A 57671-nucleotide genomic window follows, 5' to 3' on the forward strand; every position below is an offset into this window, starting at 1 on the left:
GATTAGAAACTGTCAATAGATAAACCCTACACTTTTAAAAAAGCATATTTACATTCCAGTATGGTTAGATTAGAAACATGAGGTTTTTCTGTACATCTTATAATAATACTCGCATTTACATTCCAGTATGGTTAGATTAGAAACAATTATAATGAATGTATAACTGTTTATGAAATGATAGAATTTACATTCCAGTATGGTTAGATTAGAAACTTCAAAAAATCTACGCATCCATACTAAAAACTGTCTATTTACATTCCAGTATGGTTAGATTAGAAACCCAATCTTTGCATGTTTGATATTTTTTGTAATATCTATTTACATTCCAGTATGGTTAGATTAGAAACCCATATATATCCGTACATTTGTCTGTAAAAGTCTAAATTTACATTCCAGTATGGTTAGATTAGAAACATACATCTTCCGTTCCTGGTTCTCCTATTAATTCTATATTTACATTCCAGTATGGTTAGATTAGAAACAAATCTGCTTCAATGTCTCCTATTTCAGAGCCAATTATTTACATTCCAGTATGGTTAGATTAGAAACCCTCCAGACATCGCAAGACCTTGACCCAACAAATAAATTTACATTCCAGTATGGTTAGATTAGAAACTTATACTCCTCAAAATCAATGATGGTCTGAGAGACCATTTACATTCCAGTATGGTTAGATTAGAAACATTGATAGTACAAAGATAATATAATTTAAAATCAGTATTTACATTCCAGTATGGTTAGATTAGAAACATACGGACTTGCTAGACGCTTGGCTTCCTTCCACTAAATTTACATTCCAGTATGGTTAGATTAGAAACTATTAAAAAATGTTGGCAAAAAGGTTTTGTTCACTTATTTACATTCCAGTATGGTTAGATTAGAAACATTTAGTATCTGTAACGCTAGGAACATCCTCACTAGAATTTACATTCCAGTATGGTTAGATTAGAAACTTTTCTTTCTTCATATCTTCAATTGGTTTTACATTCATTTACATTCCAGTATGGTTAGATTAGAAACCCGTATATTTAAAACTATTTTATAATTTATACTGCAAAAATGATAAAATGCACAAATGCATAATGATAAAACAGTCAATAAATATATTTTTGTCAAAAATCATCTGTCGATAAAGCAGGATTTCATAATAATCATACATTGACGACACTTATATTCTATATAAAATTAGATGTTTTGTCAATGCTTTCTTCTACCAAAAACTCTTTATCAAGCCATTTTTCATTACGGCTTTTAAAAACTATACAAGAATCTTTTTCTTTTCTTAAAATGTCAAAGAGCTTATTTTTTAATTCCAAATACTGCACTTTTGAGAGCTCTCCCTCAAAGACAGATTTTTGTATATGATTAAGATATGCCTTGCAAGTCTTAAAAACTGTTCTTGCAACTCTAGCACCATCTTCGTCATCTGTTTGTATATCATAAACTAATATTAAATACATTGTTTCTTACCACCATATTACAAAAGGTTTATATTCTTTTTCATTAAGTAAATGTTTAGATATTTTATAAAGTTCTAATCTAATCAAATGTTTATACGATACATCTCTTTTCAAACTTCTATGATTTATAGTAGTGGTAAGTCTTTTTTCTAATTCTTCTATTATAATTTTTAATGACCTATCTTTAAGTCTTAAAAAATTACTATCTTTATCAAAATCATTTTCGCTTATCATCTTTTTATTTAATAATGAAAAGATAAGTCTGTCAACTATTAATGGCTTAAAAATTTCAGCTGTATCAAGTGATAATGAAAATCTTTTTACAGAAGGCTCATGCAAATAGCTTATAGTAGGGTTTAATTGTGTTTTATAAATCTCTGATAATACCTTTGTATAAAGCACAGAATTCAAAAAACTTATAAGTGAGTTTATCATATTATCAGGCGGACGCTTTACTCTTTTTTCAAAATCTATTTCCTGATTAATAATTTTTTTCCAAGAGCTGTAATAAACCTTATGAATATTGCCTTCTATTCCCATTATCTCATTAATATTATAATATAAATCTATACTTGATTTTAATTTTTCTATATTTTCTATTTCCTCTTTTAAATCACGTCCTCTATTATTATAGTATTTTAAATTTCTTAATATATTGTCAGAAGCTCCGTAAACAAATTTTTTAGCAAGCAATACTCTCTTATCATAATCACTGTAGTGCATAACCTGATGAACAAGCAAATCCCCAGAAACTAATTTTTCTCTAGGATAAAAACTTCCAGCATAAAACTCATAATAATTAAAAAAATGCACACATATACCAATCTGTGATAAAAAATTAAGAAGTTTGGTATTTATTGTAACTTCAGAAAAAATATATATATCATAAATTATCTGTATAGGTAAATCTCTTTTCTCGCCGTTTGACTTAATAAACTGAAGCGTATTATCTTTTCTTTTTAGCTCACCGCTTGAAAATAAATAATAAGATTTACTCATAAAAATAACTCCGTTAATTTATATTTTTTATATATAACAAAACTCATAATAAGCACATTTTTTACAAGAACTTTTATTAATAACTTCTGGTATATTTTCTTCTTTGATAATTTTATTTATAGTTTCAAGTCTTTCTACAATTTTTTCATCATCTCCTTTATCAAGAAGTACTTCTTCTTTATATCTTTTTGACGGTATATTTAACTCTCCTTTTATATCATCAAATCCGTACTCCTTTAATATAAATAAATAATATTTTATTTGATTAATAGCCATTTGTTTTTCTTTATCTGATTTTTTTATTTCATGCACTACATTATTTTTTAAAAAGTCTATATTAACTTTATTATCTATCATAAAATTATGTTTTTGATTAGCATAAGTATTTTCATCAATAAACTTTCCAATCTTTACAAGCTCGCTTTCACTCTCAAAGGATAAATTATGATAAGAAAGCCAAACCTTTCTCATACATAAAAAACTATAAGAATAAATAGTACCTGTTACATAATTTATATTTTCTCTCATCATAATAAAACTAATCCATAAGAATAGAATCATCTTTTTTATCAAGAAGTCCTAATTCCCCATTGTATTCTAATTCAACAATAAATATTTTATTTGCTTTGTTTTTATTTAAATTTATTTCAATACCAGAATAATTTCTTATCTTTTTATAAGTTTTTATTGGTACTGTAAAACCAAGCAGTTCATTTTTTTTCTTTAATAATTTTTCATACATATCTTTACTAAGTTTATCCATATTAATTAATTTTGTATACTCATCTATAATATTGTTTTCTTCATTTATCAAATCATTATAAATACTTAACGGCATAACTGTAACATTATCTATTTTTCTAAAAAGTTTCTCGCAGTCGCCTTTATCTACAGAAGCAGGAGGAAGCTCTTTTATTTTTTTCAAAGTATCTTTTATTTGTTTTATATAATTACTGTCTTTTAGTATTTCTTCATCATAAACTTTATTAATAAAATCTTGTTTCTCTTCTTCAGTAAATATTTTATTATCATAATCTTTTAAAAACGTTTTTGAGTTATCATATATTTCTTTATCGTATACACTGCCGTATCCATCTTTAGTATCATAAATAAATATGTTAGGCTCATTTTTATTATAAGTTCTATTCCTGTAAACTCTTCCCATTCTCTGAAGCAAGCTGTCGGCTGAAGACATGTCAGTATGAAGCTCATCAAAATCTATATCCAAACTAGCCTCTACTATTTGAGTAGAAATCCATATACCGTATTTTTCTTCTCTTTTTCTGTTATCATTTGGGGCAAAATTTTTTATATCATCTTCTTTTTGCTTTCTGTCTTTCATTATAAATCTTGAGTGAAGAAGATTAATGTTTTTTATATTATGACCTTTTAAAATATTATAAACTTCCTGTGCATGTTTTACCGTATTGCATATTACAAGTACTTTTTTATTTTCAGCACTTTTTATTATATTATTATAATTTAAAATATCTTCATCAATGAACTTTATAAAATGCCTTTTTATACTTTCTCCCCTTTTGTCTTTTTTTAAAAATGCTTTTCTAGGCATCTCAAAATTAATACCATTTTCTTTCATAAGTTTTTTTACTATAGGAGGAAAAGTAGCAGTCATTATACAAAACTTACCCCCTATATCATTTATCACTTTAAGACCGTAAATTATAAAAGCTATTATTTCTGGAGTGTATGATTGTATTTCATCAATAATTAATTTGCTGTATTTCAAAGTAGCAGGAAAAATTTCTGTACCTAAAGATTTGAATACAAAATAAAAAAGCTGATCTATAGTACAAACAGTAAAAGGAAATGATAATTTTTTGCTTTTATTATATTTATCAAGAGCATCATCAATAGACAAATCATTATCAAGCATATCATTAATACTATCAGAATGTAGGAAAGTTATTTTTTCTTTATCATAATAATTATTTTTTATTCTCTCATAAATAGCATTAATAGAAACTTTAAGCGGAAGAGTATAAAAAGTTTTTGATTTTTCAGTCCAAAGCAAAGCACCTTCAGTTTTACCAATGCCAGTAGAGGCAATAATAATAACATTTTTATCCTGATTATCCTGCATATATTTTTGGCATTCATTTATATCAGAATTCAACTTTTTAATTTTATTTACAATATTTTCTTTAGGATCAAAAGGCTCAAGTTCCAAAGTATCAATACCTATTTGTTTTTTATTATATAAATAAGTACTTGCGGCATAGTCTAATTTATTAAGCATTCCTTTCACAACAATGAACTTAATCCAGAATTTATATACATATTTTGGTTTTAATTGAAATATGTTATTTATTATCTTGTTATTTATAAGGCCGTTAGATGAACAGTATTCAATTCCATAATTTTTACCATTAATTTTTAAATCATTTTCTATTATTTTTTCAAATATTTCACTGTCTTCTAAATTGAATTCTCTATTATGATGATTGTATATTGAAGTTGTCAGTATTTCTAAATCATAATAATCAAAATTGTATTTTTTACTCAATTCATCTTCATTAATAAAACAGCAGCTTAGTATACCATGTGGAATGTTTTTTATGTTTTTATATTCTTTATAAAATTTTTCAAGATCTTTATTTTCTTCAAAATGCATATTGCTTTTTTTATACATATCTTTTTGAAATCTATAATTAATTTTTCCTAAATCATGCATTTCACAAGCAACTTTTATTAAATCAATTTCTTTTTGTTCAAATTTATTTTTATATTGTAATAAAAAATCTTCAAATAAATTTATTAGTTTTTTTGTATGTACTTCTAAAGATTCAGTATCATAGTAATTTTTTTTAGAAGATTTAGCTAAATATTCATTTTTATTCATATACTTAATCCCAAAAAAATTATGCTAAAAATACTCCTGTATTTTCTTCATTATCTTTATATACATTTTTAGTAAATCTTATCTTTTCAACTCTTCTTTTTATATATTTAACTTTTACTTTTTCTTTCCAATTTCTTATATCAGATGAAGTATCGAATACTTTATTAAGTAAATATACTGTTCCTGTTATGTTATCTTCTTCTCTAAAATATTCTAAAGGTATATATGCATCATAATTAATATTTACAGTATTAGTTTCTTCAAGTTCAATTTTTCTAATATTCTTAATTTGTAATATATCTTCATGGCGTCCTAATGCCGGATATACATAAGGTTTTTCCAATCCATTGAAGATTCTTTCAAATAATTTTTCATTTTCTGGTACAATATGTATAAGTAGATTAACATCAATTAGTAATTCTGATATCCCAGTTCCTCTGATTAATCCAGTTTGTCTTTTTTCATTTTTGTTTAGAATGGCAAAGTATTCTCTGTCTCCTTCACATTTATCAGGAGTGAAAAAATATCTTGTATATAAATCTGTATTAATACTTTCACTTATACCCTGAATACTTATTTTCATTGGCATATATTCACCATTTTTGCAATTACAAACTTTATGAATCATGCCAATTACACTTGAATATGGAGGAAGTTTAAAAGTTTCTTTGAAATCAAAACTAGCAGGACGTCTATAATTAGGCATATTTTGATAACATTTAAATTTAATGGCTTTAGTTTTATTGCTCATAATATCTATCCACCTCTTCACATAAATATTTAATTACATCCGCTACACTTCCAGCATTTAAATCTTTTAGATCTTCTTTTATTTCTTCAGTGTTTGAAAATATTGAATCTATTATCCCCCATCTTGTTTTATTTTTTATTTCTTTTTCATCAAGATTTAAAACATCTTTTATAGTTTTTATTTCCAAATTATTTTTATTAACTTTTAATCTGTTTTCAAAGAAAGGATTTTTTATATTATAAACTCCTCCTATGATGAATACAGGACTTAAATTTTCTCTTCTTCCCCTTATATCTCTGTATAAGAACTTTAATACATTTAATAAATCTTTAACTCTTTTCGCTTTTTCTTTATTATCTATTTTTATTTCTTCTATATCTGGTTCTTTACCTTTATTAATTTTTTTTACTACTTTATCAATACCAACTTTATCCAAATCTATAGTTACGGTATATGCATAATATGATCTATGTATTTCACTTTGTACAAGCTCGTTTTTTAAATTATTTCTGTTAGCAATTCCCATATTATTTAAAAAATCTAAATCAGAGTTGTAACTTTCTAAAGCAACGGCATTGCTTAACCTTACAACTGCATTCCTTGTATTAGAAGTTTTATTAATACTATTATCTCCAGTTTTCATATATCCGAACAAATCTATCTCAGGATAATCTTTTATAGAAGTATCTTTTTCAAATTGAGCAACAGTATTTTTATCAGATGTAGGAGTATTATCCCATTTTAATTGTTCTATTATGTTATATCTTAATGCCTGTCTTGATATATAGCTGTAGCTGTTTCCGTCTCCTCTGCTTAATCTTTTTAATGCTGAAAAGTTATTAGCACCTTCTCCGTAATTTGCACTTTGTGCATCAAAAATAATACTTAATGTTAATCCTTTATTTTCCATTATTCTTCTCCTTCATTATTATTTTCTTGATTTTCTGTTTTATCATAAAAAGCTCCTTTAAGACCAAAAATATAAGCATTTCCTATATTTTTGAAATCTTCATCGCTTATAAAAATTCTTCCTAATATATTTGGTATTGGTAAATTAAGACCAGTATAAAGTCTTGCTATATTAGTAGAAAATAAATCTCTGTTTGATGTGTTTACAGCATTTATTAATTTATATACTAATCCTCTTAATTTATTATCAGCCTCTTCATTATTTTTTTTATCATCGGTTTCTTCATTACTGTTTTTCTTAATTAGCTCTTTTCTAACATCATACCCTGATTTACAGGCTATGTGTGCATAATTAATTTTTTCACTCATATTATTCTCCTTTAAAGTTTCTTTTGCTATTTGTATTTTTAATATATTAAATATTGTATTTATGGAATAAAATATTTTGTTATTATTCCCTTCATGTTTGTTATCAATATTTTTTAGCAATGTTAATATTAAACTATATTGATTTCTATTATTTAAAATATTTTCTATGCATTCTTTATAAATATTAAATGATTCATCTTTGCCGTATTTAAAATAGCTTTTTGATATTTTGCTTAAATATTTATCACAACTTTTTATGATTTTTAATGTGTCTTTTGAAATTGTATTAAATGAATATTTTGTATTATCTCTTATTATTACCTGTATAGAGTCAAGTTCTTTAGTTTTTAATTCTAAGGCTCTGTTAATCATTGTATTATACGCTATGTAATTAGTATTGTTATCTTCTTCTTCTTTTAAAGGACTGTTCATAGATATTAAAGACTCTATGCTGTCATTATCATTTATAAATACCATTATATTTTTAATATTTATAAAACCTATAGGGACACATGAATAAATCATATAGCATATAGGACAAATAAATACATCAGAATTACAATTCCAATAAACAGAGCCTTTTCTTCCTTCTGCAATTCCAACATCTATTAAAAAAGCCATATCTAAATCTTTATTAGTATTTAAATTACATATTAGGCATTTATCTTTATAATTGTTTTTATTATCTAATTGAATTATATATTCTTTAATTTTAATAAAGTAGTCATTTATTGGTTTTATCAAATCTATATTTTTTTGTATGTAATGTCCATTAATTGAAGGATTATATCTTAAAAAATATATATTGTTAAATATAAGACTGAATTTATCGTAAAATATATTTCCAATATATAAATAATATTTTAATTTTTCATTATTATTTATGTATGAAATTATTTCTTTAAAATTATTTTCTTTATTGTTTTTATCAGATTGATAGTTTGATAATAATTCTTTTATTTTATCATCTTCTAATGTATCAGATATTGTAATTAGTGTTGTTCTTTTTAGAAAATTATCATATTTTTTTATACTTTCTGAATCTGTTTTATTTGTATTTAACATTTTATATAAAATAGTATTTTTATAAAATTTGTTATATACGGTTTTTAAATAGTATTTTGCAAAATCTAAATTTAATAAAAATTTTTTATTAACATATAAAGTTTGCCCTTCATAATAAAAATCTTTTTTTTCATCTAAACTTGCCCCTTTGTTAGCTTTATGGTTTTCTTTTAATTCTTCCAACACTTCAATAAAACCTATAACACCTGCATTAAAAAGAAAAGTGTCAAGATTAATTTCAAAATATTCGTTTTCAAGGTTATTGTTTTGATTATCTTCTAAATTTAATTCATGCTGACTAGATTTTTTTGTTTTTGTCATAATAAAAATTCCTTAAAAAATATTATAAAACTTCAAATAGTCCGAAACCCTCGCTTCTTCTGCTGCCTATACCTGTTTTGTAAAGATTGTTTAATAGGTTAATGTCGCCTTCCAAACAGAATTTGCCGTAAGAAACATTTATTAAAAATTCTTTGAAAGGCACTGCTGTAGTTTTTGATTCTTCATGTATGATATTACCGTTACCATCTGTTAGATTTAATGGTATTAGTTTTATTTGAGAGCTTTCAAAATCAAACTCTTTTGCAAGCCTTTCTATTGATTGATTTAGAATGTCATTAAAATTATTATCTTTAAATGTTAAATATATATCTTTATTTGTTTCTCTGTTATGACTGCGTAATACTAATGGGCTTAAAAATTTTATCAATATTTTATTTTGTTTTATAGGCTTTTCATTTTGCATGGTTATTTTTTTTAATGTCATAATCATTTGGCTTTTTGTATTTTCATCTTTAGGATATCTTTTATTAATTGTGCTATTAAATGAATTATAAAGCTCTATAAATAATTGATTATCAAATATAGAAAAAGTTACATTTATATATCTGCTTGAAAGTTCTATATTATCATCATTAATTTTAGCATCAGGCAAAAATACTCCGAATGTAAATGCTTTCATTTTTGTGTTATCTTTGTAAAGTGAATTGTAAGTATTTTGAGAATAATTTTTTAAAGCATCTTTAATGAAACTCATAATAGTTAATCTATATTCTTTATTTATTATATTATTTTCAAGTTCAAAATTAAGATTGATACGCATACAAATATCCTTAAAGTTTTTGTTATTTTAGCGGATAGAGTATTTTTGGAGATATTAGAATATGAATTACCGCTTGATAAATATTATTAACTAATATAGTAAAAATAGATAGTATTGTCAATAAAAATTACAATTTTTCATAAAAAAATATAGTATAAATATTTATTATGCTTTTTTGAAGTTAAGTATTATATTTTATTATGATATATAATAAGCAATATATAGTTCTTAATTTAATAAAATATTAATTATGATGATGATGTTCTTCATCTTTATGCTTTATATTATCTCTGTAAACAGGCTGGAATTCTTCTCTCAAAAGTTTTCTATTTAAATCTTTGCCTATAAAAACAATTTCAAGCTCATCATTTTCACTTGCCCCAGTAACAGCATATCTTTCACCCACAACATCATACCTTAAATAATTTTCTCCGCATTTAATAAAGCCTTTTGATCTTGCAACATATCCGAATCTTCCATGCACAATGTCTTCAAGCAAAGTTATAAATTTATTTTCATTTAATACACTGCATCCTTTCATACTTATAGATTCTGGCATCTCTTCATTTTTAGTATTTTCTAATTCTTTTACAGCATACTTCTCATCTAAAAATGATTTTAAAATACTCTCCCACCAATCCTTATTTTTATTAGAGTAATGTTCATCCAGTATTTCAATATTATCCAATGAAACATTATTTTTTGTAATTATCAATTTTATTTTTTTTATAAGCTCTTCATTTTCATCCTTTCCTTTAGACTCCATTTTAGATATTATTATTTTTGATGTATTTAAAATCTGATCCACATAAATATCATCATAAGAATTAATAAATGAATCAAAAGCATTTCCGTCTATAATAGTTATAGGTCTAAGAAGAATAATTCTTTCATATTCAATCTGCTTTATATTGTTAATGATATTGCTTAGTTTAGCGACACCAGTAGGCTCAACTATTAAATATTCAGGATCGAGGGAATTAGCTATAGTAAGAATTGAACTTGCAAAATCTTTTTTCATTGTGCAGCATACGCATCCTTCTGTAAGCTCCCAAATATTCATTCCTTCATCTTTAAGCATATTAGAATCTATATCAACATCTCCGTATTCATTTTCCATAACTACGAAATCTCTTTTAGTTTTATTAGCCATTTCTTTTATAAGAGTAGTTTTGCCAGCACCTAAAAAACCAGAAACTATAAGTATTTTCATTTTATATGTTCTCCTAATATCTATTATATTTTTATTATATAACAGTTTATTTATTAAATCCAGTTTCAATTTTTTTATAATAGGTTTATGATATATCTGTAATAAAAATTAATAATGATGAGAAGACGATGGAAAATAAAAAGATTTATTATTCTTTTTCAGATTATGTTAAAAAAAAATTTGGTGTCAAAGTCGGAAAAATTTCAATAGATACAGATTTCGGATGTGCTCATAAGGCGAATGATGGAGGATGCAGATTCTGTAATTTAAATAGCTATAAGCCTCCTTACATAATAGAAGAGAATATAGAAAGTCAATGGATTAACGGCGTTAATAATTATAAAAATAGATATCAGAAATTTTATGCATATTTTCAGCTTGGAACTCCATTATCCCCCTTAGCTTCAAAAGAATCATTGATGTATGCAAATAAACTCATATATTTTGATGACTGCGTAGGTCTTATGTTCGGAGCAAGAAGTGATATGCTGGAAGAAAATGTACTAAAAGAACTTAATGATTTATCCGCTTCAACTAATAAAGAGATTTGGCTTGAAATGGGGCTTCAGTCTTCAAATGAAGAAACTTCAAAGTTTATAAACAGAGGACATGATTATAAATCTTTTTCCCAAATGGTGGAACATATAAAATCAAATTATACTAATCTTATAATATGCACCCATATAATATTCGGTCTTCCAAAGAGATTGATTGAAGATAAAAAAGCAATAGAACTTGAAACTAGAGAAGATATGCTTAAAACGGTTAAAGATATTTCTAACCTTCCAATAGATGCGGTAAAGTTTCATCAGCTTGATATAGTAAAAGGTTCTTATTTTGAAAAACTTTTCAGAGAATATTCTTTTCCCACAATAGATGAAGATTTTTATATAGAGCTTATAGCAGATTCTCTATCTATTATAAAAGATAATATAATAATAGCACGTTTAGTAGGCGACAGTTTGGGAGATACTTTAATAGCTCCAAAATGGAAAAAATCAAAAGGAGAAATAATTAATCTTATAATCAAAACTATGTCTAAAAAAAATATTATACAAGGAAGTCAATGTCATATTGAAAAACATCGATAAATTGATTATAATATAATAACACTATTAATTAAAAAACTTTAAAAATTGTAGATATTACAATAAAATATGGAGATATCAAAATGAAATTCGTATCTTTCGTTGAATGGAACAATACAGAGTCTATAGGAATATTAAGCAAAGATGGAAAAAAAGTAATAGCTATAAATGAGATAGTCCCTGATTTTAAAATGACTGAAAATCCAATGATACAATTAATAAAAATGATTAATGAGGATATAATTAAAAAATTAAAATATGCAGAGGAAAATTTTACACATGCATATTCTATAGAAAATGTTCAGATACTTTCACCTATAAGAAAACCTATACATGATATTATATGTGTAGGCGTTAATTACAGAGATCATTTAAGTGAGATAAAAAAAGATATGAAAGATTTTAAAGAGGTTAAAGCTCCTGTTTATTTTTCTAAAAGAGCTTTGGAGATTATAGGATTAGGAGATAAAATTAAAGCAAGATTTGATTTAGATGAATGCCTAGATTATGAGGCTGAGCTTGCCGTTATTATAGGAAAAACTGCCAAGGATATAGAGCCTGATAAAGCAGAGGATTATATTTTTGGATATTCTATTTTTAATGATATATCATCAAGAAATATACAAAAAAAACATTCTCAGTGGTATAAAGGTAAAAGTTTGGACAGCTACTCATCTATGGGACCTTGTATTGTTTACAAGGATGATTTAAAACTTCCTTTAGAACTGGATATTAAAAGTATTTTAAATGATGAAGTAAGACAGTCTTCAAATACTAAATATATGATACATGATATAAATTATTTAATATCTGATATATCAAAAGGGATGACTTTAGAGGCTGGCGATATAATTGCAACAGGAACACCTGGCGGAGTAGGCATGTCATTTAATCCGCCTAAATATATGAAACATGGGGATAAAATAATATGCTCTATTGAAGGAATAGGGGAGCTTATCAATTTTGCAGATTAATTATTTTTTCTAAATTGTATGTTAATATGCACTTGCAATTATTCTATTATTTCATATATTTTATTACTGAAAACATATAATTTAAGGACAATATTATGAATATATTTACTTTTACAAATAAAGGTTCTAATACAAAAATAAATACTGATGCTTTCTTATTTAACAGTGAGGCAATATCTGGAAATCCTATAATAATTAATGAACAAAATAGTTATTCTCATTTTTTAGACAATATAGAGGGAATTGCAGTTTCAGTTTTAGCTGATGGGCTTGGAGATACATTTGCTTCAAGATTAGCAGTCAATATATATAATGAAAATTTTTTAGATTTGCTTGAACTTGTAGGTGAGCAGGAAGTTATGAATTGGATAATGCATAACTTTATTAAATTAGAAGTTACAGCTTCAAGAGAATCAGCAGATGACAGAGAAAAGTCTATGGCAGGTACTTCTATTGCTGGAGTATTATATCATAAATTTGCAGGAGTATTTGTATTTAATGCAGGGGATTCAAAAGTTTTTGCCGTTGATAATAAAAGGGCAGTTCAAATAAGCAGAGATCATATTGTAGGAAATGCCTTAGAAAACTGTGCATGTGCAGGAGGCGGACATTATATCACTATTGAAGGAGCTAGAAGAAACAAAAGACATAATTACTTTATAGCTTCTAATTCTATGATAGAGCTTTTATCAGATAAGTATGAGAGTGCCGAAGCTGGAATTAATGATATAATGATATTCTCAAATACGGCTGAAGAATCTTTGAATAAATTAAAAAAATTATCAGAAGCAAGCAATGATAATGTAAGTGCTGTAGGTTTATTTAATTTGTTTGAATAATGTATTTATAGATAAATAAAAATATCCATATTACAGCTTTTCAATATTATTATAGGATAACTATATGTTATATTGATTAATCATTGATATAAATTTTCATTTTTTAATTCGCTTGAAGCAAAATTTCTTAAATAGTTCTGCACTATTTCCAAATCTTCCATAGTATCTATTCCATGTATGAATTTTCTTGTTTCAAGAACTTTTATTTTCATTCCATTATAAAGCCATCTAAGCTGTTCTAATCTTTCTATATTTTCATAATCGCATTCTTTTAAACTTTCTATTTTTAAAAGTATATCCTTTCTAAAAGCATAAACTCCAATATGCTTATAATATTTAACATCTATATTCTGATCAAATCTTCTATGAGGTATAGTAGCACGCGAAAAATACATAGCATAATTATTTATATCGCATACCACCTTAACAGCATTCTCATCTTTTATTAAAGGACTTTCATCATCAATTTTTGATTTTATAGTAGCGATATCAACATTTTTATCTTCAAAAGAATCTATTATAGGATTTAATACCGTTTCATCTATTAAAGGCTCATCGCCCTGTACATTAATTACTATATCACAGTCTATTTTTTTAGCCACTTCAGTTATTCTTGAAGTTCCTGAAGTATGCTCTGATGAAGTCATTACAGCCTTAGCATTATTTTTTTCGCATATTTCCATTATCTCTTTAGAATCTGTAGCAACTATACAATCATCAATCTTTTTAACAGCTTTAACATTATCATAAACATCTATTATTATAGGCTTTCCTAATAATTCATAAGTTAATTTTCTTGGGAATCTTGTAGAACCGTATCTTGCAGGTATTATAGCAACAACTTTATTTGACATATTATTTGCCTCCTAATACATCTTCTGATATTTCTTTTAATTTTGATTTAAATGCATCTATACTTTTTGATTCAAGCAATACTACTGGATACATACTCATTCTTGATATTTTAGTAAATAATGAAAGAAGACCGAGATATTTATCATTACTGTTTTTATTGGTTAGAAACATAATAAGCAAATGAACGGGTTTTTTATCTAGAGAAGAATAATTAAGACCTTTTCTTGAAACGGCAAATATAATATCATTATCTTCTACCTCATTTGTTCGTACATGCGGAAAAGCTACTCCGTACCCTAATCCGCTGCTTATAATATCTTCTTTTTTATACATAGCTTCTATAGTTTGAGCTATATTTATTCTTAATCCATTAGATTCTGCATATATCAGCATCTCACTTATAGCTTCATCCTTATTTGCAGCTTTCAAATCTAAAATAACATAGGATTTATCTATATACTTTATTATATCATTTAATGAAATCATAGACTGCCTTCTTTTAATTAATATTAAATTTCAATATTGAAATTATTTTTTAAATATTCTTTCATAGTATATTTTTTTTGTATAAGCTCTAAGGTGATATTTAGAGGATATATTATATTATTGTTTTTTAGACTTATTCCTATAGACTCATCATCCAAGTCTATGCCTCTTGATACTATCCAGTTTCCATGCATATTTATTCTTATTACTTCTCCTATATATGCACTTATAGAGAATATAAAATTTCTATTATTATCGCTTTCTAATACTAAATTCAATTTTTCTTTAAAGAATTTGTCTATTTCTGATAAACTTTTTAATGTGTAATCAGTATGATATCCTTCACGCATTAAAAAATTGCTTATCCAATTAGACGATCTTGAAAGCTCTTCCTGTGGCAAGATATATTTTGACATAATATTAATCCTTATATGTTAATATATATTTTTTTTATAATATGTCAAATTTATTTTTATCATTATGATGATTTGATTGTATTATAAATTTATTATAAATTATACTTGCAGAAGTTTCAATCTTTGATATACTTTATGTATTAAAATTTATGAATTTGGAGAGTATATGCTAAAAAAAGTTATCTCAAATATCCTAAAAGAAGCGTTAATGGATTATTTAAAAGATACGGACGTGAAAGAAATTGATTCTTATATAGAAATTGGATATGCTGCAGATGATAGGTTTGGCGATTATGCTTGTCCTGTAGCCATGCGATTGGCTAAAATATTAAAGAAAAATCCTATGGAAATTGCAGATTCTATAGTATCAAAGATTGATAAAAAAATTTTTGAAAAAGTTGAAATCGCTAAGCCTGGATTCATCAATATAACTTTATCTCATAAATATATAAATGAATGTATAAATGATTTGATAAGTGATGATAATTATGGAAAGAATACAGCAGAGGATAAAAAGAAAATTATGATAGAATATGTAAGTGCTAATCCTACAGGTCCTCTTCATATAGGTCATGGAAGATGGGCTGCTATAGGAAGTGCTTTATCAAATATTCTTAAATATGTGGGACATGAAGTTTATCAGGAATTTTATGTTAATGATGCTGGAGAGCAAATTACTAAATTAAATGAAAGTGTTCAGGCAGCAAGAGAGGGAAGAGAAATTCCAGAAGACGGATATCATGGTTCTTATATATATGAACTTGCTAAAAAAGAAGGCAATCCTAAAGATTTAATATTAGAAGATCAGAAAAGATTATTAGAAAAATTTGGAACATATATGGATAATTATGCTTCTGAGCTTGCTATACGTGAAAGCGGAGAATTAGAAAAGACTATGGAGTTTCTAAAAGATGAAGGTTTATTATTTGAAGAAGATAATGCCTCTTGGTTTAGAAGCACAAAGTATGGAGATGATAAGGACAGAGTAGTTAAAAAAAGCAATGGTACATATACTTATTTTGCTCCTGATATAACATATCATAAAAATAAAATTGACAGAGGATATAAATTCTTAATAGATATACTAGGTGCTGACCATCATGGTTATGTTCCTAGAATTACTGCTGCTGTCAGAGCGGTAAGTAAAGATACTGCAAGTTTAAAAGTTATATTAGGACAGTTAGTAAGACTTTACAGAGGAAATGAACTTGTAAGAATGAGTAAAAGAACAGGGGATATGATAAGTTTAGAGGATGTAATAGATGAAATAGGAGTTGATCCTACAAGATATTTTTTGCTTATGCGTTCTTATTCCAGCTCTTTAGATTTTGATTTAGAGCTTGCTAAGAAGAAGGATAATGATAATCCTGTTTATTATGTTCAGTATGCTTATGCTAGAGTTTGCAATATATTTTTCAAACTTAAAGAGAAAAATCTTTCCTATAATGAATCTAAAAAATTTGATATAGAAAAAATAGCAAACAGCAGTTCTCTTAAATTAGCTAAAATGATACTTAGATTTCCAGATGAGATTTATGAGTCTTCAAAATCTTTAGAGGTTTATACTTTGCTTAATTATACTTATGATATTGCAAGTGCTTTGCATAAATTTTATTATGATAATATAGTATTAGAAGAGAATGAGGAGATAAGACAGGAAAGATTAACCTTAGTTAAAGCTGTTCAGAAAATATTAGGAATATGTTTTGATATAATAGGAATATCCAAAGTAGAGAGAATGTGGCTTGACGAACAATAATAAAAAATAAGATAATAAAAAAGGGACTCAAATTACTGAGTCCTTTTTTATATATATTAAATACTTTTAATTATTCTCATTCCATTGAGTAATTGCATCATCATTGGATAATTCTGGTATGGAGTTTTTATTAAAAGCAGGTTTTTTATGTTCTTTTAATTTACTAACATAATGTTTAGCAAGTAAGTAAACAGGCTTATTAAGTATTACCATAACTATAATATTTAGCAATGCCATAAATCCCATAAACATATCTCCAGCTCCCCATATAGTTTTGAACTCTGCCAATGATCCTGCAAATACCATAACTATTGTCATAAGTCCTACTATTACATAAGAAACCATACTGTCTTTTATAGCAAAAGCACCAGTTTTTATATAGAAGAAATTACCAAGTATAGAACTGTATGAGAAAAATAATATACATACTGTAATAAAATATGAACCAAAACTTCCTAAATGAGATTCCATAGCATATTGAAATAAATTAATTCCTTCAATTTCTTTTACCATTTTCATCGCTTCAGGAGATAATAAAAGTATGAATCCTGAAATAGAACATATTAATAGTGTATCAGTAAATACTGAGAACATCTGTATAAGCCCTTGTTTGCAAGGATGAGAAGAGTGAGCAGCAGCAGCGGCATGAGGAGCACCTCCCATACCAGCCTCATTTGAAAATAAACCTCTTTTCAATCCGTTTGAAATTGTTGCACCTATAGCACCGCCGAAAAATGCTGTTGGTTTGAATGCCTGCACAAATATGCTTTGAAATACGGAAGGTACAGAAGGCAGATTAGTGAAGAATATATAAAGTCCTATAAGTATATAAGGTATAGCCATAACTGGAACTATGAATACGCATGCATGTGTTATTGTATCTCTTTTTTTAGAAAATAAAATTAATCCAGTAATAACAACTAAGGCGATTGCTGTATATAAATAAGAAACATGATATTTTGATAAAGCATTTGATATGGTATTTGCTTGTACTCCGTTGAAAGTTGTATAAGTAAATATCATACATATTGCAAATAAAGCAGCGATAACTGGTTTTTTTAATCTGCTTTTTATGTAAAAAGAAGCTCCGCCTATAAATTTACCAGCTGAATCTTTTTCTTTATACAGCTGAGCTAATGTGCTTTCTGTAAATGCCAAACTTCCTCCAAGTACAGCCATTATCCACATCCAAAATAAAGCACCAGGTCCGCCAGCAGAAACTGCAGCCATAACTCCTGTAATATTTCCAGTTCCTACTCTTGATGCTGTGCTTATGCAGAAACTTGCAAATCCAGAAACACCGTCCCCCTTTTCATGAGTTGATAATAAAAGTTTAAGAGCATGTATAGAATGTGAAACTTGTATTCCTTTTAATTTCAATGTAAAGAAAATGGAAACTGCAAAAAATACTGCCAAAAGTAAATAACCATACATTACACCGTTCACTGTGTTTATTATTGAATTAATAATATTCATTTTTATATCTCTTTTATTTATTTTTGTAATGAATTATACAATAATATTAAGTTTTTTTAAATTATATTTTTAATTTAATTAAAACTTTCTAATATTTTTTTTACATCATTACGTTTTTTAATATACTTATCATAAAGAACTGCATTGGGTTTTATATTATTAATGATATAAAGATTATAATTAACAGCATCGAATAGTTTTGTATAATAAATTTCTGCATTATATTTATCTCCAAGTCCATTGTATATTTCAGCTAACTCCTCCAATGCTTCATCATCATTCTCATTTATAGAAATTATTTTTTTTAAATACTCTATAACTATATTGCCGTTTTTATTCATATCTCTTCTCAATAAATATACAGCATCCTTTATAATTTTTATGTCTTTGTCATAAGCATTTATAGACATACCGTAATATTTAGAAGCGTTTTCATAATCATTTTTTAATATATAAGCATCAGCAATTTTATAATAATAAATATGATTATTCTTTTTTATTTCTGCTGCTTTATTATAATTTTTTATACTTAAATCAATATCCTCAGCTTCAGCATTAACCTTATATTCAGCATAATACAAACATCCAAGAGAATATAAAGAATAATGATTATTTTTACCCAAATATTTATATATATTATCAGCAGTCAAATTAATATTTTTTATATTATCACATTTAATCATCAAATACTCTAAATAATCCATATTGAAATAAATATTTTCTTTATAAAAATTAAAAAATACATCGTATAGCTTATCTTCATCGGATCCATCATCATTAATTATATTATTTACCTTTTGAGAATAGTATCCTATAAGCGGTACATATTCATCTTCTTTTATATTTTTAATATTTGCTGATATTGATGAATAATAAGATATATCTTCAAGTATTTTATTAACAGCTTCAAATAAATTATCTTCTTTTGAATATATATTTCTTTCAAGCCATTCTCTTGGTTTTTCTTTATTAAAAATCACATAATTAACTGCAAAACCGTTTTTATAAGGATTAATATCATATAAAACTGATATATCAGCATTATTATTAATTGTTAATTCTTTTATTTTTGATTTTATTATTTTATAATTATTCTCTTTTATAAAATTGTTAGGAATTATATCAATATCAAAATATAGAAATATATTTTTTCTAATCAGATCATTTAATGCATAAAGCATATAATTTTTGGAATAATCTGCTTCAAATATAATGATTCTTTTTTGAGAGAATGCTGAAATATATAATACTATTAATAATACAAAAACTTTTTTTATAATATTTATCATAATGAAATAATATACAATATAAATGTTTAAAAATCTATATAAATAATTATCTAATCTTGTATTTTATTTATTAACATTATATTATTAGTATAAAATTATTTATTGGAGATTAAAATGATGATATTAGACGGAAGAGAATTAGCAAAAGGAATTAAAGAAAATATTAAAAAAAGAGTAGATGAATTGAGTAAAAAGCCAAGAATAGATTTTTTATATTTTGAAAATGATAAATCATCAGAAGTTTATTTTACCAGAGCAAAAAAGCAGGCAGAAAGCGTAGGTATGACAGCTTCTCTTCATAATCTCCAAGAAAACACAACAGAGAATGATTTTTTAACATTAATAGAATATTTAAATAAAGAAAAAGAAACCAGCGGAATAATAGTTCAAATGCCTCTGCCTAGTCATATAAGCAAGAAGAAAGTTTATGAAACAATATCGCCTGAAAAAGATGTTGATGCTATATCTTATATTAATTTGGGAAGAATTTTCATGGGTGAAACTGTACTTTCTCCATGTACTGCCAAAAGCTCTATTGCTTTAATTGAGAAATCAGGAGTTCAGATAGAGGGGGCTAATGCCGTTGTTATAGGAAGAAGCGAAATAGTAGGAAAGCCTCTTGCTCATCTTCTTCTTCAAAGATCTGCCACCGTTACAATAGCACATTCAAAAACTAAAAACTTAAAAGATATATGTAAGAATGCTGATATATTATGCGTATCTATAGGAAAGGCAGAGTTTATAACTGGAGAATATATAAAAGAAAATGCTGTAGTTATAGATATAGGAATTAATGTATTAGAAGACGGTTCTTTAAAAGGAGATGTTAATTTTGAAGAGGCTTCAAAGTTAGCTTCTGCTATTACTCCTGTTCCTAATGGCGTAGGAAGCGTTACTGTGGCTATGCTTTTAGATAATCTGCTTTATCTTCATACTAAATATAATTCTTAAAAATTATAAAAAATAATGCATGAACTAATTTTTAAATCATGCATTATTTTAATATATCAAAAAAATCATCAGGATATCCATACATATCGATTCTGCCGTTTTCATCAATTTCTATTTCTACATAAGTGCCGTTTACTATATCTTCTTTTTTGTATCTGTCAGTTAAAAACTCAATTAGCTGATTATCCGAACCGTAAAGATGATTATTAATATTTCTTTTTTCTTCTATATATCTTCCTGATATTAATATGTCGGCATAAGAGAGTACTGAATTTTTACTGCTGCTTAAAATCTCATCCTTTTCATATCCTGTATAAAGTATTATGCCAATATTAAGACTTTTGATATTTTTCATTAATTGTATAGTTTCTTCAAGCTGATCTAAAGGCTCTCCTCCAAGTATAGTAACATTATTAATATCATATTTTATTACAGAATCTTTTATTTGGGAAATTATATTTTCTATACTAATTTCTTCTCCGCCTTCAAAACTATGCATAGAATAATTCCAGCATCCTTTGCATCTCAATTTACAGCCTTGAGTCCATATAACAAAACTATTCCCAAAGCCGTAAATCTTTGAATGCTTTTTAATATGAGCTATACGCATAAATCTATCTTGCTTCTCTCACCAAAGTAAGCTGTATCTTATTATCCTTTTTCACTTCCATTACTTTATATCCTTTAGCCTTTGCCTTTTCCATAATGGCTTTTTTCTGAGATTCTATAAACTCAAGTCTTTCTCTCTCAAGTCTTTCTCTCTCTTCTTCAAGCTTTCTTTCATAAACTTTATTATATTCCGCTTCCAATTTTTGAAGAAATGAAGATATTTCGCTGTTATAACTGTCATAGCTTAATACATATTTTCCATTAACTAATTTAAAATATGTATTTCTAAATCTATGCAGAGATGGAATATAAATTTTATCATTCTTTAATTCATACTGATATCCGCAATTTTTAAGTGCCTCTAAAAGTATTTCCTCATTAATAAAAGGTGTAGTAGTTTTTACTAAACAGCTCATTGAATACCTCCTTTTTGTATTTTTTGCTGCTGAGTATTAATCTTCTGATTATACTCATCTGTTTTTTTAATGTCTTTTATATTAGAAATTTCATCAAGCAAAGCATTAACCTCATCCAAACAAGCCTCGCCCTTTATACCGTCAGTTTTAACATTGAGGCTTCCGTCCTCATTTATTGTTATTGTAATTCTTTCTTCTCTCATAAATTATACTCCTTTATTTTTTAATATATTTAAATATTCTTTTATATTTGCAAATGGAATTAACTGAGACAGCATTAAAAAGTCATTATCATGTTTATATAAATTTTCTAATGTATTTAATAGATAATTACTATTAAATATTATTATTATTTCTATTATTCTAATAAAATATTTTTTTAATAATTTAGTATTTTCAGTTTCAAAGGCTTTTACAACATCCGCTAATAAGGCTCTATTCAATCTAAACATTTCTCTAAATAATCCTACAGCAAGAGGTCCGTGAAATCCTACAGCAAGAGGTCTATTTATGGTTAAACCTGTTAAATAATTTATTATATTTGATAAACTATATTCGGTATCTTCGCCATATATGTCAATGAATACATAATTATTTGTTTTTATCTCTTTCTCTAAATAATACTTTTTATCATCATCAAAAATAGACAAAAATGCTTCTTCATTTATATTAAAAAGATATCTTAATATTTTTATATCTATGCAAGAGTTAAGCTCTTGATTATTTTCAAATATTTCAAAAAAATACAATCTTTTTTTATTTGGTATATTTTTAAGCATATAAAATGATTTTAATTCATTTTCATTAATATTACTAATATTATTTTTAATTGATGAAAAATCATCTTTATTTATATGAATGCATTTAAAAACTTCATCAAATTCAAAATCTATTTCTTTTTTATTTAAAATTATTTTAAATATTTCCAATGTATCATAAGATATTAATGTATATAATATTCTATTAAAGTTATTATCCTCTGAATAATTTATATCATCTTTATTTAGAATATTTTTAATATGCGAATTAAAAAATAATCCTTTTTCATAAACTCCAATTTCTTTAATATGATAATTGTAAATATAATCGGTATTTTTACACTTATACTTTGATGATAGTATTTTTAATAATGCCTCTCTTTTATCATCATCTAAAATAAATAAAATATTAAGAAATGAATTTTTTATTTTTAAATCTTCTATAGAATTATAAATATTATTAAAATACTCTTTTTGAGAATCTGAAATGCTTTCATTAACTATTTTTTTACCTACATTAAGAAGCAGATTTTCTCTGTCTTCTTTATTAAGTCCATTTAAAAATACTTCTCTTTCATTTTCAGGAAGTTTATAATACATATTTTCGAATAAAGATAAAGACATATTAATTCTCCTTAATATGATCTATAAGTTTTATATTATCATTATCTTCCATAATATAATTTATAGAAGACTGATTATTCCTTTTATAGTACACAGTTTTATACAGGTTATTAATATAATCTATAATCTTATTAAATTTTTTAATATCTTTAATTCCTGAATCTAAAATATTTTCTATATCATCGCATGATTTTTGATACTGCTTTTTATTATTATCATCTAAGTCTTTTATAAGCCATGATATTTCTGTTAATTTAGCTTTGCATTTGCTTAGATATTTTATTAGTATTTGATTGTCTAAATCTGATGAATAAGCATTAAATAAACTTAAATAATTATTCATTTGATATATATTTACATATTTTGATAATGAAATAAAATCTTTTATATTTTCTATATTATTAATATATTTAAGGGAATCCAAAACATTATTAATTTCAAGCTTCATAATAATATCTAATATTCTATTAAGAACAAAACGCTCGATATTTTCCAATTGATTGTATAAAGCAGCAATAATAGAAATAATCTGTCCTCCGAAAAGAACAAGCATGCGAAGTCCTTGAGAGCCGTTTGTTAAAAACTCTCTGATTTCAGAATTCATGCCGCTTTTATTAAGAAAAAAAGTTTCTATATCTTTTGCATCTTTAAGAAATATCAAATTATTATTTCCGCTGCTCCATAAAGTATTAACTATGCTTGTATTATTAGGAAATATAAAGCCTATACCGCTTTCTGTATTAATCCAAGCAAAACTGGTACCGCTTTTATTATTTAAATCTATTTTTTGATTATCCATATTATTTCTGAATATTTCTAAAAAAGCCTCTTTATTTGTATTAAGCATATTCCTAAGAATTTTTATAAATGCAACGTCCCTAAGTTCATCCGTATTTTCAAATTGATTAAAAAAGTATTCTTTTTTGTCTTCAGGTATATTAAAAAGAACTTCTAAAAATTTTGAATTAAGCTCTCTTGTATCATAATAATTATCAAAGTTATAATCATATTTTCCAAAAAAATCATTAGCTTGAGAACTTATATTAATATATCCGAATGAGTTTAAAATTTCTATAACTTTTGATGATATTGCAATATATATAATTCTGTAAAACTCAGATTCATTTCCTTTAATGTTTTCTATAATAGAATCGATATCATTTTTTCTGTTTGGAACTATATTTTTTATATTATCTTTGGACATGCTATAGGAGTAATTTATTTTGCAGTCATTTATAGTTTCAAATATTTGTAAAAAATCATTTCTTTTTGATTTGATTATGCTGTTAAATACGGTCAAAAAAGAGTTTTTATCATTATCAGGTATGCTGCTGAATATATTTTTAAAATATTCTTTTTTATTATCATCAACATTTAATAAAGCATTATCTCTATTTATTACAAATAATAATTTTTCTTTTTCATTTCTAGGCAGACTCTTAAAAAAAATCTCTCTTTCATTTTCAGGAAGACTGTAATAAATATCCTCATAAAATGCCATATTAAAAACTCCTTAATTAATGTACTCTATATATTTAATATTTTCGTCTTCATCATCCATTATATAAGCCAAAGAAGATTTATTATGCTTTTTATAATAGGCATTTTTGTATATATTATTGATATGCTCTATAATTTTATTAAACTTTTCTTTGTTTTCAATTCCTCTGTCAAGTACAGAGTCAATTTCTTTACATGACTTTTTATAATCTTCTTTAATTGCATGCTCAAAATCTTCTATAAGCCATGATATTTCTGTTAATTTTGCTTTACATTTACTTAAATATTCTATATAGATATCATTATCTATACTTGTAGCATTATTATTATAAGTAAACTCGTTATCATTAATTTGTGTTTCTTTTGCATTTTTTTCTGATTTATTTGAAACATTTGAGAATAAATTTATATAATCTTCTAATTTTTCTAATACAACAATTGATGAAAAATGATTTACACTTTCCTGCATATTTTCATCTAAACTCTCAAATATATCAATAAGCTTTTTAGTTTGAAAATTAACAATACTCTCAAAGATTCTTAAGAAAAAGAAAGATTCTATTTTAGACTGAAAACATTTATATATATCAATAATCCTACTATAATTATAAGAATCTTCCAAATAATCTAATATAGTTTTTTTTTCATCTGTAGTAGAAAGAGAAGTTCCCCATCTCCATGCTCCAGCATAACTAATATCCCTAACATTATTTATATCTGCTTCTTTTACATTTTTAAATATATATAAAAATAAATCTCTATCCATATTTAATACTACTCTAAACATTTTGATAAACTCTGAATCTTTAAACTCTGAATTCTTTTCAAATTCTTCAAAGAAATATATTATTTTTTCTTCAGGAAATTTATAAAGCATATTAAGAAGTTTTTCATTATTATTTTTATAATAGTTATATTTACTTTCAAGTGAATAAATATTCAGAAGTGAATTATTAAAATAGTTATATGATATTTGAGAAATTACTGATACAACTTCTATAATTTTTATATCAATAATAAATTGCAATATTCTTCTAAATTTTCTTAAATTCAAAAATTTATTTAATTTTTCTTTATACTGATCAAATATATCTGCTATAATAGTTAGGTTGTTATACTCTTCTGAAATTCTTTTATCATTAATATTATTAGAAACAATATCTAATAATATTTCTCTTTTATCTTCATCTAAATAATTAAAAATATCAATAAATGATTTCTTTGTTTTTTCATCTTTCAATTCTTTATAAATACTTTCGAATCTTTCTTTTTGATTATTGGATACATTTGAATAAAGATCATTTTTTTTCAAAGAAAGCATTAATGATTGTCTGTCTTCTTCTGACAAACTATTTATAAAAGTTTCCCGCTCATTTTCTGGGAGGCTGTAATACATATCCTCATAAAAAGCCATATTAAAAAACTCCTAAACAATATTGAATATTATATATTATATGCCTTTATAATTCAAATCTTTTATATTTCTATCTTCTCCATAAGCTCAATCTCATCATCTATATCCATTATAAGCAATAGAGTAGATTTATTATACTTCTTATAATAAGCCGTTCTGTAAAGCTGATTTATATCATCTATTATTTCATTTAACTTATATTTATCGCTTATGCCGAAGTCCAAAATATTTTCTATTTCCAAACAGGCATTATTATAATATTCTTTTACAGCATACTCAAAATCTTCAGAAAAATATATTATATCTTTAATTTTTTCTTTGCATTTTGATATATATTTGTAGTCTATATAATTACTATTGACAATCTCTATTTCTTCTTCTTTGCTTTCCTCTGTATAACTGAATATATTTAAATAGTTTTCTATATTTTCAAATGTTATATAATATGAAAGAAGCAGAAAATTTTCTCTTATATCTTCTCCAAGGCTGTCAAAAACCTCTAATAATTCTTTAACCTTAAACTTCAAAACAGATTCTAAAACTCTGAAAAATACTTTGCATTCTATCTCTGATTTTAATATCTCATAAAAACTATTTATAGAACTGTAATAATCAAAATATATATTTCTGCAAACCTGAGAAGAGTAAATGTTATATGATTTATGTATGTATGATTCCTTATTTATATCCTCAAAAATATCTAAAAAAAGTTCCTCATCCATATCAAGTATTACTTCAAGCATCTTAATAAACTCATTATTTTTAATGTGATCATTATTTTTAAACTCTTCAAAGAAAAATATTCTTCTCTCTCTAGGTATATTAAAAAGTATATTCAATAATTTCTCAGAACTTTTGCCTTTATATTTATGCTTGTATGAATTCATTTTTATATAAGAATTATTTACTAAACTGTATTCATAATTATATAATTCTTTTAATATCTCAGACATCTTTATATCTATAATAACTTTTAAAAGTCTTTTAAATAAAGTGTCATCAGAAAATCTTAAAAGTTTATTCATGTCTATTTTTTCATAATCCTTACATATATTTTTTAAATCATTAAAGTCATTAAAAAAATATAAAGCATCCGTATTTATATTATTAAAAAGCATCTCCAATAATAAATATCTTTTCTCTTCATTTAAATTATTAAATATATATAAAAAAGCATCCTTATCTTTTTCTTTCATCATTCTTTCGTATATATTAGTAAATTTTTCTCGCTGTTTATCTGATGCATTTTTTAAATATAAATTATTTCTTTTAATAGTTCCAAGCAGTTCGTTTTTTTCTTCTTCGGATAAGCTATTAATAAATATTTCTCTATCGCTCTCTTCTAAATTATAATAAATATCGTCATAAAAAGACATAATTCTCTCATCCCCCTTAACAACTATGTCCAATATAAATTAAAATTATAAACAATATTTAAATAATTTCTATATTAATAATAAATATTTTTTAATATTAATTTTCAACAAACTCATTAACATTTATAGTTTCTATAAAATTAATATCTTCATCATTATCCATTATAAAAGCAAGAGATGACTTATTATTTTTTTTATAATAAGCACTTCTGTATAAATTATTAATATAGTCTATAACATTATTAAATCTATCAACAAAATCATTAATGCTCTTTGTACCTTTCATAGTATTAAAATCTTCTTCCAAACTTCTTTGCAAATCTAAACAAGAATCTTCATAGCTTTTTCTTGAGGCATAATCAAAATCTTTTATAAGATTTTTTACTTCCTCTATCTTTAATCTGCATTCATTTGCTGAAGAGTTTATTTTTATTTTAAACTTTTCTATATTTATTTTTATAGTTTCTTTTTTGTTTTCATCATTTTTATCTTCTCTATTTTTTGATTCATTATTTTCTTTATTGCCGTATACAGAATTACTATTGCTATTTTCACCGAACATTATATCATAAGTTATATCATCTATATCATCTGCTATACTGTTTAAATTATCTGCTACCGTATTGGCAAGCTCTTCAATATTGTCAATAAAATCCATAAAGTTATAATATGTATTTCTATTGGAATTACTGAAGTTTTTGAACTTATCCTTTAATTCATTAACTTTTTTATCAAAAGAAGTATTATTGCTCATTAATATCCTCCAGTTTTATTAAATCAAGCTCATTATCATCATCCATTATAAAAGCAAGAGATGATTTGTTATGCTTTTTATAATAAGCACTTCTGTATAAATTATTTATGTATTCTATAGTTTTATTTAAATCATCATAAGTCTTTATATATTCTAAACTCTTTTCCAAATCTATACAAGAATCTTCATAACTTTTTCTTGAAGAATAATCGAAGTTTTCTATTAATTCTTTTATCTCTTTAATTTTATCTTTGCATTTATTAATAATATTGATGCTTATATCTTTTTTAAGCTCTTTGCTGTCGGCAATGATTTCTTTTTCTGCTTTTTTGTCTTTTGACATAGTATGACTGTTTATTTCTTTAACAGCCGCTGCATTACTATTTTTTGATGATGTTCTTTTTATTCTAGCATTGTTTTTATTATTTTTTCTATTTTCTGCCTTCTCTATTTTTTCATTTAAAAACTGCAAAGTGTCTTCAAATTTCTCATCAAAACCATCAACAGCATCTGCAATAATTTCAAAAATACTCATAAAAATACCTCAATATATTTAATTTATAGTATTATTATAATAAATATTTATGACAAAAAATGACGCTGTTTTTAATTTTTTATAAAAAATTAAATATTCTCAATCAAATCAATATCGTCTTCTTCTACATCCATTATATAAGCGAGAGAAGATTTATTATGCTTTTTATTATAAGCATTTCTGTATAAATTATTAATCTCATCTATAATTTTATTAAGTTCATATTTATTGTCAATACCGTTATTTAATCTTTTTTCTATATCATCGCATTCTTTATGATAATCATTTTTTATCATATATTCAAAGTCTTTAGAAAGTTCTTTTATTTCTTTTAATTTATCCATGCATTTCTGATTTATGCTGTTTATTTTTTCTTTTATATTTGAAGCCTCTGAATATAGTTTATTAGTTTCATCAACTATATCATTTAACTTATTTAAAGCCTTTTTTATATCTTTTGATAAATTAGCTTTAGCATTTTTTAACTGTTTTTCTATTTCTTTTTCTAATGCATTGCATTCTTCTATTAAAGCATTATCATTCAAGCAATTTTTTAGGGATAATACTTTTTCCTTGCAGTTATTTAATGTGTCTTTAAATATTTCTATATGCTGAGATATATCTTCTTTTACTAATTTTGATTTGGATTTATTTTTAGTGGAAACTTTAGAATTAGCTGATGCCTTCTTTTTAACTGATTTTTTTATAATTTTTATTTTAGTTGATTTTTTTACTGATGCAGTTTTTTTAGATGACGGTTTCTTTTTAGATGCCATAGTTTTTTAATCTCCATTTTTTAATTAAATATTCTCAATCAAATCAATATCGTCTTCTTCTACATCCATTACATAAGAGAGAGATGATTTATTATGTTTTTTATTATAAGCATTTCTGTATAAATTATTAATCTCATCTATAATTTTATTAAGTTCATTTTTATTGTCAATACCGTTATTTAATCTTTTTTCTATATCATCGCAGTCTTTATGATAATCATTTTTAATAGCATATTCAAAATCTTTAGAAAGTTCTTTTATTTCGTTTAATTTATCCTTACATTTTTTTATACAGTTTTTTATTTCTTTATCATTATTTATTCCCTCTTCAAAAGTACCATCAATATCTCCAAAAATATCTGAAAATAGTTTATCTTTTTTCAAGTCTGGAAATTCTTTTAATATATCTTTAAAAAATTCTTTTGAATTTTTATCATCTAACTGTATATTTTCTTTACTGGTTTTAGTATATGTTTTTGCTGACTTTATTTTATCTAAAATATTCTTATTATTTTTCAGCTTTGGAAATTGCTCTAATAAATCATTTATAAGTTCTTCTTTCATATTTTTATCATCTAATTCTTCATCTTTAAATATATTTTCCAACATACTTTTATTATTAAAATCTAAACTATACATTTCAAAAGCTTCTTTTATATTATTAAAAAACTTTTCTTTTTGAGATTCTGATAAATCTGAAAATTGATTTAAAAATTTTTTCTTTTCATTTTCTGAAGATGATATTTTTTAAATTCATCCTCAGTCATAGTAGTTTCTACACCAAAATTTTTTATATTTAAAATCTTCTTAATCATCTATGTAATTTAAATTTGTATATAGATCTTCTTCAATGATTTTATTATATTTTTTATTTTCTTTGATATTTAGCTCCTGATTATAAAAATTTGTATTAATTCTTTATACTTTTATAAAAATTGTATTAATGAAAAAGTAAAAAACTATTCATTAATACAATTTATAATAAATACATTTAAATTTATTAATCTAATTATTTTTATACTCTTTAAATATGTATTTAACAAAATATTTTACAGCGTTCTCATAACTTTTAATATTTATTTGATTATCTTTTTTTACTTCAAGAATTGGAGGAAAGTACTTATTAGGATCTGGCTCTTCATTTTCTATTCCGCTTATACTTTCTATAATATCATCAGTATCTACTGAATAATCTTCAGGAAAATCATAAATATCTATCATGTTTTTATCTTTGTTAGTAAGCATCTTTTGTACATTGAATCCTTTTGGTATGCCTGCCATTTTTTTCTTATCCAAAACTATTTCTCTTTTAATAAGTTCTTCCTCATTTACAGCTTTATTTTCTAAAAGGAAGTTTACTATATTATTTACACAATCTCCCATAGGGTTAACGCCTAAAGCACTGTTGTCTGGATTATCAATAATTATATTAAATTTATCCTTTTTCTTAATCAATGTGAATTTCAAATTTTCATTATCAAAATCTGATTTATTTAAATCATAATTTCTCGTAGTTTTGAACCCAAATTTTCTAAGAGCTTTAATAAAAATATCTTCATTAATATCGCTGTCAATTAAAACTACTGTTATTTTATCTTTCATAGTGATTTTCCTCCAATCTTTTTATTTATATTACTGTATAAAAGGATTATACTGTTCTTGTTTTAATTGAGGAACAGGCTTATCTTTTGAGGCTGAATCTTCTTCCCAAGCATTAGATGAAGCTAGTACTGCCCTTGCTTTTGCCCATCTTCTCATATCGCTTATATTTTCTTTCATAGTTTTTGATATAGGGTAGGTTCTTTTCATGGCTTCTATTATATGCTCAGTTGTTACTTCCTTATCCTCATCAAATGCCCTGAACAATGCCTCTTTTATAGCTTCTTCTATTTCAGCACCTGAGAATAACTCACATTCATCTGCAATTTTAGAAATATCAAAATTTTCGCTTTTTCTTTTGTATTTTCCTAAATGTATTTTTATTATCTCTTCTCTGTCTGGCTTTAAAGGCAAATCAACAAAAAATATTTCATCAACACGTCCCTTTCTTAAAAGCTCTGGAGGAAGACCAGATATATTATTTGCAGTGGCAACAACGAATACTGGTTTTTTCTTCTCCTGCATCCAAGTTAAAAATGTTCCAAGCACTCTTGAAGTAGTGCCTCCGTCAGTAGCTCCTGATGACTGCATACCTGAAAGCCCTTTTTCTATCTCATCTATCCAAAGTACTGAAGGAGAAACAGCTTCTGCTATTTTTAATGCTTTTCTAATATTGCCCTCAGATTCTCCTACTATACCAGCAAATATTTTACCCATATCTAATTTAATAATAGGAAACTGCCAAGCTGCACCTACCGCCTTAGCACATAAGCTTTTTCCTGTTCCCGGTATACCCAATAATAATATTCCTCTAGGTGTTTCAAGTCCGTAATCTTTAGCTCCCTGCTCAAATGCTCTTCCTCTTCTTCTAAGCCAATTCTTTAATATATCAAGTCCGCCTATATCATCCAATGTTTCATTATGATGATAATATTCCAAATGACCGCTGTTTTTAATAATTGTTTCTTTCTCTGATATTATTATTGGTATCTCTTCCTCTGTTAATTTTCCTGCCTGTACTATTGCTTTAGAAAATGCTCTTTTAGCTTCCATTATAGTTAACCCTAATGCAGAATCAACAAGTTTTTCTTTATTTCCGCTTGGGGTTACATCATATTGCTTGCATGTATGCTCAAACATTACTGTCAAATCGCTTCTATCTGGCAAATCTTCCTCTACAATATAAACATCCTTCTCTAATTCAAGAGGCAGGCATCTTTTTGTTTGTAAAAGTATTAAAGTTCTGTCGCTGTAATTACTGTATCCAATATCTCTCATTTTGCTTATTAATCTTGGATTATCTTTTAAAAATAAATCATAGTCCTGAAGCATTAGTACAGAATCCTTTGCCTCATCGCTTTGATACCAATCCAAAATAAATAATGCATCGTCCTTGTCTTCTATTGAAGTAGATGTTTTTCCGTTATTTGACATCTTTTTAAGCCCTGAGGTAATGCTCCATTTATACCATGTTCTTTTTAATTCTGCAGCTGTTCTTGAAACTTCCCCTTCTATTCTCATAGTTTCATAGCTTATAACCTGCACAATATTTATAGATGAACGTATTAATATGCTTAAATTTATCATAAAAAATCCCCCAAAAAATAGTATGCTTTTATGATAACATATATATAAAAAATGTAAACTCTTATATTGTAATAAGCATAAAAACTATTATTCTAAAAACTATATTTATTTATATAAAAAATGCTAGAAATTAAAACAGTTTTATAGTACTATATTGCACAAAACTATACTTATTGGATATACCAATGGACAACGCTATTTCAAAAGAAACTATAAAATTTTTATTAGAATTACAGCAGAATGAAGTTACTGAGCATTCTGTTTATTTAAACTTAGCAAAGTTCGTAAAAAAAGAAGATGATAAAAATGTTCTCTTAAGCATAGCAAAAGAAGAATATGCACATGCTAAGATATTAGAAAAATATACGGGTAAAAAACTAAAGCCTAATAAATTAAAAGTATTTAAGTTTTTTATATTAAGTATAATTTTTGGATACACTTTTGTTATAAAAATAATGGAAGGCGGCGAGAAGAATGCTGAGTATGTATATTCAAAAATAGTTTCAGAAGTACCCGATGCAAAAAAGATAGCATTTGATGAAGATGAGCATGAAAATAAACTTATAGCTATTTTGGATGAAGAGAGATTAAAATATGTAGGTTCTATGGTGTTAGGTTTAAGCGATGCATTAGTTGAAATAAGCGGAACATTGGCAGGGCTTAGTTTTGCTTTGCAGAATAATAAACTTGTTGCATTATCTGGAATAATAACTGGAATATCAGCTACTTTGTCTATGGCTTCTTCTGAATATTTATCAGCTAAGGCGGACGGAGATAAAAATGCTTTTAAATCATGTCTTTATACAGGGATAATGTATTTGATAACTGTAAGTCTTTTAATACTTCCTTATTTAGTATATCCTAATAATCATTATTTATATGCATTAATTACAATGCTATGCGTAGTTGTATTCATTATATTTTTCTTTACTTACTATGTGTCGGTTGCTAAAAGTTTGCCTTTTAAAAAAAGATTTTTTGAAATGGCAGGAATTAGCTTGACTGTTGCTGGTATTAGTTTTTTGGTTGGTCTTTTAGTTAAACATTTTTTAGGTATAGATATATAATAATTTAATGGAGTATAAAAATATAAATGAAAAAAAATTACAAGTATAAATTATCAGAGGATGATTTTATAGATTTTCAGCTTTACTATTTAAAAATGAATTCTAAAATGACAAAATCTGTAAAAACAACAATAATAGTATTGATATCGCTTTATATAATTGTTTTTGCAGCGATGGCAGTATATTTTAGAGATAATGCATTTTTAATATTAATAATAGCCGTATTAGTGTCAGCTTTTTCAATAATACAAATATTTACATACAGAAAACGCTTGGAAAAGAAAATAGTAAATAAAGTGAAAGAGTATATAAGGTCTGGTAAACTTGATAAAGTTCTCGGAGATAAAGAGCTTGAAGTTTATGATGATAAAGTGGTATTCCATGAAAAAAGAGGAACAAGCTCATTTAATAAAGAAGATATAAAAAATATAGAAAGCAGCGATAAATCAGTTTTTTTATATATAGATGAAATGTCAGCAATCATTGTACCAAAGCATTGTTTAACAGGCGAAGATGTAGATTTTTTATTGTCATATAAATAGAAATTAAGTGCAGATTTTCTCTGCACTTTTTATATTTTATTTTTCTTCTGTTATACCAAGTCTTGAACAAACATAATCTTTGTTTAATTCAAATACTTTTTTCTCTTTATCATTTGAAGGCATATCATACATTGCATCAAGCATAACACGTTCAAATAAGGCTCTTAATCCTCTTGCTCCTGTATGCTCTTCCATAGTTTTTTTAACTATTGATTTTACTGCCTCATCATCAATTTTTAATTCTATATTGTCATAAGAAAATAATTTTTGATACTGCTTTATTAAAGCATTTTTAGGTTCTTTTAATATCCTTAAAAGCTCTTCTTCTTTAAGTTCTTCTAAAGTGGCTATTACTGGAAGTCTTCCTATAAGCTCTGGTATAAGACCGTATTTTACTAAATCTTCAGTTGCAATATTTTTCATTATCTCATCATAATTAAGATTATCCATAGAATTAACTTCAGCGGCAAATCCCAGTCCTTTTTTTGAAGTACGCTCAGCAATGGATTTTTCTATATCAATGAAAGCTCCTCCGCATATAAATAAAATATTTGAAGTATCTATATGAAGATTGTCCTGATGAGGATGCTTTCTTCCGCCATGAGGAGGAACTGTAGCAATGGTACCTTCAACTATTTTTAATAAAGCCTGCTGAACTCCCTCGCCTGATACATCCCTTGTAATAGAACGTGATTCGCTTTTTCTTGAAATCTTGTCTATTTCATCAATATAAATTATACCTTTTTCTGCAAGTTTTATATCGCCGTCAGCATTCTGTATAAGCCTAAGAAGAATATTCTCAACATCATCTCCCACATAACCAGCTTCAGTTACAGTAGTAGCATCTGCAATAGCAAAAGGTACATTCAAAGCCTTAGCTAAAGTGCGTGCCAATAATGTTTTACCGCTTCCTGTAGGTCCTATTAAAAGCACATTAGACTTTTCTATTTCTACATCATTTTTATCATCAGCACTCTGAGTTATTCTTTTATAATGATTATAAACAGCAACAGATAAAACCTTTTTAGCATAATCCTGACCAATAACATATTCATCAAGCAATGCTTTTATTTGCTTAGGCGGAAGTACAGTTATTTCATGCTCTTTTGATTTTGATTTCATCTTGCTTTGTGAATGCATATTAAAATAATCATTAGCTATAGCAGAACAATCAGAACATAAATATCCTTCATTTCCTTCAATATATCTGCTTAATTCCTTTAATTCTCTTCCGCATAGAGAACAGACTTCTTTTTTATCATAACTATTATTTTTTTTAGACATATCTCTCCAATTCTTAATAAAGAAATTTTAATTTATATATTCTATATCATAATAAAACTATTGCAATAATAAAAAATAATAAAAGCTAATAAACTTTTTCAAGAATATTAGCTTTATTAATTATTTATTTAATAATAAATTATTCTCTGCTTGAGAAAACTTTATCTATAATTCCATATTCTTTAGCCTCATCAGCACTCATGAAATAATCTCTGTCCATATCAGCTTCAAGTTTTTTAATATCCTGACCAGTATGATTAGCCATAATATTATTAAGTATGCTTTTTAAACGTATAGTTTCTTTTAATTGTATTTCCATGTCAGTAACCATACCTCTAGAACCGCCTGAAGGCTGATGAATCATTATTCTTGAATTAGCAGTGGCAAATCTTTTACCTTTAGCTCCTCCTGCCAAAAGCAAAGCACCTGCAGAAGCAGCTTGTCCTACACATAAAGTAGCAACATCTGGCTTAACATACTGCATAGTATCATACATTCCTAAAGCAGCAGTAACAACTCCGCCAGGACTGTTTATATACAATGATATATCTTTTTCAGGATCAGCAGATTCTAAGAATAAAAGCTGTGCTATAACTACATTAGCCACATCATCATTTATCTCTCCGCCTAAAAATATAATTCTGTCTTTTAAAAGTCTTGAATATATATCGTAGGAACGCTCTCCTCTGCTTGTTTGCTCTATAACATAAGGTATAGTCATGTAATTTCTCTCCATCTTATCTATATTACCTCTTTTTTATAAATTAATATCCGCCCCAAATATCGCTTTCTTCAGGCTTGAATTTACCTGCATCTTTTTCGGATACCTGTACATGTTCTTTAACATAATCCAAAATAGCCTCAGAAGTAGCTCTGTTTTGAGCATCACGCATTATATAGTTTATAATATTTTGCTGTTCTTCTTTAGGAAGTTTAGCAAGTCCCATATAACTTTGATATTGATACATTCTATTAGCATATTCTTTTGCCTTTTCTTCATTAACAGTAATAGAATCTTTATAAGTTTCAGCAAGTTTAGCCATTATCATATCAAAAGTTATTTGTTTTCTTACATTCTCTTCATATTCTTTTCTTATATCTTCATCTGTTTTAGCAACAGAAATTAAGAAATCTGTTTTGCTCATTCCTCTGCTTGACATAGATCTTTCAAATTCATTTAAAGATATTTCCAATTGCTCTTCATAATATCCTTTAGGAAGAGTCATATTAACTAATTCTATTAATTTATTAAATAATGTATCATTTATAAGTTCGCTGTTTGCTCTCTCTTCAGCTCTTTTTATCAAATGATCTTTTAAAGATTCTTTAACTTTTTGTCTGTCTTCTTCTTTAGAATCATCCTTCATATCTGGTTTTTCTACTTTTAGAATATTCATTATTAAAGTAGCTTCTATTCCATCAACATAAGTTTTAAGAAGTTTTTTATCATCTTTTTTTACGCCTACTGCATTTCTTGAGAAAATACTTTCATTTTCATCATCGCTTGCAACTACTGTCAATTCTTTATTGTATTTTTGATTAGCATCATCATCAAATTCTATTTTTACATAAACTCTGTCGCCTATTTCTGATTTTAACTCGCTTTCATTAAAATGAGAAAATCTATGAAGAGAAAGTTTATAAGCCTCTTCAACAACACTGTCATCAACAGTATATTTATTTTTTTCTACACTTATAGAAGACAAATCAGGCAAATTAAATTCAGGTATAGGATAGTATTCATAAGTAAGATGAAGTCCGTCATCTTTATTTTCTAAATCAAGAAGTTTAGGAGTACCCATAGCTTTGACATTTTTTTCATCATGGTAAGTATTCCAAGCCTCATCTATTAAAACTTCATTAGTAGCACCTTCTAAAGCCTCTCTATATCTTGAAAGTATAATATTATTAGGAGCATGTCCTACTCTGAATCCTTTAACATTAACTCTAGGCTTATAATATTCTATTTGCTTTTCTAATTCCTTATTATAAGCATCTTTTGAGATTGTGAGTTTGAGTGTAACCAAATCCTTGTCATCGGTTGAAGTTTCAAAATTTAAATCTTTAATATCCATTTTTAATAATACCTTTAAATTATAATAAAAAAATACCCCAACAGAAGAAAATCTATTGGGGATTTAATATGAGCGGGAAACGGGACTCGAACCCGCGACAGTCTGCATGGCAAGCAGAAACTCTACCAACTGAGTTATTCCCGCATAGACATGTCAAATACTATAACATAATAGAAGAAAAATGTCAATACTTAAATTTATAAATCCAAAAATTTCTCTAAAAACTTTCCAACTCCGTTTTCATCATTCCTTAAGCATATATAATCAGCATTTTTCTTTACATCTCCTTCAGCATTTTCAACAGCAACTCCTGTACCAGCATACTTAAGCATTTCTATATCATTGTAATTATCTCCGAAAGCTACTATCTCTTCTCTTTTTATTCCCTTTATATCACAAAGCCATTTCAAAGCACTGCCTTTATTTATTCCATAAGCAAGTATCTCTAAAAAATTAGTATGAGAAAATGATATATCCGCTTTAATATTATTTTTTACTTCATCTTGTATGGTTTCTAAAATATATCTTTCGCCTATAAAAAGCATTTTACTGAAATAAAAGTCTTTAGCATTATCCAATCCTATCACAGTATCTGTAATATTTTCTTTTTCTATATATCTTTTAAAATAAATATCTTCTTCTGAAACTATATATTGATTTCCGCTGTAAACATGAAGGTATATATCTTTATGCTTATATTTATTATAAATATCTATTATATACATAGCAGTATCTTTATTGATAGGTTTATTATAAATAAAATCTCCGTTACTGTCTGCTATAATTGCTCCATTAAATACTATTGAATGATTATCATTTTCAATAATATCTTTATAGCGTTTCATTCCTTCAAAAGGTCTTCCTGTAGAAAATATAATTTCTATTCCATTATTCATTAATTTTTTTAAGACTTTTTTATTATAATTGCTTATTTCACTGTTATTATTTAATAAAGTTCCATCTAAATCTGTAGCTATAAGTTTTATCATAAAAATATATTATCACAAAAAAACTCAAAAACAAGTACTATTTAAGAAAATTTAATATGCTTATAAAATGCATTTACCATTATTTATATAAGACTAATTAAAAACATTCTAGTTAAAATTAAGTAATGTGTCAATTATAAATTCATTTTTTATTGCTTTGACAAAATATTTTGTTTTTATTATAATGTTTATATGGCAAATGATTATAGCAATATAAAATATTTTAATACCTTGAATGACTATTTTGTAAGATACCTTTTTTCTGATAAAGGAAGCGAAGCAATATTGTTGGATTTCATTAATTCAACAATGCTTGACTCTGGTATGAAAACTTTCAGATCGGCAGAGATTTTAACACCATTCAACTACAAAAAAAATTATGAGGACAAGGAAAGTATTACAGATGTCAAATGCATTACACAAAATGGATCAGTTGTTATAATAGAGATTCAGCTTCAAGGCAACTCAAGATTTCCAGAGAGAATACTTTATTATTGGGCATCTAATTACAGCAAACTTTTAAAACAGGGTGAAAAATATGATGCTCTAACTCCTGTAATAAGCATTAATTTGCTTAATTTTAATTTAGATGACAGCAATAATATACATTCATGCTATATGATTTATGATACAATTAATCAAAAACTTCTTACAGACCATCTGCAAATTCATATAATTGAACTCAAAAAATTTAAATATAATTTATTAGAACCAGATTTAAATTGCTGGCTCAAATTTTTTACTATGAGAGATAATAAGGAGGAAGTTATGTCTGAGTTAGTAAAAGAAAAACCTATAATGGAAGAAGTACAAAAAAAATATAATAATTTTATAAAAGACAGATTAATGATGAATGAATATGATAAAAGACAGGCATATTTATACGGCAATCAGATAATGCTTGAAGAAGAGAGAAGATTAGGTATTGAAGAGGGTATTAGACTTGGTATAGAAAAAGGAGAAAAAAATAAATCAATACTAATAGCTGGAGAAATGAAGAAAGAGAATATGAGTTTAGAACTTATAAGCAGATTGACAGGATTAAGTATAGAAGAAATAGAGAAACTATAATAAATAGTATTACTTATTTCTTAATTAAGAAAACTAAAATCTTTTGATATATGCATACAATATGTCAATACTTTTATTGCTAATTAATTTCTATATTTAATCATAACTATCTTTCTTCCGTTATTTTCAAAATAGAAATCATCAGTATAAAGCGATATTAAGAAAATTCCTCTTCCGCTGTCTTTATATATATTATCCTGTGATTCTGTAAGTTCAATCATAGCCATTATATAATCAAATCCATTTCCCTCATCCTCTATGATAACTTCAACATATTCATCATTTATATTAAAGTTTATATCAACTTTTTTATCAATATTGTTACCGTTGCCGTGAACTATGGCATTTGTTAAAGCCTCTTCAAATGCCACTTGAAAAGCATCGCATTCTTTTATTCCATTTGTATGCAGAAATGTAAGAAAGTCGCTGGAAACTTTGGCTATATAGGATTTATCACTGGGTATTTTCATGGATAAAGTCATTTCTTTTGTTAAATATTTTACGCACATATTCACTGTTTTATCATCTCTGCTATGCTTATTACTGTATTTAATATATAGTATAGTAAAATAATATTCATTGTCAAGATTCTTTATGTTTTTTGTTCTTATAAAAAACATTAACCATATATTTTATTTATTAAATTAATATTGACAATAATTATAATATGAATACAATTTATATAATAATTTTTTAAAGGATTGTTTTATGAAATATATGAACCTTTACAGAGGATATGAAAAGAGAAAAGAGGCTATAGATAAGAAGATATTTTCTATTATAGAGAGGAGTCAGTTTGTGTTTGGTCAGGAATTAGATGAGCTAGAAAAAGAATTATCAAATTATACAGGTGCTAAATATGCTGTAGGCGTATCATCAGGTCATGTGGGGTTAGTACTTTCTCTTTTGGCATTAGGGTTCAATGCTGGTGAGGATCATTCTCAAAAAGAGGTAATAGTTCCTGCTATGACATTTTTTTCTACTGCTGAAGCTCCTGCTTTTTTAGGAATGAAGGTAAGAGTTTGCGATATTGATGAATATTTTAATATGGATGTAAAAAAACTAGAGAGTTTAATTAATAAAAATACTGCTGCTATTATACCTGTTAATTTATTCGGACAATGTGCTAATTTTGATGTTATACTGGATATAGCTAAAAAGAATAATATATTTGTTATAGAAGATGCATGCCAGTCTTTCGGAGCAAGCTATAAAAATATTAAATCATGTTCTGGTAAGTTAGGAGATATTGCTGTTACTTCATTCTTTCCTGCCAAGCCTTTAGGATGTTTCGGAGATGGAGGGATGGTATTTACTAATAATGAAGAGCTATACAAAAACTTAAAACAGCTTCGACATCATGGTGATGAAGGAGGAATGATACATGTTAAATTAGGTACTACTGGAAGATTGGATAATATGCAGGCTGGTATTTTGTTAGAAAAGTTTAAGGGATTTGATGACGATATGAATTATAGGAGAAGTGCTGCTGAGTATTATAATGAAAAATTAAAAGATGTTGTAAAAGTTCCAAAAATAGCAGAATATACTCAAAGCGTGCATGCTCAGTATGTTATACAAGTGGAAAATAACAGAGATGAAGTTAGAACAAAATTAAACGAATTAGGAGTTCCTACAGCTCTTTATTATCCTCATCCTATACATTTAGCTCCTATACTTGTGAAAAAATTAGGCTATAAAGAAGGTGATATGCCAGTATCTGAATATGCTTCAAAACATAATATAGCATTGCCTATAGATAATGATATTTTAAGAGAAGAACAGGACATTGTTATAGAGGCTCTAAAGAAAGTATTATCTTAAATTATTATAAATACTCTGCAGAAGTAAATGTAACTTCTGCAGATATAAAAAATATAATTAATCATTAAGAGTTTTCATGTCTATTACATATCTGAATTTTACTTCACCATTAATAACTTTATTGTAAGCATCGGATATAGCCTGAGCATCAGCATTAATTATTTCTACAGGAGGATATATATTATTAGCTACAGAATAATCAAGCATTTCCTGAGTTTCTTTTATTCCGCCTATTAAAGAGCTAAATACTTTTCTGCTTCCATTAAAAATAACTAAATCTGTTATATCTAGCGAAGGGCTGTCATTATGAGGAGGTATTCCCAAAATGCACATAGTTCCATTTCTTTTTAATATATTCATATACATATTAAGATCATACTTAGCAGGTATTGTACTTATGATATAATCTAAAGTATTATTAATATTTTCTAAATCTGAAGTATTATTAATATTAATATATTTAAAAGCTCCCATATTTAAAGCATCTTGTCTTTTATCTTCTGTGATATCAAATACAGTAACTTCAGCACCCAATTTAACAGCATACTGTAAAGCCATAGAACCTAGTCCTCCAAATCCTGCTACTCCTACTTTATCTCCTTCTTTTATATTCATTACTTTTATAGGAGAATAAGTAGTAACTCCTGCACAAAGCAAAGGTGCAACTTTATTAAGTTCTGCATTATCAGGTATAAGTATAGCAAAATTTTCTGAAACAACTATATTATCAGAATATCCTCCTTGTGTTATTTCATTATCATGGAATCTGTCTTCAAAGCCGTAAGTAAATACCGTTCCATTTAAACAATACTGTTCCTGATTATTTAAGCAATTAACACATTCTCCGCATGAATTAACCATACATCCAACACCTGCCAAATCTCCCACTTTAAATTTTGTTACATCACTTCCAACCTGTACCACTCTTCCAGCTATTTCATGTCCAGGTACGAATGGGTGAGCTGCTTCACCATGTTCTCCATTAACCGCATGTATATCACTATGGCAAATTCCTGCATAAAGTATTTCTATAAGTATATCATTGCTTCCTACAGCATGTCTTGTAAACTCCCTTTTTTCAAAATCCATATTTGTAGAAATAGCCATAAATCCTATTGAATTTATTTTGCCGTCATTATTAGTTGATATATTAATAGGTGCTTGAATAATAGCATTATTTACTGATGCAGAGTTTGAAGAACTTTGATTTGAAGATGATTGCGTATTATTACTGCATGAAAAAAATAATGTAAGAATTGATAATAAAAAAATAATATTTCTCATAAATTATACTCCATTTAATTTTTACAAATTATATCATTGGAGTTCACTCTAATGTCAATATGATTTTATGATTATTATTTACATTATTTTTTTAAATTAATTAGATAAAAATTTATTAAAAACAAAATAGAAGTTTATTTTTGATAAACTATATTTATTTAGGTATATATTATTTTTATCCAGTATACTCTTCTATATATTTTCTCATAAGCATTTTTATAGTTTCTTTATCCGCATCAAGAGAGGCTATATCAAAAGCATCAATCATAACTTTTCGCTCTTCTGGTGTTAAGCATTTTACAGGGTCTTTAGCTATGAATAATTTTTTGTACTGCGAAGGAACTAATGTTTCATCATCCATCAATATCTCTTCATAGAGTTTCTCGCCTTCCCTAATTCCAGTAAATATAATAGGAATATCTTTTTCAGTAAGTCCGTACATTTTAAGCATATTTTTAGCCAAGTCTAAAATCCTTACTGGCTTTCCCATATCCAAAGTAAATATTATTCCATCATTTAAAGTACATGCTTTAATTACAAGTCTTGCGGCTTCTCTTATAGACATAAAAAATCTTACCATTTCAGGATGCGTAACAGTTAATGCTTTGCCCTCTCTTATCTGCTTTTCAAATACTGGTATAACACTTCCGCTGCTTCCTAAAACATTTCCAAACCTTGTTATTTTAAATGCTGTATTATTTTGCTCATGCGATAATGACATTATCATTCTTTCGCATATTCTTTTGCTTGCTCCCATTAATGAAGTAGGGCGTACTGCTTTATCTGTAGAGATAAATACAAAGTTTTTTATATTATTTTTAATAGCTAAAGTTGCAATATTTTCTGTAGCTAATATATTATTTTTAATAGCTTCTTCAGGATAAGCTTCCATAAATGGAAGATGCTTATGAGCAGCTGCATGGAAAATTATATCTGGCTTTTCTTCTTTTAAGATTTTATCAACTTTAACATAGTCGCGTACATTTGATATTATATACATGAATTTGTGTTTATGTTTTTCATTATTTCTGTCATTTAAAGACATTATAAGATTATGAACAGCACTTTCAGAATTATCCAAAGCCATAACTTTTTTTAGAGGAAGTGTAATTAACTGCCTTACAAGTTCGCTTCCTATAGAGCCTCCGCCTCCTGTAACTAATATTGTTTTATCTTTATAGTATTCAGAAATTTCTTTTTCATCAAAACCAATTTCCTCTCTTCCAAGCAAGTCAGAAGGCTCAAGATTTCTTATATCTTTTATAGAGGCATTTCCCTTTATTATTTCAAAAAAACATGGCAGTATTTTATATCTTATTCCAGTGGGGTATATAATATCCAATATTCCAAGAAGTTCTTTTTGTTTAAGGGTAGGTATTGCAATAATTATTTCTTCTATATCTATATTATTTTTTTTATATTCCTCTATTATTTTATCTATATCTTTTACCTTGCCTTTAACTTCTATAGAATGTAATTCTTTTTTATTCTCATCATCATCTAAAAAGCAAAGTATATTATATTCATTATTATCATCAGAAGTTAATATTTCAGATGCAAGTGTTTCTCCTGCATTTCCAGCCCCAATTATCACTATATTTTTTTTATTCATTTATATTTAAATCCTAAAAAATATTTTAAAGTAGTATATATTTTTTTTATTTATTATACAAGTTTTTTTCTGTAATTATATATATTGCCTATCTTTGACAATATATTAATTTTAGTATATCATATTATCAATGACTGACAAAATTAATAATTTAAAACAATACATAAATGAAAATTTTCTGCTTACTTTAACAAGTAAAGGCATATATAACAGAGCTGTTAAAGATATTGATAATATTATAAATAATAACCCTGAAAAGATAAAATTGGAAGAATCAGAAGATAAAATAAAAGTAATAATAGATACATCAGAAGTTACTTTAAATGATTCAGATATAAAAGCAAGTAAATGCACATGTCCTTCAAAAGATATTTGCAAACATATAATAATGGCTCTTCTATATATAGAAAATATAAGTTCAAATAGTGCTGAAATAGATAAAAAAGCATCAGAAGAAGAAATTAATACTGATAATAATTCATTTGATGAGGTTAAAAATATTCCCTTTAATGAGATTAGAAAATTAAGCACAAAAAAGAATTTTGAATATGCATTAGACAGATTTTATGAGGATATAGAAGTTCAAATAAAAGAAGATGCTATGCTTGAAATATGTATACCAGAAGAGGATACAAATGTTTATTTCCCTAAAAATGACAGTGTGAAAAAAGCAGTATGTTCATGCAAGGATTCTTCTTTATGTTCTCATAAGATAATTGCAATACTAAAATATAAAGAAATGTACGGTACTTTAGAGGAAATAAATGAAGAAGACAAAGAAATAGATGAAAATATTTTAAAATTTTCAAAAGTTTTTGCAGAAAGTATATTTGAAAAAGGTTTATACTCATGCAGTGAAAAGGATTTTGATATAGCAGAACAGCTTAGCATTAAACTTCAAATGAAAATAATGCCTGAGCTTTCAAAGATGTTTAGAAGTATTGCTGACGGTATTGATGCTATGCTTAATAAAAGAGCTTCTTTTAATAAATTATTTTGTTTTTCCACTATTTCAAGACTTTATAATACTATAAATTTAATAGAAAAAGCTAAAAAAGAAAATGATAATAAAACTGTAAAATTACTAACAGGAGAAATTAGAAGCAAATATATAAATAGAAGAAGCGGTGATTTTTTAGGATTGGGGGCTTATCCTTGGATTACTTCTACAGGATACTTAGGCGTCAGTGCCTATTTGTATAATTTGAATTCTAAAAATACCGCTTTCTTTTCGTATGTTATACCTACATTTTATGATAATGCCAAAATTTCTTATGAAGATGTTAGAAGCAATTACAGAAAAAAAATGCATTTTGAAAATAATCTTTCTATAGAAGAAGTTTCTAAATTTAAATCTAAATTTACATCATATAAAATTAACAGCGAAGAGAGAATATCATCAAGCAAATATACTTCTGTTATATTAAATGACAGAGTAGATTCTAAGTTACTTGAGCAGATAAAAGCATCAAAAAATAATGAAGAATTATTTGCAGAAACCTATAATGATGTACTTAATATAGATTTTAATTATGATTATTTTAATAGAAATGACAAAATAAAAATTATAATAGCTAAGTTTCAAAGAATAGAAAATATAGATTTTGATAAAGTGCAGCAAATACTTTATTTTGATATAGTGAATAATGATGATGAGAGATTAACTTTAAATATTAAATATAATTCAATTAATTCAAATGGTATTAAATATATAATGAATTATAAAAACTCTGATATTGATAAAGACAGATTTATATTATTAGAAAAAACTAAGTATTATATACGTCCTATAAGTATAATAAATGTTAATGCTGTTATAAATATATTTTTTGAAAATTAAAATATGTTTAGCATATAAATATAATATACTAAACATATTAAAAATATTATTTATTTACAAATTTTTTTATTCTTTCAGCAGCCTCTTTTAATAAAGGTATATCCTGTGTTAAAGCTATTCTAAAATAATTCTCGCTTCCAAAAGCAATACCCGGTACTACAGCAACACCAGTTTCATCAAGCATTTTCATACAAAAATCAATAGAATTTTCTTTTGAGAACTTGCTGTATCCTACAAACAAATAAAATGCTCCCCTAGGTTCTATAACATCAAATCCTAAATCTGATAATTCTTTAGACATTATCATAGCACGTTCTTTATATGTATCTCTAAAACTTTCAATGAAAGGACAATTTTTTAAAGCATATTCAGCTATAGCACATGAAAGAGCAACCATGCTTCCCACATTATTAAAACTTGCATTAATAAAGCATTTTCTTACATATTCAGGCGATATGCTGTATCCTATTCTCCATCCAGTCATAGAATGAGATTTAGAAAAACCATTGAAAGCAATAACTTTATCTTTTATAGAAGGATAAGATGTGAATGATGTAAAAGGGTAAAAAGATATAGCAGAATATATTTCATCAGCTATAATAAATATATCCTTTTTTTCAAAGTATTTAACAAGTTCATCCATTTCTTCTTTTTTAAGCATATATCCAGACGGATTTCCAGGATTACTGAATAGTATTGCTTTAGTTTTGCTTGTAACAGCTTTTTCTATAGTTTCAGGTTTTAATACGAATTTATCTTCGCTTGTATCCAAATAAACAATTTTTCCATAAGCTAATTTAATAGCCCATTCATAAGGAGAAAAAAACGGTGTAGGAAGTATTACCTCATCATCAATATTTAATATAGTTCTAAATACAGAAGAAATTCCTTCCATAGAACCAATATGCATTAAAATATTATTAGCATTAACATTAGAGCCATAATATTTATTATAATGATTAGCTACAAGCTCCCTTAATTCATTTGAACCTCCCGCCTGCGTATAACCTAATGCATGAGTTTTTGCATACTCATATCCATAATCAATAAATTCTCTAGGAGGCTGCAAATCAGGCTCTCCTATAGTAAGCATTATAGCATTTCCCTTTTTTTGAGCTTTTTCAGTGAATTCTCTAATAATAGAATAAGGTACAGTAAGTATATTTTTATTAAGCTCCATGATAGACTCTCCGTATATTTTTTAATTTTGCTAAAAATTGGAAAAGCCTCTATATAGTTTATATATAGAGGCTTTTAATTATTTTCTTAAATCATCAACTAATTTAGTTTTGTCGGAAGTTTTTTCATCTTTGTCTTTTATTACTTTGGCAGGATTTCCTACAACAACCTGATTATCTAAAACATCCTCTATAACAACAGCACCAGCCCCAATAACAGCGTTTTTACCAATATGAACACCTTCTATAATAACAGCATTAGCACCTATAACAACATTATCTTCTATTATAACAGGCTTAGCAGAAGGAGGCTCAATTACTCCAGCAACAACAGCTCCAGCTCCTACATGGCAGTTTTTTCCTACAATAGCACGTCCGCCTAGAACAGCCCCCATATCTATCATAGTGCCTTCTCCAACTTCAGCTCCTATATTAATTATAGCTCCCATCATTATAACAGCATTATCGCCTATTTTTACTTTATCTCTAATTACTGCCCCTGGTTCTATTCTAGCATTAATATTAAAATAGCTTAAAGTAGGTACTCCTGAATTTCTTCTGTCATTTTCTAAATAATAATCTTCTATAGCATCTTTATATTCATCTAATATAGTTTTAATCTCTTCATAATCTCCTACTATAAAGTGAAAATTTCCAGAAGAAAATACTTTTGCTGTAGTTTTAATATTATCAATATTTCCTTTTATATATATTTTAACAGGTGTTTTCTTCTTAGAGTTTTTAATATATGCTATTATATCTTCTGACTTTTCTAACATGTCCATCTATAAATTATTCTCCTCATGTAATATATATTGTTATGATAGTACTTCTTTCATTCTGTATAGACCTGGTTTTTTTCCTATAAGGAATTTAGCAGCTTTCACAGCACCATTGGCAAATATTCTTCTTGAAGTAGAGGTATGTTTTATTTCTATAATTTCATCATCTCCATAGAATATAACTTTATGCTCTCCTACAACAGAACCACCTCTTATAGAATGCACTCCTATTTCATTTTTATCTCTTACATGCAATCCGTTTCTTCCATGAACTAATGACATTTTATTATCTAATGCAGCATTAATAACATTAAAAAGACTTTTTGCAGTACCGCTTGGGGAATCTACTTTTCTGTTATGGTGAGTTTCTATGATTTCAATATCAAAACCTGTTAATAGAGGAGCAATTTTTGCAACAATTTCATTCATTAAATTCATACCTATACAAGTATTAGAAGATAATACTATAGGTACATGTGAAGAAGCTTCAACAATTTTAGCAAGCACATTCTCATCATAACCAGTGGTACAAATAACCATAGGTATATTATTTTTTACACCATATTCTATCATAGAAGGAAGTCTTGAAAAATGTGAAAAATCTATAATTATATCACCTTTTTCATTTGTTAGATCATCAGCAAAACCAGTGATTTCCAATTCACCTTCTTTTTCTATGACTTCTTTTAACATAGAGCTCATAACTCCAGTTCCATGTATTATTACTTTCATTTATCACTCCAAATTTTTTATTTTTATTTATAAAAAATAAATTATTTTTTTAAACCATATTTATTTATTATTTCTCTAACATGCTCCCTATTTTTATCGCTTAAAGGTCCCAATGGAGAACGGCAAGGTCCTACATCAAAACCCATAATGTTCATAGCCTCTTTTATAGGTACAGGATTAACCTCTATAAACATAGCTCTAATTAAATCTATATATTTAATCTGTGCTTTTACAGCTTCTGCAACATTTCCATTGAGATAATTCATAACCATATCATGATTTTCTCTAGGTATAATATTGCTTGTAACTGATATAACCCCTTTTCCGCCTAATGCAAGTATTGGAGTAACCATGTCATCATTTCCTGAATATATATCCAAGTTAGGAGCTATATTGGCAATATCAGCTACATATCCAATATCACCGCTTGCTTCTTTAATTGCCTTAATATTTGAAACAGCGGCTAAAGTTTTAATAACATTCAAAGATAATTTTACGCCAGTCCTTGAAGGTACATTATACATTATAACAGGACATTTTACACTATTTGCTATTTGCGTAAAATAATCAATAAGTCCGCTTTCATTTCCTTTGTTATAATACGGAGTTACAGCCATTACAATATCGGCACCATATTCATAAGATTTTTTACTAAACTCTACAGCCAAACTTGTATTATTAGTTCCAGTACCTGCTATGACTAAAGTTCTTTTTTTAGTACGTTCTATACAGAATTTTATTACCTCAAGTCTTTCTTCGGCACTAAGCGTTGCACTCTCTGCGGTTGTTCCTGCTGCTATTATAGCATCAGCTTTATTTGCTATTTGGAACTCTATAAGTTCTTCTAATTTCTCGTAATTAACCCTATAATCATTAGTAAATGGTGTTATTAAAGCTACACCAGCTCCTTCAAATAATGACATATTCATCTCCTTTAATTATATATTATTACTATTATAAAAACAACTCTTTATTTTTATAAGTATTATAAACATTTAAAACCTGCATCTTTACGCCTATATTTATAGCATCTTCATCAATATCAAATAAGCTGTTATGAATAGGGGCATTTATCTTATCATTAGAAACCCCCAAACTAAAGAAAGCCCCTTTAACTCTTTGAAGATAATAACTAAAATCTTCTGTAGTCATATTAGGATTTTCTTTTATGCAGTTTTCTTTTCCTAAAAACATACTTCCAGATTCTATTATAATATTAACAGCATTATCATGGTTAATTAAAGCAGGATAAGAAGGTATATTTATAAACTCAGCATATCCGCCGAAACTTTTAGCCGTATTAACTATAATATTTTCTATCATTTTAAGTCTGTAATCTCTAGCTTCATCATCACACAGCATTCTAATAATGCCTTCCATTTTTACATTTTCAGCTACTATATTATTTGCAGTTCCTCCGTTAATTGTACCAATATGAAGCCTCATGCTTCCGTCTGTAAAGGCAGATACAAAACTATGAAGCTGAGTTATTATATGAGAAGCTATTATTATGGAATCTGTACCATAGTATGATTTAGCCCCATGTGCTGATTTTCCTTTTATATTCACCTCAAACATATTAGAACTTGCATACATTGCTCCATAAGTAAAGCTGATTTGTCCCACCCTTATTTCAGGTCTTACATGAAGCCCATAAATAACATTAACATTATTTAAAGCTCCTTCTTCTATCATAGGCAAAGCACCGCCTGTTGTTTCTTCTGCAGGCTGATATATTAACCTTATATTGCATGGAGGTTTTATCTCAGAAAAATATTTTGCTGTTCCTGTTAGTATTGCCGTATGAACATCATGTCCGCATGAATGACATTTCCCTTTATTTTTGGAGGAGTATGAACAAGTTTTTTTATCCTCCATAGGCAAAGCATCCATATCCGCTCTAAAGGCTATAGTAAAATTTTTATCTTCGCCTTCGATGTCAGCTATTATGCCGGTATTTGCTATTTTAGTTTTGTGATTTACATTAAACGATTTGAGTATAGAAGATATTTTTTCCATAGTTCTAAACTCTTCAAAACCTAACTCAGGATGTGAGTGTAAATCTCTTCTTAAATCTATTAAAAAGTCTTTCATAGACAAAAGAATATCATCTGATACTGTAAAATTATTGTTCATAATACTTTGTACCTTAATTAATTTTAAAATAGTTATACACTATTTTTTATAAAAATTATATATAATGTTAATATTTAGATAGAATTTTTTAAAGATTACTTCTTATTAGATAAGCTGCGTTTGAAAGATTTATAGAATTTAGAAAGCTGAAAATAAATATTTGAATTATTAATTCTTTGGGTGGTATTGCATCTGGTCGAAATATACATTCCAAACTCCTTATAAAAATTATTGATAGTATTATTATATACAATAATATCGTAAAAGTCAATAAAAACAGCATTATTTTTTTAAAAAAGGAATACATATATAAAATGCATTCCTTTTTATTTTTTATTTTAATTATTTATTAGAATCTTAATCCTATTTGTCCGCCTAAATCAAAAGCTGACATTTTAGTGTGAAAAGAAGGATTTTTAGTTTCTATTACTCCGAAGTCATAAGAAGCATATACTCCAAGAACTATATTCAAAGGAAGTAAGAAATCCACTGTAGCTTTAAGATAAGGAATATATGGATTTTTGAAATTTTCTTTTATCTTTTTAAAATCATATCCTACAGAAGTGTATCCTCCGTCGCTTTCTCTGAAGTAGCTGCTTCCTCCTAAAGGTATTTTTACCCCAGCACCTACTCCTATAGATATGAATGCTATATCTATTTTAGGCAATACTCCTATCATTATACTGTCAAAAGCTATACAGCCCCTAGACTTTTCATCCATTGCTGATTTGAAAGCAAATACATCTCTGTTATATCCTAAATCCAAACCAAGTCCGAATGATAGGTATCGAAAACCAAAGTAGTATGCAGGCTGAAAATGTATTCCGAATTCAAATCCTGCATCGGATTTTAAATTGCCTGCATCATTTCCGCTGAAGCTGCTGAAACTTGCTCCGAGAGGTATCATTAATCCTAAACTTGCACCTGTTTTTGCCATTAAATTTCCGCTTATAGTAATAACTAATATAGATGATATTATTATTAGTTTTTTCATTATCTTCTCCTTAAAAAAAATAAATTGTTTTTATTTATATAAAAATTATATCCCATTATTATATAAAAAATCAATACCTAAAAACAATATATAATTCCATTTTTATGCTTTATTGGTAAAAAATGTAAGAATTATCTAACATTTTCTATAAATTTAAACATTCGACTAAATTGTTAAAACATACAAAAGTTGTAAAATATCATTGCAATAAATAAAAAATAATTATATGTTTCTTTAACTAGGCATTAAAATTTTTGTTTAAAATCTAATAGTTAGATAAAAAAAATCTAATAAGGACTTAAAGAAATATGCAAGAAAAAATCAATGAACTTAGAAAAAGAAAAGAAAAAATAGAAGAAGGCGGCGGAAAAGAAAAAAATGAAGAACGTCATGCCAAAGGAAAATTAACTGCAAGAGAACGTATACTGCATCTTTTGGATGAAGATACATTCTGCGAGATAGATGCTTTTATAGAGCATAGATGCAGTGATTTTGGAATGGAGAAAAATAAAATAGCTGGAGAGGGTGTTGTTACAGGGTACGGAAAAATAAACGGCAGACAGGTATGCATATACGCTCAGGACTTTACTGTTATAGGCGGTTCTTTGGGACAGATGCATGCTGCTAAAATTTGCAAAGTACAGGATATGGCAATAAAATTGGGATGCCCTTGTATAGGTATTAATGACTCAGGCGGAGCCAGAATACAGGAAGGTATTGATTCATTAAGAGGATACGGAGATATTTTTTATAGAAATGTTCAGGCATCTGGGGTTATACCTCAGATATGCGTTATAATGGGACCTTGTGCAGGAGGAGCCGTATATTCGCCTGCTTTGATGGACTTTATATTTATGACTGATAAGGGATCAAATATGTTTATTACTGGTCCTCAGGTTGTTAAAGCTGTAACTGGTGAACAGGTTTCTGCTGAAGAGCTTGGAGGAGCTTATGTTCACAGCAAAACTTCAGGCGTTGCTTCACTAATGTTCCCAGATGAAATATCTACTTTAGAAGGCGTAAAAAAATTATTATCATATATACCTCAGAATAATTTAGAGGATGTGCCTTTAGAGAAAACTAATGATGATCCTAATAGAAATGATGAGGAATTATCTAATATACTTCCAGACAGTCCTAATAAGCCTTATGATGTTAAAGAGATTATTAAAAGGGTAGTTGATAACGGAGAGTTTTTTGAGCTTCAGCCTTTATTTGCTACTAATATAGTTATATGTTTTGCACGTCTTGATGGAAAGTCTGTTGGAATAATAGCAAATCAGCCTAATTCTATGGCGGGAGTGCTTGATATTAATGCGGCAGATAAGGCAGCAAGATTCATACGCTTCTGCGACAGCTTTAATATTCCGCTTGTTACATTAGTTGATACTGCAGGATATTTGCCCGGTGTAGGACAGGAGCATAATGGAGTTATAAGACATGGTGCTAAACTTTTATATGCTTATTCGGAGGCTACTGCTCCTAAAATTACTCTTATTATAAGAAAGTCTTACGGCGGAGCTTATATTGCTATGTGTTCTAAACATTTGGGTGCTGATATGGTTTATGCTTGGCCTTCTGCTGAGATTGCTGTTATGGGACCTGACGGGGCTGCTAATATTATATTTAAAAAAGAAATAGACAAAGCTGATGATCCTAAAAAGGTAAGAGCTGAAAAGATAGAAGAGTACAAAAAAGAATTTGCTAATCCTTACAGAGCGGCTGTGAGAGGCTATGTTGATGATGTAATAGAGCCTGAATATACTAGAAGCTATCTTATAAATGCATTGCATCTTTTAGCTGGAAAAAGAGAAAGCAGAATGCCTAGAAAACACGGCAATATACCTTTGTAATAATTGTTTTAAGAGGAGTTATTAAATGGAACATAATGCGGCTATTGCTATATTCGGTATAATGTCTGTTTTGATTGCTGCTTTGGTTTTCTATATATTATCTGTGATTTTGGCTATTATTTTTAAGGCTAGAAACATAAAAAAAGAGGAAGAGATAAGCAAAGTTGTAGAGGAGAGTAAAACCAAAGAAGAGGATTTAATTGATGATGCTGAGCTTGTTGCTGTGATTACTGCTGCAGTTTCAGCTTATACGGGAATGTCTAATAATAAATTTATAATTAGGTCTATACAGGAATCTAAAACTCCTATATGGGGAATGGCAGACAGAGTAAATAAAATTAAATAAAATATTTGGGAGAAATTATGACTAAACAATATAAAATAACAGTTAATGGAAAAACTTATGATGTATCAGTGGAAGAGGTGAAAAGCGAAAAAGTGCAGTCAGCACCAGTTGTAAAAGCAGCTTCTGCAGTTCAGGAGGCTAAGCCTGCAGTTTCTTCAGCACCTTCAGCTCCATCAGCACCTATAGATGAGAATGCTGTATCAGTAAAAGCATCAATGCCCGGCACTGTTGTATCATTCAGCGTTGCTGTAGGCGATAAAGTTTCCGAAGGTCAGGTTGTAGCTATATTAGAAGCTATGAAAATGGAGAATGAAGTTACAGCACCTGCTTCAGGGGTTGTTAAATCTATACATGTTGAAAAGGGTTCTTCTGTAGTTGAAGGTCAGGTTATATTGCAGATTAGCTGATTTAAGGGGTATATATGAATAGAGCTTTAGGTTTGGATTTTAACAATTTACTTACAGGTTTTTATCCGCCGTCTTTTGCCCAGATTATTATGATACTTTTGGGGGCATATCTTATATATATGTCCATTTATTATAAAAGAAAACCTTTGCTTCTTCTTCCTATGGGAGTAGCAATACTGGCTGCTAATATGCCTCTTCCTAAGATGACGGAGGATGTTGTAAATGGTTTTTTAGGATTAATACATAGCGGGGCAGACAGCGGAGTTTATCCAGTATTGGTATTTTTTGCTGTAGGCACTATGATAGATTTGGGGCTTGTGCTTGCTGATCCTAAAAATTTCTTTATAGGTGCAAGTTCGCAGATTGGGATATTTTTGATATTTTTTATTATGAGTTCTTTAAATATCAATGAGGGCTTATCGGCTGCATCTTCTATTATTGGGGCTGCTGACGGAACTTTGGCTATGTATATGGCTTCGCTTATTACAGAGCCTAAATATTTTGCTGCTGTTGTTATGGCTGCTTATCTTTATATGGAGCTTCTTCCTCTTCTTCAGTCCGGACTTACAAAGGTTTTAACTACTTCAAAAGAGAGAAAAATATCTATGGAGTATTTAAGATATGTATCAAGAGGCGAGAAAATAATATTTGCAGTTATTGCTATGGCTCTTTGCGGGATATTTTTAGCTAACTCTTTTCCTTTGATAGCGGCACTTTTATTCGGAAGCATTTTAAGGGAATCTGATATAATAAAAAATTTCTCTGTTACGCTTCAGAAGTCTATTACTGGAATACTTACAATGCTTATAGGAATAGCAATAGGCTCATCAGCATCTGCCGAATATTTTATGACTCTTAATACGGTTTTAATATTTGCTTTCGGCTTGCTTTCATTAATTTTAAGCACAACTATAGGAATAATAACTGCTAAATTAATAAATATAATTTCAGGCGGCAAAGTTAATCCTATAATAGGTTCTGCCAGTTTAAGTGCATTCCCAGTACCTGCTTGGGGAGCCCATGTTTACGGACAGGAGAACAGCTCATCAAACTGTCTTCTTCTTCATGCTATGGCCGTAAATATATCAGGCATAATATCAGGTGCTATAACTATGGGAATACTTTTAACATTTTTTCATTAATTAGTTTATTATATTTTTTATATATAAAAAGCCCTATTTTATATAGGGCTTTAAAAATTTAACGGTATTAATTGAAAAAATTATGATATCGCATATACTATTTTTTATGTTTTAATTAATTAATATCAAGGTTTTTTTATGAAAAATATCAAATTACCAAGCGGCTGGCAGGAAAAAAAATTAAAAGATTTATTTGAAAATTTTAATGAAAAAAATCATGCTGATAAAACAATTTTGGCATCTACCCAAGATAGAGGAGTAATACCTAATTATTTACTTGGAAAAGACATTATAAGAAAAGAAGATAGTTTATCAACTTATAAATTGGTTAAAAAAGGTTGTTTCGTAATAAGTTTGAGATCATTTCAAGGTGGATTTGAGTATTCTAATTATGAGGGAATAGTTAGTCCTGCTTATACAATTTTAAAACCAAAAATAAAATTTGAACCACTTTTTTATAAAGCATATTTTAAAAGTCATTATTTTATAAATAAGAGTTTAGCTAAATATGTTGAAGGAATAAGAGATGGTAGACAAATAAGATATGAAGAATGTAAAGATATTGTAGTTCCATTTCCGCCCATAGACGATCAGAAACGCATAGCCGATATACTTTCATTATGCGATGACATAATAGAAAACCTTACTAAACTTATAGAAAAAAAAGAGCTTTACAAGAAAGGCGTGATGCAGAGGGTTTTAACTGGCAAGGTGAGATTTAACGGTTTCACTGATGAGTGGGAAACTGTGAGGCTTGGGGATATAGCTGAAATGTCTAGCGGCGGGACTCCTAGTACAAAAAATAAAGAATATTATAATGGTGATATAATTTGGGTAGCTATTAAAGATATTACAAGTTCTAATAAATTTTTATATGATAGTGAAAAAAAAATAACAAAGGAAGGTCTTAATAATTCTTCAGCAAAACTATTTCCTATTAATACAATATTGTATGCTATGTATGCTTCAATAGGTGAATGTATAATAGCTAAAGTTGAATGTGCTACTAGTCAGGCTATATTAGGTATAGAATGTTCAGAAAAAATAGATTTTACTTTTCTATATTATTTGTTAGTTAATTATAAAAATAATGCTAAAAAAATGAGGCAGACAGGTACACAGCCAAATTTAAATAAGCAAATAGTTTCTGATTTTCAATTCTATATACCAAAAATGAAAGAGCAAAAGAGAATAGCCGAACTGCTTTCTGCTATAGATGATGAAATCGATAATCTTAAAAAGCAGTTAGAATTACGTAGGCTTCAGAAGAAGGGGCTTATGCAGAGGCTTCTTACGGGTGAGGTGAGGGTTTGAGGGTTCTCTATTTATTCTTTCTTATATTTGTTAGCTCTTTGGGTATGGGTTAGCTTTTTCTTATTACATTTCTTTTTTATATTTGCTTGCATTTAATTCTGGGTTTATCTTTCAATATTTGATTTCTTTTTTCTTGTTCTTTTTTGTGCAGTCAAAAAAGAACCAAAAAAGACTGCTTACTTTTTTGTTAAAAAAGTAAGACAAAAAATATTTACAATCTTGGGGGATTACTTTTTATTGCTGGGTATATTTTTTATTATTCCTTATCTTTATTTTTGTTTGCTTTTTAGGTATGGGTTTATCTTTTAATGTTTTATTTCTCATTGGTTAATGAACGGCAATAAACCGCACGTATATTGTGCTATCCTTAAGTTTAGGCATTACCGTGCG

The 57671-nt window shown here is 27.0% G+C and carries 55 protein-coding genes, 1 tRNA gene and 1 CRISPR repeat array; of the genes, 15 read left to right on the forward strand and 41 right to left on the reverse strand.

Going from position 1 to position 57671, the window contains the following annotated elements; all coding sequences use genetic code 11:
• The first annotated feature begins 46 nt into the window (after nucleotides 1-46).
• Nucleotides 47-1020: a CRISPR direct-repeat array (repeat unit 31 nt; unit sequence ATTTACATTCCAGTATGGTTAGATTAGAAAC).
• Nucleotides 1021-1175: 155 nt separating this feature from the next.
• The 9 genes from cas2 to Q0J69_RS07195 all read right to left on the reverse strand — a co-directional run bounded on the left by cas2 (nucleotide 1176) and on the right by Q0J69_RS07195 (nucleotide 10728).
• Nucleotides 1176-1460 (reverse strand): CRISPR-associated endonuclease Cas2, encoded by a 285-nt coding sequence (cas2, locus tag Q0J69_RS07155; RefSeq protein WP_020005380.1) that lies wholly within the window; start codon nucleotides 1458-1460, stop codon nucleotides 1176-1178.
• 6 nt (nucleotides 1461-1466) lie between these two features.
• A complete protein-coding gene (gene cas1b, locus Q0J69_RS07160; protein ID WP_297205520.1) occupies nucleotides 1467-2459 on the reverse strand; it encodes a type I-B CRISPR-associated endonuclease Cas1b in 993 nt (330 codons plus the stop codon).
• Nucleotides 2460-2486: 27 nt separating this feature from the next.
• Entirely contained in the window at nucleotides 2487-2990 is a 504-nt protein-coding gene (locus Q0J69_RS07165) for a CRISPR-associated protein Cas4 (RefSeq protein ID WP_297205523.1), read from the reverse strand.
• A 7-nt stretch (nucleotides 2991-2997) separates the two neighbouring features.
• Nucleotides 2998-5319 (reverse strand): CRISPR-associated helicase Cas3', encoded by a 2322-nt coding sequence (gene cas3, locus Q0J69_RS07170; RefSeq protein WP_297205526.1) that lies wholly within the window; start codon nucleotides 5317-5319, stop codon nucleotides 2998-3000.
• A gap of 19 nt (nucleotides 5320-5338) precedes the next feature.
• Complete coding sequence (gene cas5b / locus Q0J69_RS07175; protein WP_297205529.1) at nucleotides 5339-6070, reverse strand: type I-B CRISPR-associated protein Cas5b; 732 nt, start codon at nucleotides 6068-6070, stop codon at nucleotides 5339-5341.
• Entirely contained in the window at nucleotides 6060-6980 is a 921-nt protein-coding gene (cas7i, locus tag Q0J69_RS07180) for a type I-B CRISPR-associated protein Cas7/Cst2/DevR (RefSeq protein WP_297205531.1), read from the reverse strand. The genes cas5b and cas7i overlap by 11 nt, the downstream gene beginning before the upstream one ends.
• Entirely contained in the window at nucleotides 6980-8734 is a 1755-nt protein-coding gene (locus tag Q0J69_RS07185) for a Cas8a1 family CRISPR/Cas system-associated protein (protein ID WP_297205533.1), read from the reverse strand. Before Q0J69_RS07185 ends, cas7i begins: the two co-directional genes overlap by 1 nt.
• 22 nt (nucleotides 8735-8756) lie before the next feature.
• Nucleotides 8757-9515 carry a CRISPR-associated endoribonuclease Cas6 gene (gene cas6, locus Q0J69_RS07190; protein WP_297205535.1) on the reverse strand — a complete coding sequence of 253 codons (759 nt, stop codon included), beginning with the start codon at nucleotides 9513-9515 and terminating at the stop codon, nucleotides 8757-8759.
• Between the two features lie 244 nt (nucleotides 9516-9759).
• Entirely contained in the window at nucleotides 9760-10728 is a 969-nt protein-coding gene (locus tag Q0J69_RS07195) for a GTP-binding protein (RefSeq protein WP_297205537.1), read from the reverse strand.
• Between the two features lie 128 nt (nucleotides 10729-10856).
• Here Q0J69_RS07195 and Q0J69_RS07200 point away from each other — a divergent pair, with 128 nt between their 5' ends.
• From Q0J69_RS07200 to Q0J69_RS07210, 3 genes are all read left to right on the forward strand, one after another.
• Nucleotides 10857-11819, forward strand: coding sequence for a TIGR01212 family radical SAM protein (locus Q0J69_RS07200; protein ID WP_297205539.1), 963 nt, complete (start codon nucleotides 10857-10859; stop codon nucleotides 11817-11819).
• An 80-nt stretch (nucleotides 11820-11899) separates the two neighbouring features.
• On the forward strand, nucleotides 11900-12790 hold the full coding sequence (locus Q0J69_RS07205) for a fumarylacetoacetate hydrolase family protein (RefSeq protein WP_297205541.1): 891 nt from the start codon (nucleotides 11900-11902) through the stop codon (nucleotides 12788-12790).
• A gap of 95 nt (nucleotides 12791-12885) precedes the next feature.
• The gene (locus Q0J69_RS07210) at nucleotides 12886-13629 is read left to right on the forward strand and encodes a serine/threonine protein phosphatase (RefSeq protein ID WP_297205543.1); all 744 of its coding nucleotides are present in this window, start codon (nucleotides 12886-12888) and stop codon (nucleotides 13627-13629) included.
• A gap of 80 nt (nucleotides 13630-13709) precedes the next feature.
• On the opposite strand, the gene kdsB is transcribed toward Q0J69_RS07210, so the two are convergent.
• From kdsB to Q0J69_RS07225, 3 genes are read right to left on the reverse strand one after another with little or no spacing between them, the layout of a single operon-like run.
• A complete protein-coding gene (gene kdsB, locus Q0J69_RS07215) occupies nucleotides 13710-14483 on the reverse strand; it encodes a 3-deoxy-manno-octulosonate cytidylyltransferase (RefSeq protein WP_297205545.1) in 774 nt (257 codons plus the stop codon).
• Between the two features lies 1 nt (nucleotide 14484).
• Nucleotides 14485-14970 carry a PTS sugar transporter subunit IIA gene (locus tag Q0J69_RS07220; protein WP_297205547.1) on the reverse strand — a complete coding sequence of 162 codons (486 nt, stop codon included), beginning with the start codon at nucleotides 14968-14970 and terminating at the stop codon, nucleotides 14485-14487.
• Between the two features lie 23 nt (nucleotides 14971-14993).
• Complete coding sequence (locus Q0J69_RS07225) at nucleotides 14994-15386, reverse strand: hypothetical protein (RefSeq protein ID WP_297205549.1); 393 nt, start codon at nucleotides 15384-15386, stop codon at nucleotides 14994-14996.
• A 166-nt stretch (nucleotides 15387-15552) separates the two neighbouring features.
• Here Q0J69_RS07225 and Q0J69_RS07230 point away from each other — a divergent pair, with 166 nt between their 5' ends.
• Nucleotides 15553-17145 (forward strand): arginine--tRNA ligase, encoded by a 1593-nt coding sequence (locus tag Q0J69_RS07230; protein WP_297205552.1) that lies wholly within the window; start codon nucleotides 15553-15555, stop codon nucleotides 17143-17145.
• A 66-nt stretch (nucleotides 17146-17211) separates the two neighbouring features.
• Here the strand turns inward: Q0J69_RS07230 and Q0J69_RS07235 are convergent, their stop codons facing one another.
• Together Q0J69_RS07235 and Q0J69_RS07240 are read right to left on the reverse strand one after the other, a co-directional pair.
• The gene (locus Q0J69_RS07235) at nucleotides 17212-18621 is read right to left on the reverse strand and encodes an alanine/glycine:cation symporter family protein (RefSeq protein ID WP_297205555.1); all 1410 of its coding nucleotides are present in this window, start codon (nucleotides 18619-18621) and stop codon (nucleotides 17212-17214) included.
• 74 nt (nucleotides 18622-18695) lie between these two features.
• On the reverse strand, nucleotides 18696-19910 hold the full coding sequence (locus tag Q0J69_RS07240) for a hypothetical protein (protein WP_297205558.1): 1215 nt from the start codon (nucleotides 19908-19910) through the stop codon (nucleotides 18696-18698).
• A 117-nt stretch (nucleotides 19911-20027) separates the two neighbouring features.
• Between Q0J69_RS07240 and Q0J69_RS07245 the strand changes: the two genes are divergently transcribed.
• Nucleotides 20028-20861, forward strand: a complete 834-nt coding sequence (locus Q0J69_RS07245; protein WP_297205691.1) for a bifunctional 5,10-methylenetetrahydrofolate dehydrogenase/5,10-methenyltetrahydrofolate cyclohydrolase — start codon at nucleotides 20028-20030, stop codon at nucleotides 20859-20861.
• A gap of 43 nt (nucleotides 20862-20904) precedes the next feature.
• On the opposite strand, the gene Q0J69_RS07250 is transcribed toward Q0J69_RS07245, so the two are convergent.
• From Q0J69_RS07250 to Q0J69_RS07310, 13 genes are all read right to left on the reverse strand, one after another.
• Complete coding sequence (locus Q0J69_RS07250; protein ID WP_297205560.1) at nucleotides 20905-21471, reverse strand: 4Fe-4S single cluster domain-containing protein; 567 nt, start codon at nucleotides 21469-21471, stop codon at nucleotides 20905-20907.
• A gap of 4 nt (nucleotides 21472-21475) precedes the next feature.
• Nucleotides 21476-21886, reverse strand: a complete 411-nt coding sequence (locus tag Q0J69_RS07255) for a hypothetical protein (RefSeq protein WP_297205562.1) — start codon at nucleotides 21884-21886, stop codon at nucleotides 21476-21478.
• Entirely contained in the window at nucleotides 21883-22089 is a 207-nt protein-coding gene (locus Q0J69_RS07260) for a DUF2997 domain-containing protein (RefSeq protein ID WP_297205563.1), read from the reverse strand. The genes Q0J69_RS07255 and Q0J69_RS07260 overlap by 4 nt, the downstream gene beginning before the upstream one ends.
• A 3-nt stretch (nucleotides 22090-22092) precedes the next feature.
• Nucleotides 22093-23268: a hypothetical protein gene (locus Q0J69_RS07265; protein ID WP_297205566.1), complete on the reverse strand. Its 1176-nt coding sequence runs from the start codon at nucleotides 23266-23268 to the stop codon at nucleotides 22093-22095.
• Between the two features lies 1 nt (nucleotide 23269).
• On the reverse strand, nucleotides 23270-24769 hold the full coding sequence (locus Q0J69_RS07270; RefSeq protein ID WP_297205569.1) for a hypothetical protein: 1500 nt from the start codon (nucleotides 24767-24769) through the stop codon (nucleotides 23270-23272).
• A 12-nt stretch (nucleotides 24770-24781) separates the two neighbouring features.
• Nucleotides 24782-26182 carry a hypothetical protein gene (locus Q0J69_RS07275; protein ID WP_297205572.1) on the reverse strand — a complete coding sequence of 467 codons (1401 nt, stop codon included), beginning with the start codon at nucleotides 26180-26182 and terminating at the stop codon, nucleotides 24782-24784.
• A 62-nt stretch (nucleotides 26183-26244) separates the two neighbouring features.
• Nucleotides 26245-27558 (reverse strand): hypothetical protein, encoded by a 1314-nt coding sequence (locus tag Q0J69_RS07280; protein ID WP_297205575.1) that lies wholly within the window; start codon nucleotides 27556-27558, stop codon nucleotides 26245-26247.
• Nucleotides 27559-27655: 97 nt separating this feature from the next.
• Nucleotides 27656-28312: a hypothetical protein gene (locus Q0J69_RS07285; RefSeq protein ID WP_297205578.1), complete on the reverse strand. Its 657-nt coding sequence runs from the start codon at nucleotides 28310-28312 to the stop codon at nucleotides 27656-27658.
• On the reverse strand, nucleotides 28302-28847 hold the full coding sequence (locus Q0J69_RS07290) for a hypothetical protein (RefSeq protein ID WP_297205580.1): 546 nt from the start codon (nucleotides 28845-28847) through the stop codon (nucleotides 28302-28304). Before Q0J69_RS07290 ends, Q0J69_RS07285 begins: the two co-directional genes overlap by 11 nt.
• Before the next feature lie 89 nt (nucleotides 28848-28936).
• Nucleotides 28937-29623, reverse strand: coding sequence for a hypothetical protein (locus Q0J69_RS07295; protein ID WP_297205582.1), 687 nt, complete (start codon nucleotides 29621-29623; stop codon nucleotides 28937-28939).
• 24 nt (nucleotides 29624-29647) lie between these two features.
• Nucleotides 29648-30262 (reverse strand): hypothetical protein, encoded by a 615-nt coding sequence (locus Q0J69_RS07300; RefSeq protein WP_297205584.1) that lies wholly within the window; start codon nucleotides 30260-30262, stop codon nucleotides 29648-29650.
• A 366-nt stretch (nucleotides 30263-30628) separates the two neighbouring features.
• Entirely contained in the window at nucleotides 30629-31225 is a 597-nt protein-coding gene (locus Q0J69_RS07305) for a hypothetical protein (RefSeq protein ID WP_297205586.1), read from the reverse strand.
• 30 nt (nucleotides 31226-31255) lie between these two features.
• The gene (locus Q0J69_RS07310; protein ID WP_297205588.1) at nucleotides 31256-32809 is read right to left on the reverse strand and encodes an AAA family ATPase; all 1554 of its coding nucleotides are present in this window, start codon (nucleotides 32807-32809) and stop codon (nucleotides 31256-31258) included.
• Between the two features lie 185 nt (nucleotides 32810-32994).
• Between Q0J69_RS07310 and Q0J69_RS07315 the strand changes: the two genes are divergently transcribed.
• A complete protein-coding gene (locus tag Q0J69_RS07315) occupies nucleotides 32995-33876 on the forward strand; it encodes a VIT1/CCC1 transporter family protein (RefSeq protein WP_297205590.1) in 882 nt (293 codons plus the stop codon).
• A 26-nt stretch (nucleotides 33877-33902) separates the two neighbouring features.
• On the forward strand, nucleotides 33903-34418 hold the full coding sequence (locus Q0J69_RS07320) for a YcxB family protein (RefSeq protein ID WP_297205593.1): 516 nt from the start codon (nucleotides 33903-33905) through the stop codon (nucleotides 34416-34418).
• Between the two features lie 36 nt (nucleotides 34419-34454).
• Here the strand turns inward: Q0J69_RS07320 and clpX are convergent, their stop codons facing one another.
• The 5 genes from clpX to Q0J69_RS07345 form a co-directional block, all read right to left on the reverse strand.
• Nucleotides 34455-35702 carry an ATP-dependent Clp protease ATP-binding subunit ClpX gene (gene clpX, locus Q0J69_RS07325; RefSeq protein WP_297205595.1) on the reverse strand — a complete coding sequence of 416 codons (1248 nt, stop codon included), beginning with the start codon at nucleotides 35700-35702 and terminating at the stop codon, nucleotides 34455-34457.
• Between the two features lie 139 nt (nucleotides 35703-35841).
• Nucleotides 35842-36438 (reverse strand): ATP-dependent Clp endopeptidase proteolytic subunit ClpP, encoded by a 597-nt coding sequence (gene clpP / locus Q0J69_RS07330; RefSeq protein WP_297205597.1) that lies wholly within the window; start codon nucleotides 36436-36438, stop codon nucleotides 35842-35844.
• Nucleotides 36439-36466: 28 nt separating this feature from the next.
• Nucleotides 36467-37777 carry a trigger factor gene (locus Q0J69_RS07335; protein ID WP_297205600.1) on the reverse strand — a complete coding sequence of 437 codons (1311 nt, stop codon included), beginning with the start codon at nucleotides 37775-37777 and terminating at the stop codon, nucleotides 36467-36469.
• Nucleotides 37778-37848: 71 nt separating this feature from the next.
• Nucleotides 37849-37921, reverse strand: a tRNA-Gly gene (locus Q0J69_RS07340).
• A gap of 53 nt (nucleotides 37922-37974) precedes the next feature.
• Nucleotides 37975-38766, reverse strand: coding sequence for a Cof-type HAD-IIB family hydrolase (locus tag Q0J69_RS07345; protein WP_297205603.1), 792 nt, complete (start codon nucleotides 38764-38766; stop codon nucleotides 37975-37977).
• Between the two features lie 192 nt (nucleotides 38767-38958).
• Between Q0J69_RS07345 and Q0J69_RS07350 the strand changes: the two genes are divergently transcribed.
• Nucleotides 38959-39837, forward strand: a complete 879-nt coding sequence (locus Q0J69_RS07350) for an Rpn family recombination-promoting nuclease/putative transposase (RefSeq protein WP_297205606.1) — start codon at nucleotides 38959-38961, stop codon at nucleotides 39835-39837.
• An 83-nt stretch (nucleotides 39838-39920) separates the two neighbouring features.
• Here Q0J69_RS07350 and Q0J69_RS07355 read toward each other — a convergent pair whose 3' ends face one another.
• On the reverse strand, nucleotides 39921-40307 hold the full coding sequence (locus tag Q0J69_RS07355) for an ATP-binding protein (RefSeq protein WP_297205694.1): 387 nt from the start codon (nucleotides 40305-40307) through the stop codon (nucleotides 39921-39923).
• A 238-nt stretch (nucleotides 40308-40545) separates the two neighbouring features.
• On the opposite strand from Q0J69_RS07355, the gene Q0J69_RS07360 reads away from it, so the two are divergent.
• On the forward strand, nucleotides 40546-41661 hold the full coding sequence (locus tag Q0J69_RS07360; protein ID WP_297205608.1) for a DegT/DnrJ/EryC1/StrS family aminotransferase: 1116 nt from the start codon (nucleotides 40546-40548) through the stop codon (nucleotides 41659-41661).
• Between the two features lie 57 nt (nucleotides 41662-41718).
• Here the strand turns inward: Q0J69_RS07360 and Q0J69_RS07365 are convergent, their stop codons facing one another.
• Together Q0J69_RS07365 and Q0J69_RS07370 are read right to left on the reverse strand one after the other, a co-directional pair.
• On the reverse strand, nucleotides 41719-42945 hold the full coding sequence (locus Q0J69_RS07365) for an NAD(P)-dependent alcohol dehydrogenase (protein WP_297205610.1): 1227 nt from the start codon (nucleotides 42943-42945) through the stop codon (nucleotides 41719-41721).
• Nucleotides 42946-43120: 175 nt separating this feature from the next.
• Nucleotides 43121-44557 (reverse strand): nucleoside-diphosphate sugar epimerase/dehydratase, encoded by a 1437-nt coding sequence (locus Q0J69_RS07370; protein WP_297205612.1) that lies wholly within the window; start codon nucleotides 44555-44557, stop codon nucleotides 43121-43123.
• A gap of 130 nt (nucleotides 44558-44687) precedes the next feature.
• On the opposite strand from Q0J69_RS07370, the gene Q0J69_RS07375 reads away from it, so the two are divergent.
• Nucleotides 44688-46397 carry an SWIM zinc finger family protein gene (locus Q0J69_RS07375; RefSeq protein WP_297205614.1) on the forward strand — a complete coding sequence of 570 codons (1710 nt, stop codon included), beginning with the start codon at nucleotides 44688-44690 and terminating at the stop codon, nucleotides 46395-46397.
• 46 nt (nucleotides 46398-46443) lie between these two features.
• On the opposite strand, the gene Q0J69_RS07380 is transcribed toward Q0J69_RS07375, so the two are convergent.
• The 6 genes from Q0J69_RS07380 to Q0J69_RS07405 form a co-directional block, all read right to left on the reverse strand.
• Nucleotides 46444-47577 carry a pyridoxal phosphate-dependent aminotransferase gene (locus Q0J69_RS07380; RefSeq protein ID WP_297205617.1) on the reverse strand — a complete coding sequence of 378 codons (1134 nt, stop codon included), beginning with the start codon at nucleotides 47575-47577 and terminating at the stop codon, nucleotides 46444-46446.
• A 78-nt stretch (nucleotides 47578-47655) separates the two neighbouring features.
• Entirely contained in the window at nucleotides 47656-48360 is a 705-nt protein-coding gene (gene dapD, locus Q0J69_RS07385) for a 2,3,4,5-tetrahydropyridine-2,6-dicarboxylate N-acetyltransferase (RefSeq protein ID WP_297205620.1), read from the reverse strand.
• 33 nt (nucleotides 48361-48393) lie between these two features.
• The gene (dapB, locus tag Q0J69_RS07390) at nucleotides 48394-49089 is read right to left on the reverse strand and encodes a 4-hydroxy-tetrahydrodipicolinate reductase (protein WP_297205623.1); all 696 of its coding nucleotides are present in this window, start codon (nucleotides 49087-49089) and stop codon (nucleotides 48394-48396) included.
• Between the two features lie 41 nt (nucleotides 49090-49130).
• Nucleotides 49131-50012, reverse strand: coding sequence for a 4-hydroxy-tetrahydrodipicolinate synthase (gene dapA, locus Q0J69_RS07395; protein WP_297205625.1), 882 nt, complete (start codon nucleotides 50010-50012; stop codon nucleotides 49131-49133).
• 31 nt (nucleotides 50013-50043) lie between these two features.
• Nucleotides 50044-51225, reverse strand: a complete 1182-nt coding sequence (locus Q0J69_RS07400) for a M20 family metallopeptidase (RefSeq protein WP_297205628.1) — start codon at nucleotides 51223-51225, stop codon at nucleotides 50044-50046.
• A 349-nt stretch (nucleotides 51226-51574) separates the two neighbouring features.
• Complete coding sequence (locus Q0J69_RS07405) at nucleotides 51575-52219, reverse strand: hypothetical protein (RefSeq protein ID WP_297205631.1); 645 nt, start codon at nucleotides 52217-52219, stop codon at nucleotides 51575-51577.
• A gap of 308 nt (nucleotides 52220-52527) precedes the next feature.
• Here Q0J69_RS07405 and Q0J69_RS07410 point away from each other — a divergent pair, with 308 nt between their 5' ends.
• The 5 genes from Q0J69_RS07410 to Q0J69_RS07430 all read left to right on the forward strand — a co-directional run bounded on the left by Q0J69_RS07410 (nucleotide 52528) and on the right by Q0J69_RS07430 (nucleotide 57281).
• Nucleotides 52528-54072, forward strand: coding sequence for an acyl-CoA carboxylase subunit beta (locus Q0J69_RS07410; protein ID WP_297205634.1), 1545 nt, complete (start codon nucleotides 52528-52530; stop codon nucleotides 54070-54072).
• Nucleotides 54073-54097: 25 nt separating this feature from the next.
• Nucleotides 54098-54418 (forward strand): OadG family protein, encoded by a 321-nt coding sequence (locus Q0J69_RS07415; RefSeq protein WP_297205637.1) that lies wholly within the window; start codon nucleotides 54098-54100, stop codon nucleotides 54416-54418.
• Between the two features lie 17 nt (nucleotides 54419-54435).
• Nucleotides 54436-54825, forward strand: a complete 390-nt coding sequence (locus Q0J69_RS07420) for a biotin/lipoyl-containing protein (protein ID WP_297205638.1) — start codon at nucleotides 54436-54438, stop codon at nucleotides 54823-54825.
• A gap of 14 nt (nucleotides 54826-54839) precedes the next feature.
• Nucleotides 54840-55967 (forward strand): sodium ion-translocating decarboxylase subunit beta, encoded by a 1128-nt coding sequence (locus tag Q0J69_RS07425; protein ID WP_297205639.1) that lies wholly within the window; start codon nucleotides 54840-54842, stop codon nucleotides 55965-55967.
• 138 nt (nucleotides 55968-56105) lie between these two features.
• A complete protein-coding gene (locus tag Q0J69_RS07430) occupies nucleotides 56106-57281 on the forward strand; it encodes a restriction endonuclease subunit S (protein WP_297205643.1) in 1176 nt (391 codons plus the stop codon).
• The last annotated feature ends 390 nt before the right edge of the window (nucleotides 57282-57671 follow it).

The sequence above is a fragment of the uncultured Brachyspira sp. genome (genome assembly GCF_944388875.1).
GTDB lineage: Bacteria > Spirochaetota > Brachyspiria > Brachyspirales > Brachyspiraceae > Brachyspira.

Excerpts from the sequence above, each read along its gene's own strand:
- cas2 (WP_020005380.1), bottom strand. The coding sequence starts at position 1,460 with ATGTATTTAATATTAGTTTATGATATACAAACAGATGACGAAGATGGT.
- cas1b (WP_297205520.1), bottom strand. The coding sequence starts at position 2,459 with ATGAGTAAATCTTATTATTTATTTTCAAGCGGTGAGCTAAAAAGAAAA.
- Q0J69_RS07165 (WP_297205523.1), bottom strand. The coding sequence starts at position 2,990 with ATGATGAGAGAAAATATAAATTATGTAACAGGTACTATTTATTCTTAT.
- cas3 (WP_297205526.1), bottom strand. The coding sequence starts at position 5,319 with ATGAATAAAAATGAATATTTAGCTAAATCTTCTAAAAAAAATTACTAT.
- cas5b (WP_297205529.1), bottom strand. The coding sequence starts at position 6,070 with ATGAGCAATAAAACTAAAGCCATTAAATTTAAATGTTATCAAAATATG.
- cas7i (WP_297205531.1), bottom strand. The coding sequence starts at position 6,980 with ATGGAAAATAAAGGATTAACATTAAGTATTATTTTTGATGCACAAAGT.
- Q0J69_RS07185 (WP_297205533.1), bottom strand. The coding sequence starts at position 8,734 with ATGACAAAAACAAAAAAATCTAGTCAGCATGAATTAAATTTAGAAGAT.
- cas6 (WP_297205535.1), bottom strand. The coding sequence starts at position 9,515 with ATGCGTATCAATCTTAATTTTGAACTTGAAAATAATATAATAAATAAA.
- Q0J69_RS07195 (WP_297205537.1), bottom strand. The coding sequence starts at position 10,728 with ATGAAAATACTTATAGTTTCTGGTTTTTTAGGTGCTGGCAAAACTACT.
- Q0J69_RS07200 (WP_297205539.1), top strand. The coding sequence starts at position 10,857 with ATGGAAAATAAAAAGATTTATTATTCTTTTTCAGATTATGTTAAAAAA.
- Q0J69_RS07205 (WP_297205541.1), top strand. The coding sequence starts at position 11,900 with ATGAAATTCGTATCTTTCGTTGAATGGAACAATACAGAGTCTATAGGA.
- Q0J69_RS07210 (WP_297205543.1), top strand. The coding sequence starts at position 12,886 with ATGAATATATTTACTTTTACAAATAAAGGTTCTAATACAAAAATAAAT.
- kdsB (WP_297205545.1), bottom strand. The coding sequence starts at position 14,483 with ATGTCAAATAAAGTTGTTGCTATAATACCTGCAAGATACGGTTCTACA.
- Q0J69_RS07220 (WP_297205547.1), bottom strand. The coding sequence starts at position 14,970 with ATGATTTCATTAAATGATATAATAAAGTATATAGATAAATCCTATGTT.
- Q0J69_RS07225 (WP_297205549.1), bottom strand. The coding sequence starts at position 15,386 with ATGTCAAAATATATCTTGCCACAGGAAGAGCTTTCAAGATCGTCTAAT.
- Q0J69_RS07230 (WP_297205552.1), top strand. The coding sequence starts at position 15,553 with ATGCTAAAAAAAGTTATCTCAAATATCCTAAAAGAAGCGTTAATGGAT.
- Q0J69_RS07235 (WP_297205555.1), bottom strand. The coding sequence starts at position 18,621 with ATGAATATTATTAATTCAATAATAAACACAGTGAACGGTGTAATGTAT.
- Q0J69_RS07240 (WP_297205558.1), bottom strand. The coding sequence starts at position 19,910 with ATGATAAATATTATAAAAAAAGTTTTTGTATTATTAATAGTATTATAT.
- Q0J69_RS07245 (WP_297205691.1), top strand. The coding sequence starts at position 20,028 with ATGATATTAGACGGAAGAGAATTAGCAAAAGGAATTAAAGAAAATATT.
- Q0J69_RS07250 (WP_297205560.1), bottom strand. The coding sequence starts at position 21,471 with ATGCGTATAGCTCATATTAAAAAGCATTCAAAGATTTACGGCTTTGGG.
- Q0J69_RS07255 (WP_297205562.1), bottom strand. The coding sequence starts at position 21,886 with ATGAGCTGTTTAGTAAAAACTACTACACCTTTTATTAATGAGGAAATA.
- Q0J69_RS07260 (WP_297205563.1), bottom strand. The coding sequence starts at position 22,089 with ATGAGAGAAGAAAGAATTACAATAACAATAAATGAGGACGGAAGCCTC.
- Q0J69_RS07265 (WP_297205566.1), bottom strand. The coding sequence starts at position 23,268 with ATGTCTTTATCTTTATTCGAAAATATGTATTATAAACTTCCTGAAAAT.
- Q0J69_RS07270 (WP_297205569.1), bottom strand. The coding sequence starts at position 24,769 with ATGGCATTTTATGAGGATATTTATTACAGTCTTCCTGAAAATGAAAGA.
- Q0J69_RS07275 (WP_297205572.1), bottom strand. The coding sequence starts at position 26,182 with ATGGCTTTTTATGAGGATATGTATTACAGCCTCCCAGAAAATGAGCGG.
- Q0J69_RS07280 (WP_297205575.1), bottom strand. The coding sequence starts at position 27,558 with ATGTCTTTTTATGACGATATTTATTATAATTTAGAAGAGAGCGATAGA.
- Q0J69_RS07285 (WP_297205578.1), bottom strand. The coding sequence starts at position 28,312 with ATGAGCAATAATACTTCTTTTGATAAAAAAGTTAATGAATTAAAGGAT.
- Q0J69_RS07290 (WP_297205580.1), bottom strand. The coding sequence starts at position 28,847 with ATGAGTATTTTTGAAATTATTGCAGATGCTGTTGATGGTTTTGATGAG.
- Q0J69_RS07295 (WP_297205582.1), bottom strand. The coding sequence starts at position 29,623 with ATGGCATCTAAAAAGAAACCGTCATCTAAAAAAACTGCATCAGTAAAA.
- Q0J69_RS07300 (WP_297205584.1), bottom strand. The coding sequence starts at position 30,262 with ATGTATAGTTTAGATTTTAATAATAAAAGTATGTTGGAAAATATATTT.
- Q0J69_RS07305 (WP_297205586.1), bottom strand. The coding sequence starts at position 31,225 with ATGAAAGATAAAATAACAGTAGTTTTAATTGACAGCGATATTAATGAA.
- Q0J69_RS07310 (WP_297205588.1), bottom strand. The coding sequence starts at position 32,809 with ATGATAAATTTAAGCATATTAATACGTTCATCTATAAATATTGTGCAG.
- Q0J69_RS07315 (WP_297205590.1), top strand. The coding sequence starts at position 32,995 with ATGGACAACGCTATTTCAAAAGAAACTATAAAATTTTTATTAGAATTA.
- Q0J69_RS07320 (WP_297205593.1), top strand. The coding sequence starts at position 33,903 with ATGAAAAAAAATTACAAGTATAAATTATCAGAGGATGATTTTATAGAT.
- clpX (WP_297205595.1), bottom strand. The coding sequence starts at position 35,702 with ATGTCTAAAAAAAATAATAGTTATGATAAAAAAGAAGTCTGTTCTCTA.
- clpP (WP_297205597.1), bottom strand. The coding sequence starts at position 36,438 with ATGGAGAGAAATTACATGACTATACCTTATGTTATAGAGCAAACAAGC.
- Q0J69_RS07335 (WP_297205600.1), bottom strand. The coding sequence starts at position 37,777 with ATGGATATTAAAGATTTAAATTTTGAAACTTCAACCGATGACAAGGAT.
- Q0J69_RS07345 (WP_297205603.1), bottom strand. The coding sequence starts at position 38,766 with ATGATAAAACTTATAGCTACAGATTTAGATGGAACTTTATTAAATAAT.
- Q0J69_RS07350 (WP_297205606.1), top strand. The coding sequence starts at position 38,959 with ATGGCAAATGATTATAGCAATATAAAATATTTTAATACCTTGAATGAC.
- Q0J69_RS07355 (WP_297205694.1), bottom strand. The coding sequence starts at position 40,307 with ATGAAAATACCCAGTGATAAATCCTATATAGCCAAAGTTTCCAGCGAC.
- Q0J69_RS07360 (WP_297205608.1), top strand. The coding sequence starts at position 40,546 with ATGAAATATATGAACCTTTACAGAGGATATGAAAAGAGAAAAGAGGCT.
- Q0J69_RS07365 (WP_297205610.1), bottom strand. The coding sequence starts at position 42,945 with ATGAGAAATATTATTTTTTTATTATCAATTCTTACATTATTTTTTTCA.
- Q0J69_RS07370 (WP_297205612.1), bottom strand. The coding sequence starts at position 44,557 with ATGAATAAAAAAAATATAGTGATAATTGGGGCTGGAAATGCAGGAGAA.
- Q0J69_RS07375 (WP_297205614.1), top strand. The coding sequence starts at position 44,688 with ATGACTGACAAAATTAATAATTTAAAACAATACATAAATGAAAATTTT.
- Q0J69_RS07380 (WP_297205617.1), bottom strand. The coding sequence starts at position 47,577 with ATGGAGCTTAATAAAAATATACTTACTGTACCTTATTCTATTATTAGA.
- dapD (WP_297205620.1), bottom strand. The coding sequence starts at position 48,360 with ATGGACATGTTAGAAAAGTCAGAAGATATAATAGCATATATTAAAAAC.
- dapB (WP_297205623.1), bottom strand. The coding sequence starts at position 49,089 with ATGAAAGTAATAATACATGGAACTGGAGTTATGAGCTCTATGTTAAAA.
- dapA (WP_297205625.1), bottom strand. The coding sequence starts at position 50,012 with ATGTCATTATTTGAAGGAGCTGGTGTAGCTTTAATAACACCATTTACT.
- Q0J69_RS07400 (WP_297205628.1), bottom strand. The coding sequence starts at position 51,225 with ATGAACAATAATTTTACAGTATCAGATGATATTCTTTTGTCTATGAAA.
- Q0J69_RS07405 (WP_297205631.1), bottom strand. The coding sequence starts at position 52,219 with ATGAAAAAACTAATAATAATATCATCTATATTAGTTATTACTATAAGC.
- Q0J69_RS07410 (WP_297205634.1), top strand. The coding sequence starts at position 52,528 with ATGCAAGAAAAAATCAATGAACTTAGAAAAAGAAAAGAAAAAATAGAA.
- Q0J69_RS07415 (WP_297205637.1), top strand. The coding sequence starts at position 54,098 with ATGGAACATAATGCGGCTATTGCTATATTCGGTATAATGTCTGTTTTG.
- Q0J69_RS07420 (WP_297205638.1), top strand. The coding sequence starts at position 54,436 with ATGACTAAACAATATAAAATAACAGTTAATGGAAAAACTTATGATGTA.
- Q0J69_RS07425 (WP_297205639.1), top strand. The coding sequence starts at position 54,840 with ATGAATAGAGCTTTAGGTTTGGATTTTAACAATTTACTTACAGGTTTT.
- Q0J69_RS07430 (WP_297205643.1), top strand. The coding sequence starts at position 56,106 with ATGAAAAATATCAAATTACCAAGCGGCTGGCAGGAAAAAAAATTAAAA.